General features: G+C 71.3%; 34 protein-coding genes (1 of these 34 running past the window's edge). 25 read left to right on the top strand and 9 right to left on the bottom strand.

Features of this window, described 5'->3' with window-relative positions:
• The coding region (locus tag ACFVYE_RS10660) for an SUKH-4 family immunity protein (RefSeq protein WP_389605049.1) at positions 1-1,391 on the top strand (1,391 nt) is incomplete at its 5' end.
• 182 nt (positions 1,392-1,573) lie between these two features.
• Entirely contained in the window at positions 1,574-2,467 is an 894-nt protein-coding gene (locus ACFVYE_RS10655; RefSeq protein ID WP_389605047.1) for a cellulose-binding protein, read from the top strand.
• 41 nt (positions 2,468-2,508) lie between these two features.
• On the opposite strand, the gene ACFVYE_RS10650 is transcribed toward ACFVYE_RS10655, so the two are convergent.
• The 3 genes from ACFVYE_RS10650 to ACFVYE_RS10640 all read right to left on the bottom strand — a co-directional run bounded on the left by ACFVYE_RS10650 (position 2,509) and on the right by ACFVYE_RS10640 (position 6,353).
• Positions 2,509-4,134: a cation acetate symporter gene (locus tag ACFVYE_RS10650; protein WP_389605045.1), complete on the bottom strand. Its 1,626-nt coding sequence runs from the start codon at positions 4,132-4,134 to the stop codon at positions 2,509-2,511.
• Entirely contained in the window at positions 4,131-4,595 is a 465-nt protein-coding gene (locus ACFVYE_RS10645) for a DUF485 domain-containing protein (protein ID WP_383960635.1), read from the bottom strand. Before ACFVYE_RS10645 ends, ACFVYE_RS10650 begins: the two co-directional genes overlap by 4 nt.
• 198 nt (positions 4,596-4,793) lie before the next feature.
• Positions 4,794-6,353 carry an MFS transporter gene (locus ACFVYE_RS10640; protein ID WP_389605129.1) on the bottom strand — a complete coding sequence of 520 codons (1,560 nt, stop codon included), beginning with the start codon at positions 6,351-6,353 and terminating at the stop codon, positions 4,794-4,796.
• Between the two features lie 492 nt (positions 6,354-6,845).
• Between ACFVYE_RS10640 and ACFVYE_RS10635 the strand changes: the two genes are divergently transcribed.
• From ACFVYE_RS10635 to ACFVYE_RS10575, 13 genes are all read left to right on the top strand, one after another.
• Positions 6,846-7,634 (top strand): ABC transporter ATP-binding protein, encoded by a 789-nt coding sequence (locus tag ACFVYE_RS10635; protein WP_383960632.1) that lies wholly within the window; start codon positions 6,846-6,848, stop codon positions 7,632-7,634.
• Positions 7,631-10,216, top strand: coding sequence for an ABC transporter permease (locus ACFVYE_RS10630; RefSeq protein WP_389605042.1), 2,586 nt, complete (start codon positions 7,631-7,633; stop codon positions 10,214-10,216). The genes ACFVYE_RS10635 and ACFVYE_RS10630 overlap by 4 nt, the downstream gene beginning before the upstream one ends.
• Positions 10,217-10,466: 250 nt before the next feature.
• On the top strand, positions 10,467-10,727 hold the full coding sequence (locus tag ACFVYE_RS10625) for a hypothetical protein (protein WP_383960626.1): 261 nt from the start codon (positions 10,467-10,469) through the stop codon (positions 10,725-10,727).
• A gap of 9 nt (positions 10,728-10,736) precedes the next feature.
• On the top strand, positions 10,737-12,602 hold the full coding sequence (locus ACFVYE_RS10620; RefSeq protein WP_389605040.1) for a BTAD domain-containing putative transcriptional regulator: 1,866 nt from the start codon (positions 10,737-10,739) through the stop codon (positions 12,600-12,602).
• A 4-nt stretch (positions 12,603-12,606) separates the two neighbouring features.
• On the top strand, positions 12,607-14,793 hold the full coding sequence (locus ACFVYE_RS10615; protein ID WP_383960620.1) for a TOMM precursor leader peptide-binding protein: 2,187 nt from the start codon (positions 12,607-12,609) through the stop codon (positions 14,791-14,793).
• Positions 14,783-16,753, top strand: coding sequence for a TOMM precursor leader peptide-binding protein (locus tag ACFVYE_RS10610; protein WP_389605038.1), 1,971 nt, complete (start codon positions 14,783-14,785; stop codon positions 16,751-16,753). The genes ACFVYE_RS10615 and ACFVYE_RS10610 overlap by 11 nt, the downstream gene beginning before the upstream one ends.
• Positions 16,754-16,767: 14 nt before the next feature.
• Positions 16,768-18,342, top strand: coding sequence for a nitroreductase family protein (locus ACFVYE_RS10605; RefSeq protein ID WP_389605036.1), 1,575 nt, complete (start codon positions 16,768-16,770; stop codon positions 18,340-18,342).
• A gap of 48 nt (positions 18,343-18,390) precedes the next feature.
• Positions 18,391-21,102, top strand: coding sequence for a lantibiotic dehydratase (locus ACFVYE_RS10600; RefSeq protein WP_389605034.1), 2,712 nt, complete (start codon positions 18,391-18,393; stop codon positions 21,100-21,102).
• Positions 21,099-22,157 carry a lantibiotic dehydratase C-terminal domain-containing protein gene (locus tag ACFVYE_RS10595; RefSeq protein WP_383960608.1) on the top strand — a complete coding sequence of 353 codons (1,059 nt, stop codon included), beginning with the start codon at positions 21,099-21,101 and terminating at the stop codon, positions 22,155-22,157. The genes ACFVYE_RS10600 and ACFVYE_RS10595 overlap by 4 nt, the downstream gene beginning before the upstream one ends.
• Entirely contained in the window at positions 22,154-23,290 is a 1,137-nt protein-coding gene (locus ACFVYE_RS10590) for a M50 family metallopeptidase (RefSeq protein WP_383960605.1), read from the top strand. Before ACFVYE_RS10595 ends, ACFVYE_RS10590 begins: the two co-directional genes overlap by 4 nt.
• A gap of 71 nt (positions 23,291-23,361) precedes the next feature.
• The gene (locus ACFVYE_RS10585) at positions 23,362-24,336 is read left to right on the top strand and encodes an ABC transporter ATP-binding protein (protein ID WP_383960676.1); all 975 of its coding nucleotides are present in this window, start codon (positions 23,362-23,364) and stop codon (positions 24,334-24,336) included.
• 64 nt (positions 24,337-24,400) lie between these two features.
• Entirely contained in the window at positions 24,401-25,156 is a 756-nt protein-coding gene (locus ACFVYE_RS10580; RefSeq protein ID WP_383960603.1) for an ABC transporter permease, read from the top strand.
• A complete protein-coding gene (locus tag ACFVYE_RS10575) occupies positions 25,153-27,120 on the top strand; it encodes a TOMM precursor leader peptide-binding protein (RefSeq protein ID WP_389605030.1) in 1,968 nt (655 codons plus the stop codon). Before ACFVYE_RS10580 ends, ACFVYE_RS10575 begins: the two co-directional genes overlap by 4 nt.
• Positions 27,121-27,203: 83 nt before the next feature.
• On the opposite strand, the gene ACFVYE_RS10570 is transcribed toward ACFVYE_RS10575, so the two are convergent.
• Positions 27,204-27,380, bottom strand: a complete 177-nt coding sequence (locus ACFVYE_RS10570) for a thiazolylpeptide-type bacteriocin (RefSeq protein WP_073790073.1) — start codon at positions 27,378-27,380, stop codon at positions 27,204-27,206.
• Between the two features lie 216 nt (positions 27,381-27,596).
• Here ACFVYE_RS10570 and ACFVYE_RS10565 point away from each other — a divergent pair, with 216 nt between their 5' ends.
• Positions 27,597-28,898, top strand: coding sequence for an amidohydrolase (locus tag ACFVYE_RS10565; RefSeq protein WP_383960597.1), 1,302 nt, complete (start codon positions 27,597-27,599; stop codon positions 28,896-28,898).
• Positions 28,895-29,170 carry a hypothetical protein gene (locus ACFVYE_RS10560; protein ID WP_383960594.1) on the top strand — a complete coding sequence of 92 codons (276 nt, stop codon included), beginning with the start codon at positions 28,895-28,897 and terminating at the stop codon, positions 29,168-29,170. Before ACFVYE_RS10565 ends, ACFVYE_RS10560 begins: the two co-directional genes overlap by 4 nt.
• A gap of 66 nt (positions 29,171-29,236) precedes the next feature.
• Here the strand turns inward: ACFVYE_RS10560 and ACFVYE_RS10555 are convergent, their stop codons facing one another.
• Positions 29,237-30,235, bottom strand: coding sequence for a LuxR C-terminal-related transcriptional regulator (locus tag ACFVYE_RS10555; RefSeq protein ID WP_389605127.1), 999 nt, complete (start codon positions 30,233-30,235; stop codon positions 29,237-29,239).
• Positions 30,236-30,693: 458 nt separating this feature from the next.
• Between ACFVYE_RS10555 and mfd the strand changes: the two genes are divergently transcribed.
• Positions 30,694-34,224 (top strand): transcription-repair coupling factor, encoded by a 3,531-nt coding sequence (gene mfd, locus ACFVYE_RS10550; RefSeq protein WP_383960591.1) that lies wholly within the window; start codon positions 30,694-30,696, stop codon positions 34,222-34,224.
• On the opposite strand, the gene ACFVYE_RS10545 is transcribed toward mfd, so the two are convergent.
• Positions 34,205-34,627: an ATP-binding protein gene (locus ACFVYE_RS10545; protein ID WP_389605027.1), complete on the bottom strand. Its 423-nt coding sequence runs from the start codon at positions 34,625-34,627 to the stop codon at positions 34,205-34,207. The genes mfd and ACFVYE_RS10545 overlap by 20 nt on opposite strands.
• A 154-nt stretch (positions 34,628-34,781) precedes the next feature.
• Here ACFVYE_RS10545 and ACFVYE_RS10540 point away from each other — a divergent pair, with 154 nt between their 5' ends.
• Together ACFVYE_RS10540 and ACFVYE_RS10535 are read left to right on the top strand one after the other, a co-directional pair.
• Positions 34,782-35,324 (top strand): GntR family transcriptional regulator, encoded by a 543-nt coding sequence (locus tag ACFVYE_RS10540; RefSeq protein ID WP_382945896.1) that lies wholly within the window; start codon positions 34,782-34,784, stop codon positions 35,322-35,324.
• The gene (locus ACFVYE_RS10535) at positions 35,321-36,106 is read left to right on the top strand and encodes a GntR family transcriptional regulator (protein WP_383960585.1); all 786 of its coding nucleotides are present in this window, start codon (positions 35,321-35,323) and stop codon (positions 36,104-36,106) included. The genes ACFVYE_RS10540 and ACFVYE_RS10535 overlap by 4 nt, the downstream gene beginning before the upstream one ends.
• Before the next feature lie 6 nt (positions 36,107-36,112).
• Here the strand turns inward: ACFVYE_RS10535 and ACFVYE_RS10530 are convergent, their stop codons facing one another.
• Entirely contained in the window at positions 36,113-36,730 is a 618-nt protein-coding gene (locus ACFVYE_RS10530) for a TetR/AcrR family transcriptional regulator (RefSeq protein ID WP_383960582.1), read from the bottom strand.
• 106 nt (positions 36,731-36,836) lie between these two features.
• Here ACFVYE_RS10530 and ACFVYE_RS10525 point away from each other — a divergent pair, with 106 nt between their 5' ends.
• From ACFVYE_RS10525 to ACFVYE_RS10515, 3 genes are all read left to right on the top strand, one after another.
• The gene (locus ACFVYE_RS10525; protein WP_389605125.1) at positions 36,837-37,703 is read left to right on the top strand and encodes a hypothetical protein; all 867 of its coding nucleotides are present in this window, start codon (positions 36,837-36,839) and stop codon (positions 37,701-37,703) included.
• Positions 37,704-37,833: 130 nt separating this feature from the next.
• Positions 37,834-38,604 carry an HNH endonuclease family protein gene (locus ACFVYE_RS10520; RefSeq protein ID WP_389605023.1) on the top strand — a complete coding sequence of 257 codons (771 nt, stop codon included), beginning with the start codon at positions 37,834-37,836 and terminating at the stop codon, positions 38,602-38,604.
• Between the two features lie 101 nt (positions 38,605-38,705).
• Positions 38,706-39,455, top strand: coding sequence for an N-acetyltransferase (locus ACFVYE_RS10515; protein WP_389605022.1), 750 nt, complete (start codon positions 38,706-38,708; stop codon positions 39,453-39,455).
• 53 nt (positions 39,456-39,508) lie between these two features.
• Here ACFVYE_RS10515 and ACFVYE_RS10510 read toward each other — a convergent pair whose 3' ends face one another.
• Both ACFVYE_RS10510 and ACFVYE_RS10505 read right to left on the bottom strand, forming a co-directional pair.
• Positions 39,509-40,246, bottom strand: a complete 738-nt coding sequence (locus tag ACFVYE_RS10510; RefSeq protein ID WP_389605020.1) for a hypothetical protein — start codon at positions 40,244-40,246, stop codon at positions 39,509-39,511.
• A gap of 28 nt (positions 40,247-40,274) precedes the next feature.
• On the bottom strand, positions 40,275-41,111 hold the full coding sequence (locus tag ACFVYE_RS10505; RefSeq protein WP_383960574.1) for a DUF4190 domain-containing protein: 837 nt from the start codon (positions 41,109-41,111) through the stop codon (positions 40,275-40,277).
• A 232-nt stretch (positions 41,112-41,343) separates the two neighbouring features.
• On the opposite strand from ACFVYE_RS10505, the gene ACFVYE_RS10500 reads away from it, so the two are divergent.
• Both ACFVYE_RS10500 and ACFVYE_RS10495 read left to right on the top strand, forming a co-directional pair.
• The gene (locus ACFVYE_RS10500; protein WP_389605018.1) at positions 41,344-43,500 is read left to right on the top strand and encodes an N-6 DNA methylase; all 2,157 of its coding nucleotides are present in this window, start codon (positions 41,344-41,346) and stop codon (positions 43,498-43,500) included.
• Positions 43,501-43,618: 118 nt separating this feature from the next.
• A protein-coding gene (locus ACFVYE_RS10495; protein WP_389605016.1) for a hypothetical protein crosses the window boundary here: on the top strand, positions 43,619-43,793 show its start. Its footprint extends 527 nt past the window's final position; only the first 175 of its 702 coding nucleotides appear in the window; its start codon is at positions 43,619-43,621; its stop codon lies off the right edge, out of view.

Here is a 43,793-nt window from a genome sequence, read left to right as displayed (position 1 = left end):
CGCAGCCGCCCGGTCCTCCCGGGCCTCCGGCACCGCCCGCTCCTCCTGGTTCGACGCCTCCGCCCGGTGGCGGTGTGCACCATGCGGCGACGATGTTCGCGGACCCGAGCATGGGTGGTCCGGGTGTGCCGCAGCCTCCGGGGCCGCCCGGAGTCCCCGGGGCTCCGCAGCCGCCCGGTCCTCCCGGGCCTCCGGCACCGCCCGCTCCTCCTGGTTCGACGCCTCCGCCCGGTGGCGGTGTGCACCATGCGGCGACGATGCTCGCGGGCCCCGGCCAGGTCGGGCCGTCCGCGCCGCAGCCGCCCGGTCCTCCCGGTCCGCCGGGAATGCCGCAGGGCGGCGTCCCCGGCCCCGTACCGCCGAATCCGCACACCCCGCCGCCCCCGGCGTACGGATATCCGCAGGCGCCGACCGGTCAGCCGACCGTCGGCCCCGGCTATCAGGCCGTGCTGCGCTACCGCGCGCCCGACGGCAGCGAGCAGCAGCTGATCCGCCGCTCGGCGCCGGGCACCCCGCACCCCGAGTGGCAGATGCTGCACGAGCTGCGGGCCATGAACGTGCCGCCGCAGCAGGTCATCGAGCTGCATACCGAGCTGGAGTCGTGCGAGCTGCCCGGTGGCTACTGCGCGCGGATGATCCGTGAGACCTGGCCGCAGGTGCGGATCACCAGCGTCGCCCCGTACGGCACCGATCACGCCAGCCGCCAGCAGGGCATGCAGCATCTGCTCACCCATCAGGGGGAACTGCACCAGGTCGCGGACGGGCCGGCTCGTCCCGCGCCGGTTCGGGCTCCGCTGCCGCAGATGCCGCCCGCGCCGGCGGTGCCGTCGGAGGCCGTCGCCCAGGAGCTGCTGCAGACCTTCGGTCCGCAGGGCATCCTCCGCTTCGATCAGCGAGCGGTGTCCCGCCAGGGTGTGCCCGAGGCCGTGGCACGGACGCTGGTGTGGGCGGGGCTGCCCGCCGACTTCGGGCCGTTCTTCTGGGCGCAGCCGGGCCAGCCGGTTGTGCCGACGCTGGCCGAGCTGGCCGCACAGCGGCAGGTGCAGGCAGCCCCCGACGCGGGGTCGTACCTCGTCATGGGGTCCGACTTCGGGCGGGCGATCTGTGTCCAGTACGGCACCGCGAACATCGTGGCCGTGCCGGTCGAGGCAGGCCCTGGTGGGCAGTCGGTGGCGCCGCAGTTCGTGAACACCGGGCTGCCGGAGTTCCAGCGCTCGATGGCACTGCTCGGCCGGATGTGGCGGCTGCGGTTCGGGCTCAACCCGGAGCAGGCGGGCCGCTGGACCGTCGACTTCCAGGCCCAGCTGGTGGCGCTGGACGCGGCGGCGCTGGCGTCGTCGGAGAGCTGGTGGTCGGTGCTCCTAGAGCAGATGTGGGACGGGCTGATCTGACCCGGCAGGCTCTGCGGACGGCGCCCGGTTCCCCGAGAGGGGGCCGGGCGCCGTCCCATGTGCGGCCTGTGATGCCGGTCGCTTCCGTCCGGAAAGCAGCGAAACGATTCCGACTTCTGTGTCAATTGCCGCATCCTTAGACGTACTGCAGGTGGTCGGAGAGTCGGAAAGAGGCTTCAGGGATGAGTTCTGCACCGGTGTCCGCGCATGGCTTCGTCGGCGTACGAGGACGTGGCTACCGTCCGGAGCAGGTGGATCGCACCGTGGCCGGGCTGTCGGCCGAGCGGGACGAGGCGTGGGAGCAGGTGTCCCGGCTGACCGCGCTGGTGGAGGAGCTTTCGGCCGAGTCGGTCCGGCTGGGCGAGGCCGTCGCCAAGCTCGCTCCGCAGAACTATGAATCGCTCGGTGAGCGCGCCCGGCAGATCCTGGCGCTCGCCGAGAGCGAGGCCCGGGACGTGCGGGGCGCCGCCCAGGAGGAGGCGCAGGCGCTGCGGGACGCGGCGGACGAGGCGGGCCGCAGGCTCCGCGAGTCGGCGAGCGCGGACTGTGAGGCGATGCGGGCAGGGGCCGAGGAGTACGCCGACGGGACGCTGATCACGGCCGGGGGCACCGCCGAGCAGACCGTCGCCGAGGCCCGCAAGGAAGCCGCGGAGGTGCGGGAACAGGCGGAGTCCGCGATGGCCGAGACGCGTCGCCGTACCGCGAGCGTCCTTGCACACCAGGAGCAGGAGCACTCCGAGCGGTGGAAGGCGGCCGAGCGCGAGGTGGCGGAGGCCGGGGCCGCGCAGGCCGCGCACCACGACGAGCTGACCGAGCAGGCGGAGGTCCGACTGGCCGAGGCGCGACGGGCACTGGCTCGGACCGAGGAGGCCGCACGGCACGGCCAGGAGGACGCCGAGGCGCAGGGTGCGGAGCTGATCGCGGCGGCCAGGGTCCGTGAGGAGCGGGTGGTCCGGGAGACGGAGCGGATCCTGCGGGAGCACGAGGAGGGCCGCGAGGAGGTCCAGGCGCACATGGCGCACGTGCGGAACTCACTCGCGGCGCTCACCGGGCGGGTGGCCCCGGCGGAGGACTGAGCCCGGCCGCCGGGACCTTTGCCTTCGGATACGGGGGTTCCTCAGGGGCGGGCCGCCGATTTTTGCGGTGCGCCCGCCAGGATTCGCGGTTCCTCGGCCTCGTACCGTCGGCGTTCTTCGGCCGCCGTGCGCCGCCCGAGTACCGTTCCCAGCCATCCCGCCAGGAATCCGGCCGGGATGGAGACGAGCCCGGTCGTGGTGAACGGGAACCAGTTGAAGTCGTACTCGGGGAAGACCGAAGACGGTGAGCCCGAGACGAGATTGGTGCCGGTGATCAGCACCATGACGGTGACGGTGCCGACGATCAGGGTGCTGAGCAGCCCGGTACGGGTGAAGCGCCGCCAGAAGATGCTGTAGACGAGCGCCGGGGCCAGCGCCGACGCGCCGACACAGAACGAGAGCGTCGCCAGCGCCTGTACGTTCCAGTGCCTGGCCACGACGGCGAGGGTGGTGGCGAGCAGCCCGACGACGACTGCCGAGGCCTGTGCCGTACGCATTTCGGACAGGCCCGGCAGCGGCTTCCTGTCCGGGTCGCGCACCCCGTGCAGGCCGTGGGCGAAGAGATCGTGCGCGAGGGAGTTCGCGCAGGCCAGGATCATTCCGGCGACCGAGGCGAGCAGAGTCAGGAAGATCGCCGTCGTCATCGTGGTGACGACCAGCGCGCCCAGTCGGCCACCGCCCGCCACCACACCGCTGATCTGGAGGATCGAGCTGTTTCCGGAGGCCCCGGCGGCGGTGATGCGGTCGTGGCCGACGAGCGCCCCGGCGCCGAGACCGATGACGACGAGCAGCAGACAGAGCACGGCGACCACGGCGACCGCCCAGGACAGCGAGCGGCGGACGGCCTGCGTGGAGCGGGCGCTCGCCATGCGCATGGTGACGTGTGGCAGACAGGCGGCGCCGAGTACCACGGTCAGTTCGGAGCTCACCATGTCGAGTCCGCTGCCGTCGAACTGGAGCCCCGAGCGCAGATACGCGGCCCCCTCGCCGCTGCCTGCCCGGGCGGCCGAGAGCAGGGCGCCGGTGTCCCAGTCGAAGCGGTTCATGATCAGTACGGAGATGGTGAACGCGGCGACGAAGAGGACCACGGTCTTCACGATCTGGATCAGCGCGGTGCCCTTCATGCCGCCGATCGCCGAGTAGCTGATCATCAGGATGCCGAGCCCGATGATGGCGCCGGTGCGGAACCCGGAGCTGTCGAACCCCAGGATGAAGGAGAGCAGATCGCCGCTGCTCGCGAGCTGGACGACCATCATCGGAACGAGCGCGGCGATGGTGGCCGCGCAGGCGGTGATACGGACCGCGCGGCCGGGGGCGCGGCGTACGAGCAGGTCGCCCATGGTGAACCCGCCCGCGTTGCGCAGTGGTTCGGCCAGCAGGAACATCAGCAGGACGAGCGAGAGGGTGATGCTCAGGGCGAGGATCATCCCGTCGTAGCCGGTGAGGGCGATGATGCCGGTGGTGCCGAGAACCGTGGCCGCGGAGAGGTAGTCGCCCGCGAGTGCGAGGCCGCTGCGCAGGGGCGAGAGCGAGCGGGGGCCGGTGTAGAACTCGTCGAGGTCGTCGCGGTCCGGGCCGGTCATCACACAGAGCAGCAGGGCCACGGTGGCCACGGCGAGGAAGGCCACCAGGGACATCGACTGTGCGGAATCGTCGAATCCGTTCACCGGGCCGCTCCCGTTCTTCGGATCCGTGCGGCGAGCGGATCGACCGTGCTCCGGGCGGTCCGCTCGTACAGGACGATGGCGAGCAGAGTCACGGGGAGCTGACAGAGCCCCAGCGCCAGGCCGATGTTGAGACCGCCGAACAGGGGGCGGTCCATCAGGTCCTTGGCGAATCCGGAGAGCAGCAGGAAGACGACGAAGTAGCCGAATGCGGTCAGGGTCGTGATGCGCCGGAGCAGCCGGTACGCGGTGCGCAGCCGGCGCAGATCGCCGTGATGGCCCGGGACGGGCACGGGGGCGGTGGGAGCGCTCGGCCGTTCCGGGGGCGGTGAGGGTTCCGAACTCTGCCAGGGCAGCAGGTGTTCGGGGTCATGCGGAGGCGGGGGCTGATGCCGCCGGGACGGCTTCGGCAGCCGTCCGGGCCAGGAGGAGTACGGGGACGGGGGCGGGCTTCCGTACGACATCTGGGTGCTGCTCCTTGCATGGCTCGGGTCCTGGGCTGGACGGCAAGGCAGGAGTGCGGTTGTGCTGTCGGAAGCGCGAACATTACTCGCGGGTATGGCGGTTGGGGAGAGGTTGGCCTGAACTGCCCACGGTAATGGCTCAGTTGCATGAGGCCTTGCCGAATGGAGTCTCTCTGCCCCGTAGCGCGATGCGGACGTCTACGGCGCCGGGGCGTCGTTCCCGGACTCCTCGGTGAGGACCGGGAAGCGGCGCGGGGCCACGAAGACCAGCACCAGCAGGGCGAGCGCCGCGGCCCCGGCAGCACCCAGGTAGACATGGTCGACGGCGGCGTCGACGGCCCGCCGCAGATAGTCCGTCGCCGCGGCCGAGAGCCTGCCCGGGTCGTCCAGGGCGTGCGAGATCGCGTCCAGGTCGCCCGGCAGCCCGGGGACCGGGGCGGCGGCCAGCCGGGAGGCGAGGATCCCGTTGGCGACGGCCCCGAAGAGCGCGGCGCCGACGCTCTGGCCGACCTGGCGGCAGAAGAGTACGGAGGCGGTCGTCGTGCCGCGCTCGGCCCAGCCGACCGTCGACTGGACCCCGATGATCAGCGGCAGCTGGAACAGCCCGAGCGCCGCGCCCAGCAGCAGCATGATCAGGGCAGGCTGCCACGGCTCGCCGGGATACGGCAGCAGCGGGAAGGCGAGCAGTATCAGCAGGGCGCAGCTCATGCCGATGATCGCGGTGCGGCGGAAGCCGATGCGGTTGTAGACGCGGTTGGAGAAGGCCGCCGAAACCGGCCAGCTCAGGGTCATCACGGACAGCACGAAACCGGCGGCGATCGGTCCGAGACCCAGCACCGCCTGGGCGTACGTCGGCAGGAAGACCGTGGGGGCGACCATCAGCAGCCCCATCGCGCCCAGCGCCAGATTGACCGAGGCGATGGTCCGCCGCCGCCAGACCCAGCCGGGAATGATCGGCTCGGCGGCCCGCCGCTCGATGACGACCGTCAGCGCGCCGAGCACGACGCTGCCGGCCAGCAGCCCGAGGGACGGGGCGGAGAGCCAGGGCCAGGCGACCCCGCCCTGGACGAGCGCGGTCAGCAGCAGGGTGCCGGTGGCGAAGACGGCGAGGGCGCCCGCCCAGTCGATGCGGGGGCGGGGCGTGCCGGCCGCCCGGCGGGTGCGGGACGGCTCGTGGAGGTGGCGTACGACGAGCCAGAGCGCGAGGGCCCCGATCGGCAGGTTGATCAGGAAGATCCAGCGCCAGTCGGCGTACACCGCGAACAGTCCGCCGATCACCGGCCCCGCGACTGCCGACGTGGCCCATACGGTCGACAGTCTGGCCTGGATCTTCGGGCGTTCCTTGAGTGGATACAGGTCCGCGGCGATGGTCTGCACGGTGCCTTGCAGGGCGCCGCCGCCCAGGCCCTGGACGACCCGGAAGGCGATCAGCGCGGCCATGTTCCAGGCGGCGGCGCAGAGCACCGAGCCGAACAGGAAGAGGGCGATGCCGGCGATCAGGACCGGCTTGCGGCCGAAGGTGTCGGAGAGCTTCCCGTACACCGGCAGGGAGACCGTCACGGCCAGCAGATAGCCGGAGAACAGCCATGAGAAGACGGAGAAGCCGCCGAGGTCGCCGACGATCTGCGGAACGGCGGTCGAGACGATGGTGCCGTCGATGGCCGCCAGGGCCATCCCGAGCATCAGGGCGGCGACCACCGGGCCGCGTCCGCGCGGCGTCTCGGGAGAGGGGACCGCGCCGACCCCGGGCCCGGACATCGCTTCGGTATCGCCGCCCGCATTGCCGCCCGCGCCGCTCACCAAGATTCCTTCCCACTGCACGTATTTTCTCGGGACACTGTCTCACCCGTGGATCCCGGCGGGGAGGTGCCGCTGCCGGGGGATGTGTCCGAAGGCCTCTGCGGACCCCGGCGCGTGCACCCAAGGGTCCAGTCCCTGAGGCCGGTCTCCACCCGGGGGCCGAGACCCCTAGGGGACGCTCCTCAGTTTTGCCCGGGGGTGGTTCCTCCCGGCGGAGGACGTGACGGCGGGGGCCCGTTCCTTAGCGTGTTCCTACACCGCAAAAAGCGGCTGATTCCCACCGCGAGTGCGGCCGGCCGCAGGGGGCGGGGTGGGGAAAACCCCACCCGAAGACTGCGCTGTGCACCAGGGCGCCGGACCCCCTCGGAACAGCAGACTTCACAGGTACACCCGCGACATCCCGAACGCTGACCGGCGTAGCTGACCGACAACCGACTTAGGAGAAAAACCGTGACAACGGCTGTAACCATTCCCAGGCACGGGGGCACTGGAGGGCGTACGGCCGTCGCTGCGCGAGCGCGGCAGGTCGTCAAGGCGTACGGGGTGGGGGAGACCCGGGTCGTCGCGCTCGACCATGTCGATGTGGACATCGCCCGCGGGCAGTTCACGGCGATCATGGGCCCGTCCGGCTCCGGCAAGTCGACCCTGATGCACTGCCTGGCCGGCCTGGACACCGTGACCTCGGGTCAGATCCACCTCGACGAGACCGAGATCACCGGGCTCAAGGACAAGAAGCTCACCCAGCTCCGCCGGGACCGGATCGGTTTCATCTTCCAGGCGTTCAACCTGCTCCCGACGCTGAACGCCCTGGAGAACATCACGCTGCCGATGGACATCGCGGGCCGCAAGCCCGACGCGGCCTGGCTGCGGCAGGTCGTGGAGACGGTCGGTCTCGCCGAGCGGCTGAAGCACCGGCCCACCGAGCTCTCCGGTGGCCAGCAGCAGCGCGTCGCGGTGGCCAGGGCGCTCGCCGCCCGGCCGGAGATCATCTTCGGTGACGAGCCCACCGGAAACCTGGACTCGCGGGCCGGCGCCGAGGTGCTGAGCTTCCTGCGCAGATCGGTAGACGAGCTGGGCCAGACCATCGTCATGGTCACCCATGACCCGGTCGCCGCCTCCTACGCGGACCGGGTGCTGTACCTCGCCGACGGACGCATCGTCGACGAGATGCACAATCCGACGGCCGACCAGGTCCTCGACCGCATGAAGGACTTCGACTCGCGCGGGCGGACGTCATGACCGTCTGGAAGACATCGAGGCGCAACTTCTTCGCGCACAAGGGACGAATGGCGCTCTCCGCCGTCGCGGTCCTGCTGTCGGTGGCGTTCGTGTGCGGCACGCTCGTCTTCACCGACACCATGAACACCACGTTCGACAAGCTCTTCGCCGCGACATCGGCCGATGTCACCGTCAGCCCCAGGAGTCCCGAGGACAACGACCGGCTCCCGGGGAACGGCAAGCCCGTGACGCTCCCCGCCTCCGTCGTCGAGCAGGTCGGCAAGGCCACCGGAGTGAAGGACGCCGAGGGCGCGGTCAGCAGCATGTCCGTCACCGTCGTCGACAGCCACAACAAGAACATGGGCTCGACGACGGGCGCCCCGACGATCGCGGGCAACTGGACGAAGAACGACCTGCGTTCGATGGAGATCACCTCCGGCCACGCACCGCGCGGCCCGACCGAGGTGATGGTCGACGCCGACACCGCCGACAAGCACAGCCTGAAGATCGGTGACGAGCTGCGCACCATCGCCGCCACCGGCGACATCAACGCGAAGATCAGCGGCATCGCCACCTTCAAGGTCACCAACCCCGGTGCGGCGATCGTCTACTTCGACACCGCCACCGCGCAGACGAAGCTGCTCGGCAGGCCCGACGTCTTCAGCCTCATCTCCGTCACCGCCGAATCCGGCGTCACGGACACGCAGTTGAAGCGACACGTCGCCACTGCGCTCGGCGACACCTCCGCGTACAAGCTCCAGACGCAGAAGGAGGCCGCGGACGCCAACAAGGACTCGATGGGCTCATTCCTCGACGTCATGAAGTACGCGATGCTCGGTTTCGCCGGGATCGCCTTCCTCGTCGGCATCTTCCTGATCGTCAACACCTTCTCGATGCTGGTCGCCCAGCGCACCCGTGAGATCGGCCTGATGCGGGCCATCGGCTCCAGCCGCAAGCAGGTCAACCGGTCCGTGCTGATCGAGGCGCTGTTCCTCGGCATCGTCGGCTCCGTCCTCGGCGTCGGCGCCGGTGCAGGCCTCGCCGTGGGCCTGATGAAGCTCATGGGCGCCATGGGCATGGACCTGTCCACCAAGGACCTCACGGTCGCCTGGACGACCCCCGTGATCGGCCTCGCGCTCGGCATCGTCGTCACGGTCGTCGCCGCGTACATCCCGGCCCGCCGGGCCGGCAAGATCTCCCCGATGGCCGCACTGCGCGATGCCGGAACCCCGGCGGACGGCCGCGCGGGCCGGGTCCGGGCCGCGATCGGGCTGGTCCTCACCCTCGCCGGTGGCGCCGCGCTCCTCGCCGCGACCCGGGCCGACAAGTCGAGCGAAGGTTCGCTCTTCCTCGGTGCGGGCGTGGTCCTCACCCTGATCGGCTTCATCGTGATCGGCCCGCTGCTGGCCGGCTTCGTGGTCCGGGTGCTGAGCGCGGTCATGCTGCGGATGTTCGGCCCCGTCGGACGGCTCGCGGAGCGCAACGCCCTGCGCAACCCGCGCCGCACCGGAGCGACCGGCGCCGCCCTGATGATCGGCCTCGCCCTGGTGGCCTGCCTCTCCGTCGTCGGCTCCTCCATGGTCGCCTCGGCCACCGAGGAACTCGACAAGTCGGTCGGCGCGGACTTCATCGTCCAGGCGTCCGGCAATACACCCACACTGATCGTGGACCAGGCCGTGAAATCCCTGGAGTCCGTGCCGGACATCGAGCACCTCACCGCCTACAAGATCGTCGACGCCAAGCTGACCGCCCCCGACGGCACCACCGAGGACGAGGGCCTGGTCGCCGCCGACCCCACGTACAAGGACGACGTCCGCCGCGAGACCGTCTCCGGAAAGCTGGCCGACGCGTACGGCAAGGACTCGATGTCGGTCGGCGAGATGTACGCCACCAAGCACCACATCAAGGTCGGTGACCGGCTCACCGTCGCGTTCAAGGGCGGCGAGACGGCGAAGCTGAAGGTCGCAGCGATCACCTCGGACGACGTGAACATCGACAAGGGCGCGATGTACACCGACATCACGACCGCCGCGCGGTACGTCCCCGCCGACACCCTGCCGGACAACATGATCATGTTCGCGAAGGCTGCGGACGGCAAGGAGAAGGAGGCGTACGCCGCCCTCAAGGACGCCCTCGCCAAGTACCCGCAGTACGAGGTGAAGAACCAGGCCGACTTCAAGCAGCAGCTGAAGGACCAGATCGGCCAGCTGCTGAACATCGTCTACGGCCTGCTGGCGCTCGCGATCATCGTCGCGGTGCTCGGTGTGGTGAACACCCTCGCCCTGTCGGTGGTCGAGCGGACCCGCGAGATCGGCCTGATGCGCGCCATCGGCCTCTCCCGCCGCCAGCTGCGCCGGATGATCCGCCTGGAGTCGGTGGTCATCGCGGTCTTCGGCGCCCTGCTGGGCCTCGGCCTCGGCATGGGCTGGGGCACGGCGGCACAGAAGCTGCTGGCCCTGGAGGGCCTCGGCGTCCTGGAGATCCCGTGGCCGACGATCCTCACGGTCTTCGTCGCCTCGGCCTTCGTCGGCCTGTTCGCCGCCCTGGTCCCGGCGTTCCGGGCGGGCAGGATGAACGTCCTGAACGCGATCGCCACGGAATAGCGAGGGTGACGACCGACGTAGGATGACTGATCCGGCCCCGGGGTGTTCCTCCAAACACTCCGGGGCCGGATTCGTGCCCGTACGGCGCGGGGCGTTCCTCCGGACACCCCCATGACCGGAACCGATTGCACGAAGCTGCCGTGGTCCGTGCAGCAAGCTGACACGGCCGGGCGCGCGCCCGTGCCCTCCTCGCTGGCATCGTCGTCCTGCCGGGAATCCCCGGCAGGACGCAACAGCCGAAGGGGAAATCGTGTTCAGGTCTTCGCTTTCGACGCAGCCGGCCGGCGCCGCACGCACTGCCGCCGTCACCGGTCTCGCCCTCGTCTCGCTCGCGCTCTCTGCCGGTGCCGCCTCCGCCTCGGGGGCGGCCTCCTTCGGCCCCTCGGCCCCGCAGCGTCGTCCGGCCCACGCCGCTCAGACGCTCTGCGCGCGCCTGGAGGCGGTGGTGGACCGACTCCCCTTGCCCGCCGCACCCGTACAGGTGTGCAAGCTGGTCAACGGCTGGGACTAGAACGCCGTGATGCGGTTTCAGCTGCTAGGGCCGCTGACTCTCACGGACGGCCCCGAAGCCGTCGTGCTCCAGCCGTCGAAGCCGACGATCCTGCTGGCCGCACTGCTCCTGCACGCCAATGCCGTCGTGTCCGCCGACTACCTTCAACGGGCCGTGTGGGGAGAGGAACAGCCGGCCACCGCCAAGGCCGCGCTCCAGACCTGTGTACTGCGGCTGCGCCGGCTCTTCACCAAACACGGAGTGACGGAGACATCGATCGAGGCGGTACCCGGTGGCTACCGGATCACCGCCGAGCCGCACTCCCTGGACCTGCTCGGCTTCCGGGACCAGGTGCGCCGGGCCGTGGTCATGACGGACGATCCGGAGGCGGAGCTCTGCACGCTCAAGGACGCGCTGTCCCTCTGGCAGGGCTCGCTGCTGGCCAATGTGCGCTCGGACGTGCTGCACCGGGACGAGGTGCCGCGTCTCGCGGAGGAGCGGCTGCGCAGTGTGGAACGGGTCTGCGATCTGCTGCTGGGTCTGGGGCGCTACGGAGAGGCCCTCGTCGAACTGTGGACGGCTACGCGCGTATACCCGGGCCATGAGCGGCTTCACGAGCAACTGATCGAGGCGCTCTACCGGACGGGACGGCAGACCCAGGCCCTCGCGGAGTACCGAAGGGTCAAGGGGTTCCTGCTGGACGAGCTGGGTGTCGACCCCTCTCCCGCCCTCCAGCAGCTGGAGCTCGCGATTCTGCGTGGCGAGGATCTGGGGGCCGTGGCCGGCCGGATCCCTCAACTGCCCGGCGCCGTGCGGGTGGTCGAGGGGGAGGTGCTGGTCGTGGCGGGCGTCCCCGGCCCGGAGGAGCCCGCGGCTCCGGGGTCCCCGGAAGCGTCCGCTGTCACGGCCCTGCCAAAGGCCACCGCCGGGCCCGCGGCTCCGGCGGTACCCGCGGTACCGAACTTCACCGGGCGGGACGCCGAGACCGCCGCCATGGTGGCCCGCCTCACCGCCCCCGCCGCACCCGGCGAGGGCGACCGGCACCCGCTCACCGTCCTTGTGTCCGGGGCACCCGGTGTCGGCAAGTCGGCCCTCGCCCACCACGTCGCGCACCTGGTGCGGGACAGCTTCCCGGCCGGCCGGCTGCTCGTCCGGATGACCCGGCCGGACGGCGAACCCCGTGGCGCCGCCGACGCCGCGGCGGAGGTGTCGGCGGCCCTGCGCCCCGGACAGCCGGGGAGACGCACCCTGCTCGTACTCGACGACGTGGTGGACGCCGATCAGGTGCGCCCACTGCTGCCCGTCATCGCACAGGCGCAGGGGGCCGTGATCGTCACCAGCCGGATGGGGCTCGCCGGGCTCATTGCCACGCACGGAGGGTGGGTGCACCGGCTCTCCGCGTTCACCGGGGCGGAGTCGTACGCGCTGCTGCTGTCCGTGCTCGGCACCGAGCGGGTCGAGGCGGAACCGGACGCGGCACGTCGGCTCACGGCACTGTGCGGTCACTTCCCGCTCGCGCTGCGCATCCTGACGGCCCGGCTGCTGACCCGGCCCGGGCTGCGGCTCGGCGATGCCGTCGGCTGGCTGGGCGAGGACCCGCTCGCCCGGCTCACCCTCACCGACTCCCCGGGCCTCTCCGTGACGGCTCTCCTCGACGGTGCGCTGGACCGGCTCGACCCACGGCTGGCCGAAGCGTTCCTGCGGGTCGCGGCGGCGCCCGGGTCCACCTTCACGGCCGAGGACGTCCCGGGCGTCACCGAAGCGGTACTGGAACGGCTGGCCGACGCCGGACTGCTGGAGGACGGCCCGCCCGGCCCGTACCGCATCCATGAACTGCTCCGCGCCTACGTACGAAGAACCGACCAGGAACGCATCCGCCGCACAGAGAAGGTGTGACCTCATGGCCGAGAGTGCCGAAACCGCAGTGACCGGGACGTTCGAGGCGCTCGCCGCGACCCGGCCGCGCATTCGCCGGGACGTGCTGTTCACCGAGACCCCTGGCGGGGTGCTCTTCCACAACGCCGACGGCGGGTTCCATCTGGCCGGCCGCACCGCCTACCGCTTCGCCTCCCTCGTGGTCCCGCATCTGGCCGGCCACCACCGGCTCGCCGACGTGTGCGCGGGCTTCGGTCCGGGGCAGCGGGCGATGGCGGCAGAGTTGGTCAAGACGCTGTACGAGCGGGGGTTCGCCCGCGATGTGCCCGAGGCCGGCACCGGGGCCCGTCCGGTGCCGGACGAGGTGGCGGAACGGTTCGCGGCACAGATCGCCTACATCGACCACTACGTCGACGGTGCACCGGAGCGCTTCGCCCGCTTCCGCGCCACCCGCGTCGCCGTCCTCGGTGACGACGAGATCGCCCGGTGGTGCGCGCTGAGCCTGCTGCGCAACGGGTGCGCGCGGATCGGCACGACCGTGGAGTTCGGCGAGGTCACGGCCGAGGCGGGCAGGGAGACCGCACAGGCGGACCGCATCGGCGCGGGCACGGAGGCCGGCTGGGAGGCACTCGACGGCTACGACATCGTCGTGGTGACCGGGGCCGGGGCCGGAGCACGTACCCATCGGCTGCTCGCCGCCGGAGTGCCCGAGGGCCGGACCCTGATCCCCGCCTGGCTGTTCGGCGAGCGTCTGGTCGTGGGCCCGCTCTCCACCGCGGCCTCCACCGGCTGCTGGTCCTGCGCCCTGCTGCGGCTGGGCGGCAACGTGGCCGCCGGTGAAGCCGCCGAGCTCTGGGGCGAGGCGGCGGGCGCCACACCTGTGTCCCGGGATGAGCTGTCCGGCCCGGTCGCCGCGATGGTGGGCAACCTCCTCGGCTACGAGATCTTCCGCCTCACCACCGGTGCGCTGCCCGCCGAGACGGACGGCCAGGTCCTCGTCCAGGACCTGGCCTCGCTGGATGTGATGTCCGAGCCGGTCCAGCCGCACCCCCGCTGCGGTCGCTGCGCCGCCTTGAACGCGGGTGAGCCGGCGGCCGCGCTGCCGGACGGCCTGGCACTGCCGGTCACCCCGACCGTGGAGACCGCCCGTGACGCGGAGGCCATGGTCGAGGACCTGAACCGGATCAGCACGGCGCTGGTGCGCCCGCACACCGGGATCTTCAGCCGTTACGACGACGAGAGGCTGACCCAGACCCCGCTGAAGATCAGCCGGGTCGAGGTGGCGCTCGGCGCCGGGGCGCGGCGCCGGATCGCCGCCTTCGACGTACACCATCTGGCGGGCGCGCGGATGCGGGCGCTGTACGCGGCGGCGACGGCGTACGTGGAGCACGTGGCGCCCCTCGACACGGCCTTCGAGGTGGCGGCGGACCGGATACTGGGCCCGGACGCGCTGACCACCGGCGGCGGGAGCGGCGCCCTGCCGGGTGCCTGGACCGTCGCGACCTCGCTGATCGGCAAGGAACCGGTCCGGGTGCCGGCCGCGGCCGTGCGGACCTTCGGGGCGCACAACCGGGACCGGCTCCATCTCGCGACGGTCGCGGGTTCGGGCGCGGGTGCGGATGCGCAGGAGGCGGCGGGCGTCGGTCTGATGTCGGCGCTGGCGCACGACGCACTGCTGCGGGCGGTCCGGGGTACGGCGGTGGTGAGTCCGGTCGCCGCCGGCGGCGACGACCCGGAGCTGGTGTTCCTGCTGAAGTCCGCGGCCAATCTGGATCTTGCCGTGGAGTTGCTGGATCTGGGGGAGGGGGAGCGCACCTCGGCCCAGGTGGTGCTGGCCCGGGAGTCCGACGACGGGGGACGGGAGGGCCGTTGGGCGGTCGGTGCGGGTCTGTCGCGCCGGGCGGCGGCCTGCGCCGCGTTGCGGGATCTGCTCGGGCAGGTGCAGCTGGCCGCGGAGGACCCGAGCGCGGAGGTCGACCCGGGCGACCCGCTGGTCCGTGATCTCGCCGCCGGGAGCATCGCGGTGACCGGCGGCCCGGTCACCGCGGACGGGCCCACGGCCACGTTCGCCGCGGTGCTCGACCGGCTTCGGCTCGCCGGACGCGACGTCCTGTATGTGCCCACCACCCCGGCCGATCTCGCCACCGGCGGCATCAGTACCGCCCGGGTGCTGCTCACGGTGGACGGCGGGGGCGGCCCCGATGCCCGTTGAGACCCCGCTCCGTGAACACCGTCGGCCGGCGGAGTCCGCGCGCACGCTCGCGGAACTTCTCCATGACGCACTGACTCACCACGGCACCCCGCCCCCGCTGGACGTGGCGCCGCTCGGCATACGCGACGCCTTCGTGGACGGCGGGGCCGATGCGGGCGCCGCAGCCGGGGCATCCGCCGTGCCCGCCGTGCCCGTCCGGTTCTACGGCCGGCACGTCGTCGTCGGCCCCTTCGCGCCGCCCGGACACGCCGGCCCGCGGCTCTGCGCCCACTGCCTCGAACGGCGCTGGCAGGCGGTCCGTTCCGTCGCCCTGCGGGAGGCGCTGGAGCTCGGTTCGGGCACCAGGACGGCCGGGGAATACCCGTACCTCACACCGTTCTCCGCACACGCGCTCGCGGGGGTCGTCGCCGCCCGGCTCGGCGGCAGCGGACCGGAGTCCGGCGCCTTCCCCGCAGTACACCTGGTGGACCTGCGGACCCTGACGGTCCGCCACTATCCGCTCGTCCCCGACCCCGAGTGCCCGCGCTGCGCAGTGGTGGAGCCGGACACCGCCGAGGCAGCCGCACTCACCCTGCGCCCGGCGCCCAAACGCGGGCCCGGCAGCTTCCGGGTCCGGGACATCGACGAGTACGAGCTGCCCGTCGAGCCCTACGCCAACCCGGTGTGCGGATCGCTCGGCCCGTCCGTCGTCCAGGACATCTCCTCCACCTCCACCTCCGCCACCATCGGCTGCTTCTCCATGCGCTCGGGGGAGTATCTGCGCGAGACCTTCTGGGGCGGTCACGCCGACACCTTCGCCGAGAGCATGCGGATCGGTGTGCTCGAAGGTCTTGAGCGGTACGCGGGCATGCGCTCCCGGGCCAGGAAGGCGCAGACACGGGACTCCCTGAACGCCCTGCGCGCCCGCGGCGAGCACGCGCTCGACCCGCGGGTGTGCGGGCTGTACTCGGACGGCTTCCACCGGGCCAACCCCCGCGTCACCCCGTTCTCCCCGGACCGTGCGATCCCCTGGGTCCAGGGCTGGTCCCTGCGCGAGGGGCGCACGGTCCTGGTGCCCGAAGTCCTCACGTACTACCACGCACCCGGTCTGGAGAACCGCTTCGTCCAGGAGAGCTCCAACGGCTGCGCCTCGGGGGGCTGTCTGGAGGAGGCCGTCTACCACGGGCTGATGGAACTCGTCGAGCGCGACGCGTTCCTGCTCTCCTGGTACGGGCAGGCCTCGCTGCCCGAGATCGATCCGCGCACCAGCCGTCGCCCGGCCACCCGTCAGATGGTCGACCGGCTGGAGATGTACGGCTACGAGGCCCGCTTCTTCGACACCCGGATCTCCTTCCCGATCCCGGTCGTCACGGGGGTCGCCGTGCGGATGGACGGCGGCCCCGGCCTGATGTGCTTCGGCGCGGGTGCCGGACTGGACCCGGAGGCGGCCCTGGCCGGTGCGCTGTGCGAGATCGCCACCGACGCGGTGAACCTCCGCCGTCGCACCGAGCGCGACCTGGAGCGGCTGTCCGCCATGGCGGACGACTTCCACCGGGTCGAGGCGCTGCACGACCACCCCCTGGCCTACGGCATCCCGCAGATGGGCCGCCACGCGCACTTCCTGATCGGCGGACCGGGAGCGCCGCGCCCGCCCCTGCGCTCCTTCGACCAGCTGTATGCGGACGGCTCGGTGCTTCCCGTCTCCGACGATCTGCGGGACGACCTGAACCGATGCGTGGACGCCGTCACCGCTGCCGGATTCGACGTGATCGTCGTCGACCAGACCATGCCGGAACAGCGCGAGCTGGGCCTGACCACGGTCGGCGTCATAGTGCCCGGGCTGCTGCCGATCGACTTCGGCTGGACCCGGCAGCGCGCGCTCGGCATGGACCGGCTGCGCACCGCCCTGCGGGAGGCCGGACTGCGCGAGAGCGATCTCACCGACGCCGACCTCAACCCCGCCCCGCACCCCTTCCCGTGACCGAGGAGCCCGCCATGGGGTACGCCCATGAATACGCCGCCGCGATCCTCCAGCGCGGCCGGGTCCCGATGGACCCCGCCGATTTCGTACCGAACTGGTCGGACGGCCCGCGCAAGGCAAAGTTCTATCCCGGCGTCGACAGCCTGCCACTGCCCGCCTGCGACTACCCCGACCACGCGGCACTCGACCGGGGTCTCGCCCAGGAGACCGATGAGGAAGCGGAGTTCGACCTCACGCTGCTCTCCGGGATGCTCCGCGACTCCTACGGGCTGACCGGCCGCCGTCTGGGCGTCCAGACCAACACCGACCTCGGCGCCCTGCCGTACTACCCGCTCGCCAACTGGTCCCGGGGTTCCGCGTCCGGCGGCGGGCTCTACCCGGTCAGCCTCTACTGGGTGTCCGGCCCGAGCGGTCCCGTACCACCGGGGGTGCACTACTACTCCACACGGCACCACACGATGCAGCGGCTGCTGACCGGCGATGTGTCGGGCGAGGTGCGGGCGGCGCTCGGGGACGGGGCGCCGGGCCCGGACACCGATCAGTATCTGGTTCTCGGGATCAAGTACTGGCAGAACGCCTTCAAGTACAACAACTTCTCCTTCCACGCCGTGTCCATGGACCTCGGGGCGTGTGTACAGACCTGGCGGATGTGGGCCGGCGCCCGGGGGCTGTCCGTTCAGCCCGCGCTCTGGTTCGACGAGGAGCGGCTCGGACGGCTGCTCGGTGTGGACACGGCGGCGGAGGGCATCTTCGCCGTCGTACCGCTGAAGTGGGCGGGGGCCGTCTCCCGCACACCGTCCGCCTCCCCGGTCTCCGTGCGCCACCGGGACCGTGAGCGTTCGCGTACGGTCCTCACCTTCGACGCGCTCCGGCGGATGCAGGCCGCCACCGCAGCCCGTGCCGGCGACCGTCCCGCCCCGGCGGCTCTCGCCCCGGCCGCCGCGCACCCCGCCGATCCGGCCCGCCCGGAGGTGGCACTGCCGCCCGGTCCGCCGCTCGACACGGACGTACGCACCGCACTGCGCGCCCGCCGCAGCAGTTTCGGCCGCTTCGACGCACAGCACCCGATCGGCGCGCAGCAGCTGGCGGCCTGTCTGGCGGCTTCCGTGGCCGGTTCGCGGATCGGTGGGGACACCGGAGGACAGCGGCTGGCGAAGCTCTACGTGTTCGTCAGCCATGTCGAGGGGATCGCGCCCGGTGCGTACGAGTACGACCCCGACGCGCACAGTCTGCGGCTGGTGAAGGCGGGCAGACCGGGCGAGTTCCTGCAGAAGAACTACTTCCTGTCGAACTACAACCTGGAGCAGGCCGGCGCGGTCCTGGTGCCCACCGTCCGTACCGAAGCCGTCCTCGACGCCGTCGGGGACCGTGGATACCGCCTGGTCAACGCCACCGTCGGGGCGATTGCCCAGACCGCCTACACCGCCGCGTCCGCTGTGGGCATCGGCTGCGGGGTGGCGCTCGGCTTCGACAACATCTCGTACATCGAGGAACTCTCTCTCGCGGGGACGGGCGAAGCGCCGCTGCTGATCATGATGATCGGCAACGAGCGGCCGGCCCCGGCCGACTTCCGGTACGAGATCGCCTGAGCGCCGCCACCTTCGACGACGACCGGAACGAGAAGGGGAGACCCTGCCATGACGCCGGACCACCCATCCACCGCCACCCGCTCCCGCTTCATGTTGCGGGTCGCCGGCCTGCCGGTCGAGAGCGTGCAGGCGCTGCGCTGCCCGCAGAGCCGCCGCTGGGCCGACGAAGTCCTTTACGCCACCGAACGGTTGCGCGCCGACGGCGAGCGGCTCGGCGACCTGATCCACGGCCTGATCGGCGGCAGCGAGGACGAGGCGCTGCGCCGCACGCTGCTGGGCCTGCGCCGTGACGTCTTCAACAACCGGCTGCCGAGGCCCGATGCCGCCGGCCGTTCGTCGGCCCTCGTACAGGGCCTCGACGCGGCGGCCGGCGCGGCGCTGGCGGCCTGGCTGACCGGCCGGCGCCGACTGGAGGAGCACCGGGCGGTGGGCCGCGCCCTGCTCGCCGACGAGACCGGCCGCGCCCGCGACGTACTGCGCCGGCTGGCAGGGGAGGAGCGGCTGCGCAAGGGGCTGCTGCTGGCGTCCCCGGCGCTGGACGCACAGCTCGACGCGTATGCGAGGAGCAGCGCCGCCACGCCCCCGGACAAGAAGCAGCGCAAGATCGAGCGCTCGCTGCTCTCGTACCTCTACCGCACGGCGTGCAAGACCAGCCCGTTCTCCACGTTCACCGGGGTCGCCCCCGGGACCTTCGGCGAGCCCGCCGATGACCAGGGGCTCCGAGTCCGGGTCGACGACGAATGGGCCGGGCGGCTGCGGCTCAATGTCGTCGCCGTCGGCAGACTCGCGCAGGCCGTGATCGCGGACCCGGTCCGCCGCGCCGATCTGCCGGTCGCCCCGGCCTCCGGCTGGGGCCGCGACGACGACCGGGTCCGCTATGTGCGCCGCTGGGTCACCCAGGGCGACGAGGACACCGCCGTCACCTTCGACGCGGTGAAGGACCGGCTGTTCTTCCTCCGCCGCAGCGGCACCCTGGAACGCCTCCTCGGTCTGTTCGAGGAGCGCGGCACCCTTCGCTACGGGGAGCTGGCCGGCTGGCTCGCCGAGGACCAGGGAGCGGACGAGGAGGAGTGCGCCCACTACCTCCAGGCGCTCCTCGACCTCGGCATGGTGCAGGTCCCCTGCCTGCGGACCGAGGTCCACGACATCGATCCGCTGCGCGCGTTCCAGACCTCGCTGCGCGGACTCGGCCGCCCCTGGGCGGACCGGCTCGCCGGCCGTCTGGACGCCCCCGCCTCCTGTGTCGAACGGTTCGCGGACGCGAGTCCGGCCGAACGGCGGGCCCTGATGGATGAGTTGCGCACCGCGCTGCGCACCCTCCAGGAGGAGGAGCTCGGCATGGACCGGGCGAGAATTCCGCAGACCCTGCTGTACGAGGACGTGGCGGCCGGGCAGTGCGCCCAACTGTCCGCCCCGGCCTGGGAGAGGCTGGCGGCCGGGCCGCTCGGCGCGGTGGAACGCATCCTGCCCGCCTTCGACCTGACCCTGCCGCAGCGCGTCACGTTCAAGGGGTTCTTCCTCGCCCGGTACGGACAGGGCGGACGCTGCGACGATCTGCTGAAGCTGGTCCACGACTTCCACGAGGACTTCTTCGACCAGTACATGTCGTTCACCGCGAAGCACACCACGTTCGACGCGGACGGAAATTACGTACCCGAGGAGAACTGGCTGTCCCTGCCGCAGCTCAAGGCCCTCGACACGGCCCGGCAGACCTTCGTGGAACGGATGCGCGCCCTGTGGTCGGCCTGGGAGAAGACGGGCACGGGCAGTGGCGAGATCCACGTCGACGACGACATCCTCGACGAGGTCGCCTCCGAACTGTCCCCGCTGACAACGGAGTTCAGTCCGCTCGCACACCATGTGCAGATCGTGGACCGGCCCGCCGATCCGCTGGTCGTCCTCAACCGTTCCTACGGCGGTGTCTCCTTCCCGTTCAGCAGGTTCACACACCTCTTCGACGGCCTCGACGAACAGCTGCTCGCCGCCACCGCCGGCCTCGTACCCGAGGGCGCCGTCCTCGCCGAGGTCACCGGGGGGCCCGTCACCAGCAACCTCAATCTGCACGGCCGGCTCACCGAGTACGAGATCGTCTGCCCCGGCGAGCGCGGCACCCTGCCCGCCCCCAACCGCATCCACCTGGACGACCTCCACCTCGCCCACGACCGGACCACGGACCGGCTCGTCCTGCGCTCCACCCGGCTGGGCAAGGAGGTGGTTCCCGTCTACCTCGGCTACCTCGTCCCCCTGGCCCTGCCCGAGCTGCCCCGGACCCTGTTGCTGCTCTCGCCGACCTCCATGTCCCCGATCAATGTGTGGGGCGGCGTGCCCGAGGGCGTACCGGAGGGCGGAGTCACCACGAGGCCGCGGGTCCGGCACGGAAGTGTGGTGCTCAGCAGGCGCAGCTGGAGCGCGCCCGCCGCCGTGCTGCCACTGCGCCGGCCGGGGGCCGGGGACGACACGTGGTTCCTGGACTGGCACGCGTTCCGCCGCGCCCATGGTCTGCCGGACCGGGTCTTCGCCACCGTCGCCGACAGCGGCGCGCGCGGGGCGACCGGTGCCAAGCCGAGCTACGTCGACTTCGACAGCCCGCTCTCCCTGTCCGCGTTCGAGGCACTGATCAGGACCGCCGAGGCCCGGGTCGTGTTCCGGGAAATGCTGCCCGACGAGGACGGGCTGCACACCGTCTCCGGCCGGGGCCGGCATGTCGCCGAACTCGCGGTGGAGACGGCCACCCCCGCCCGAAGGAGAGACCACTCATGAGCTCAGCCCCATCCACCCCGGCCGCCACGGGGATCCGCCCGGAGGGAGCGTGGCAGGCCACCCACATCTTCTACGCCGCCAACCCCCGGCCCATGCTGACCCATTGCATCCGCCCGCTGGTGGCGGAACTGGAGGCGGACGGTCTGCTCGCGGGCTATTTCTTCATCAACTACTGGCTGGAGGGTCCGCATGTGCGGCTGCGGATCAGGCCGACGGCCCCGGACGCCGAAGCCGAGGTCCGGCGCCGTACGGAGGCGGCCGTCGACGCGTTCCTGGCCGAACGGCCCGCGCTGTACGAGGTGGACTCCGGGTTCCTCAACGACTTCTACAACACTCTGTTCGACATCGAGTTCCCCGGAGCCGAACGCGGCCACTACATGGACGACCAGGGCCGGATGAACCTCCGCCCCAACAACTCGCGCAGCGAGGAGCGTTACGAACCGGAGTACGGCAAATACGGCGGCCCGGCCGGGATCGAGCTCGCCGAATGGCATTTCAGGCACTCCAGCGACCTGGTCATCGACGCCTTCCGGACGAAGAACCTCCATCTGCGGACCGTGCTGCTCGGCACCTCCGCACAGCTGATGATGGTGATGGCAGCGGCTTTCCTGCCGGACCGGCAGGAACTCGCCGACTACCTCGACAGCTATTACGAGTTCTGGCACCGGGCCTTCCCCGGCACCGGCTTCATCGGCAGCGACGAGTACGACCGCAACTACGCCTCGATGGCCCCCGGACTGGCTGCCCGCTTCGCCCATGTCCGGGCCGCCGTGGCGGGCGAGGAGGGCGCGGCACGACTGCCCGGATTCCTCGCCGGCTGGGCCGAGCACTGCGTCGAACTGCGCAACAGCGTCGTCGCGCTGACCCTCAAGGGCGATCTGACGTTCCGCTCCTGGGACGGCGAACGCGACGAGCAGGTCACCGACCCGGCGGCCTCGCTGCCGCTGCTCCTCTCCCCGTACATGCATATGACCAACAACCGGCTGCATGTGACGATCAGGGACGAGGCATACCTCTCGCACGTGCTCGGCCGGGCCCTGCGGGAGCCGGGATGAGCGCCGCTGCGCAGGGGGCCGCCGAAGCCCTCGCCGAATACCGGCCGGCACTGCGGCCCCGGGTCCTGCTCAGCGACGCGCTGCTGCACGGCGCCGCGACGGTGCACCTGATCAAGGACACCGACAGCGGCAGCTCCTTCAGGGTCGGCCCCAAGGAGCACTTCCTCATCGCCAGGATGGACGGGGAGCGCAGCCTGCGGGAGATCGGCGAGGAGTACGCCGAGGAGTACGGGCGCAGGCTGGACGGCGCCCGCTGGCAGCAGATCCTGCGGATGCTCGGCACGCGCGGCCTGCTGGCCGGGGCCGACGGCCGTGCTCCCGCCGCACCCGCCGCCGGGCCCGCCCGGCCCGCCGAGTCCGGGCGCGGGGTGCTGCGCGGCAGCATCCGGCTGGTCGCCGACGCCGACGCCACCACCGCCCGGCTGCACCGGGCGGTCGGCTTCCTGCTGGCTCCGGGGTGGCTGGTGCCCCTGCTGGTCCTGGTGCTCGCGATGGAGGTGGTGGTCGCCCTGCGTGCGGATGAACTTCTCGTCAGCACAAGGGAGTTGTTCACGAACCCGGTTCTGCTGACGGGTGCTGCCACGCTGCTCTGGTTCAGTACCGCCCTGCATGAACTCGCCCACGGGGTCGTCGCCCGGCACTACGGCGGCACGGTGGCCGAAATCGGTCTGCGCTGGCGGCTGCCCGTGGTCATCATGTACTGCACGGTGGGCAACTACCTCTATCTGGGCTCCCGTTGGCAACGCATCCAAACTGCGCTGGCGGGAGCGGTGATGAATCTGCTGTTCCTGCTTCCGTTCTGCGCTCTCTGGCTGTTCGCCCCGCTCGACGCGGCCACGCACGGAGCGCTGGGCGCCCTGCTGCTCCTCGGCAGTGCACAGGCGCTCGCCATGCTGGTCCCGTTTCCGCCGCTCGACGGCTACCGGATCGTGAGCCAGCTGTGCGGGGCCACCGAACTGGCCGCGTCGGCCGGTACGTACCTGCGCCTGGCCGCCCGCCGCGACCCGGCGGCGGCCGACTACCCACGCCGAGCCCGGACCGCGTACCTCGCCTACGGACTGGGCTCGGTGTTCGTGCTCGTGCTGATCCTCGCCGCCGTCGTGGCGGGTGCCCACCATCTGCTGACCGTGTGACCACCGACCCCATGCCGACCCACCGCCCCGAACGTCCGACCCGCCGAGCAGCGGCGGACAAGGAGAAGTCCATGACCCCCACCGCCCCGTCCACCTCCCCGGGGAACCAGGCCGGCCCGGACGACGGCGGCCGGCACCCGGCAGCCGTCGTCCTCGACGACGTACACAAGCGGTACGGCGACACGCACGCCGTCGACGGGGTGTCCCTCACCGTGCCGCGCGGCGAGTTCTTCGGACTGCTCGGCCCCAACGGGGCGGGCAAGACCACCCTCGTGGAGATCATGGAGGGGCAGCGCAGGGCCGACTCCGGGAGCGTGACCGTCCTCGGCGCCGCCCCCTGGCCGCGCAACGCGACCCTGCTCCCCAGGCTCGGCGTACAGACGCAGACTTCGGCGTTCTTCGTCCGCCTCACCGCCCGGGAACATCTGCGCACCATGGCCGCCCTCTACCGGGTGGACCGTGCGGCGGCCGAACGCGCGCTGGACTCCGTCGGCCTCACCGAGCAGGGCGACACCCGGGTGGACGACCTCTCCGGCGGCCAGCGGCAGCGGCTCGCCATCGCCTCCGCGCTCGTCCACGAACCCGAACTGATCTTCCTGGACGAGCCGACCGCAGCCCTCGATCCGCAGGCCAGGCGCGCCCTGTGGCAGGTGCTGCGCGACCTCAAGGGCGCGGGCCGCACCATCATCTACACCACCCACCACCTCGATGAGGCCGAGGCGCTCTGCGACCGCGTCGCCATCATGGTCGACGGCTCCGTCGCCGCCCTCGACAGCCCCGCCCGCCTCATCGCCGCAGCCGGCCCCACCACCAGACTGCTGGTCCCCGAGGGCCGCCTGACCCTCGACGAGGCCCGGGCCATCGAGGGCGTCGACAGCGTCACCGAGGAGCCCGGCGCGCTCGTGCTGGAAACCCTCGAATCGGGCAGGGTCCTGGCCGCGATCGACGCCCTCGCCGGACTCCAGGGCGTACAGACGCGCACCGCCAGCCTCGAAGACGTCTATCTGACGCTCACCGGGGCGCAGGCCGGATACCCGCAGCCGTAACGGGCCGAACCGCTCGCCCCCACGGCCCCACCACCCTCGCACCCAGCGATACGGAGACACCCCGATGAGCGCATACGCGGCGCTGAGCCAGGCCGGATACCGGGCCTACACGCGCGACAGGACCACCCTCTTCTTCACCTTCGCCTTCCCGCTCATCTTCCTGGTCGTCTTCGGACTGATCTTCCACGGCCAGACGGTCGAGGAGAGCGGCAAGCCGTACATCAACTACATCGCTCCCGGCGTCCTGTCGTGGGGCGTCGGCAACGCCGCCGTGTTCGGGGTCGGATTCGTCCTCATGCAGTGGCGGCGCGACGACATCCTGCGCCTCATCCGGATGACCCCGACTCCGGTCTCCGCCGTCCTCGCCTCCCGCTATGTCCTGGCGCTGGGCATCGGCGCGGTACAGGCCGCGCTCTTCGTGGCCGTGGCCCTGCTGCCCTCGTTCGGCCTTCAACTGGACGGCCGCTGGCCGCTCGCCCTGCCGGTGCTGGTCATCGGCATCACCGCGTTCCTCGCGATGGGCGTCATCGTCGGCAGCTACGCGAAGACGCCCGAAGCCGTCGCCGCCGTGGCCAACTGCCTGATGATTCCCATGGCGTTCCTGTCCGGTTCGTTCTTCCCGCTGGACGCCATGCCGGGCTGGATGCAGAACCTCTCCCGCGTACTTCCGCTGCGCTACCTCAACGACGGGATCTCCGGGGCCCTCACCGGTGACGGCACCACCGGAGACATCGGCCTGTCCTGCGCGGTGCTCGCCGGCTTCGCCCTCGTCCTCTGCGCGATCGCGCTCAAGACCTTCCGCTGGAGCGACAAATCATGACGACCGCCACCGTCCCCCCACCCGTGCGTGGCGAGACTCCGCTGGAAGCGGCCCGCGCCGACCTCCAGCACGAACTGACCGCCCGGTACGCGAGGCTGCCCGCACCGTCGGCACTTCCCGCCCCGCTCGTCGTCCCCCTCGGCGCGGCCGACACCCTCGGCTTCGGCCGCCCCGACCCGTACGCGGACACCCGTCCCGCCGCCAACGTCCAGCTCACGTCCCGTGCCGTGCTGATCGGCCCCTGGGGCGGCGAGCCCGGCACCACAGCCTGTGGACAGTGCCTGGCCATGCGCTGGCAGCGGCTGCGCAGCCGCTCGGAGCGCGAGGCACTGGAACTCGGCAGCGCACCGCACGGTGCCGTCCACTGGCCGGTCCTCACCGATTACGCGGTCGACGCCGTCTGGTCCCTCTACCGCGCCGCACTGAGCGGCGGCCACGACACCCCCGACGCGACCCCCGCCGACCGCCCCCTGCCCCGGGTCACCCGGACCGACCTGGCGACCCTCGCCACCGCGACGTTCCCGCTCCTGCCCGAACCCCTCTGCCCCTCCTGCGTCCAGGAGGTCCCCGACTCCGCCGCTTCGGCCCGTATGGTCCTGCGCCCCGCCCCCAAACCGGACCCGGACGGTTACCGGCTGCGCTCCCTCGCCTCCTACCCCCTGCCGACCGCGGCCCTCGCCAACCCGGTGTGCGGCACCCTCGGTTCCGACACCTGGATCAACCCGACGTCCACCACCACGGCACCGGTCGCGGGCACCCATTTCGTACGGGGCTACGCCGGTCTCAACGACGTCACGTGGAGCGGCCAGGCCAACAACTACGACACCAGCCGCATCCTCGCCCACCTGGAGGGCCTGGAGCGGTACGCGGGCACCACGCGCAGACGTGGCACCTCACCCGTCGTCGGCGCCTACACGCAGCTGGCCGATCATGCGCTCAACCCCGCCGACTGCGGTCTCTACGCCCCGGAGACCTACGCGAGCGATCCCATGGTCTCCCCGTTCGACCCGGACCGGAACATCCCCTGGGTGTGGGGCCACTCCCTGCGCGACGACCGCCCCGTCCTGGTGCCCGCCAGGCTCGCCCACTACAGCGCCGGGGTCGAGGCCGACAACTTCGTCTTCGAATGCTCCAACGGCTGCGCCACCGGCGGCAGCCTGGAGGAGGCGATCTTCTTCGGACTCCTCGAAATCGTCGAGCGGGACGCCTTCCTCCTGGCGTGGTACGGCCGCGCCCCCCTCACCGCGATCGATCTCGGGACCTGCCGCTCCCCGGCCGTCCGCACGATGACCGACCGGGCCGCGCTGCACGGCTACGACGTCCATGCCTTCGATACGCGGATGGACCTGGCCGTCCCCGTCGTCACGGCCCTCGCGGTACGCAGGGACGGCGGGTACGGGATGCTGTCGTTCGCCGCCGCCGCCGGATTCGACCCGGAGGTCACCGTCGAGTCGGCCCTGTCCGAAGTCCTCACGTACATTCCGCACCTGCCCGGTCAGGTTGCCGAGCGTCACGGCGAACTCGCCGCCATGGCCCAGGACTTCACCCTCGTACGGCATCTGAAGGACCACGCCCAGCTCTACGGGCTGCCCGCGATGACCGAGCACGCGAAGGAGTACCTGGACCCCGTCGCCGTACACCCGCTGGCCGACACCTTCGGCGACTGGGAGCCGCAGCGCCCCCGCACCGGGGACCTGCTGGACGACCTGAACCTGCTGCGTGACCAGCTCACCGCCGCCGGGCACGATGTCATCGCGGTCGACCAGACCACCCCCGAGCAGCGCCGGATGGGTCTGCGCACCGTCGCCACCCTCGTCCCCGGCTTCCTGCCGCTGGACTTCGGCTGGACACGGCAGCGCGCCCTCCTGATGCCCAGGCTGCGGACCGCGCTGCGGGCGGCGGGGCGGCGGAGTGACAATCTTCCGGAGTCCGCGATCAAGCGCGTCCCGCACCCCTTCCCGTGACCGGTGCCGGCACGACGTCCGCAAGCCCCCCTCGCGTTCGATCCGCGAAGAGGGCTTGTGGACATGCGCGATGTGCGACCGGGTCAGGCGCAGCAGGAGGTGGTGCTGGTGGTGCTGGAGCAGGTCGACGTCGAGGAACAGGACGTCGAACCGGCGAGCACGACCTCCGCGGCGTCGGAGTAGTCCGAGATCTCGAAGGTCTCCGACTCCAGCTCCAGGATCTCGTCGGCGAGGGTGGCGAGCTCGGTCTTCGGGGCCATGGTGTTCTCCCTTGGGTCACGGGGATCGGCCGGCCGGTCCGGCGCTGTTCCCCTGCGCTGATGCCATTGCAGCGGGGGCCGCTGTCACATCGGCCGCGCTTTCGCTGTCAGATCGCTGGCACCCCATGACAGCGGAACGCCGAATTCCTGAAGCCGGGGCGGCGCAGGCTCACGGACAAGGCCCCAATCCCGCCCAGCGGAACGAGGTGAGATGACATGAAGGAGAACCCCACCCCACCCCAAACCCCGCCCCCGGCCACGCCTCCGTCCTCGCCCTCACCACCCCTGACGCCCCCGGTCGTTGCGCGGGCGGCCCTGCGCTCCGCGATCGAGCTCTACCTCGATGTCCATGCCCACCCGGAGCTCTCCGGCTCCGAGCAGCGCACCGCCGACCGGTTCGCCGCCCGGCTGGAGGCGAGCGGCTGCGCGGTCACCCGGAAGGTCGGCGGCGGTCACGGACTCGTGGGCGTCCTGCGCAACGGGCCCGGTCCGACCGTCATGCTCCGCACCGAACTCGACGCTCTTCCGGTCACCGAGCGCACCGGCCTCGCCTACGCGAGCACCGTGCCCGGCGTGATGCACGCCTGCGGACACGACCTGCATCTCGCCGCGGTCGCCGGAGCGGTGGCCGAACTCTCGCGGACGCGCTCCGAATGGAGCGGCACCGTCCTGGTCGCGGGCCAGCCCGCCGAGGAAACCCTGACCGGGGCGCAGGAGATGCTGGCGGACGGGCTGTACGAGCGGTTCGGAACTCCGGACGTCGTCCTCGCCCAGCACGCCTCGCCGGCACCCGCCGGTACGCTCGCGCACGCCGCGGACTTCCGTACCCCGTTGATGGCGGCCAGCACGGCGGTGGATGTCACCCTGTACGGTCGCGGCGGCCATGCGGGCACCCCGCACCTCACCGTCGACCCGGTCCTCGCGGCGGCGGCTGCCGTCCTGCGGCTCCAGTCCGTCGTGTCGCGGGAGACCGCACCGGCCGAGCAGGCGGTGCTGAGCGTCGGAATGCTGAGGGCCGGTGAGCGCGGCAACGTGATCCCGGACACGGCCGAACTCGCCCTGTGCATGAGGGCCTTGTCCCAGCCGGTGCTCGACCGGATGACGGCCGCCGCGCTGCGGATCGTGACTGCCGAATGCGCGGCGTCCGGCTGCCCGCAGGATCCGGACTTCACCGTTACCGCGCGCTCGCCCGCCCTGCTGACCGGTGCCGCCGCCACCACATCCGTACGCGCGGTGCACGAGGCGCTGTTCGGACCGGAGCGGGTGACGGACTGCGGCCCCCTCACGGCCACCGAGGACTTCTCGTGGTTCGCCTCCCAGGGCGTGGCGACGGTGTACTGGATGCTCGGCGTGACCGGGGTACGGCAGTGGCGCACCGCCCGGGACGGCGGACCGCACGTACCGCCCAACCACGCGCCGGAGTTCGCCCCGGACGTCCGTACCGCTCTGCCTGCCGGGATCGCGGCGATGGCATCGGCTGCCAGACATGTGCTGGCCCCGGAAGGGGACATGCCATGACCCGCCCCGGCAAGGAGGCCGTCCACGCCGTCGGCCATGTCGACATGGTCACCGTCCGCCGGGACAGCACCGCCCCGACCGGCGAGACCACCGTCGTACGCCTGCTGAGTCTGCTCCCCGCCCACTGGACCTGTAACCCGTGCTCCGTAGGCCCCGACCGGATCGCCCTGCGCATCGCCCTGAACCCCGCCGTCGACCGGCAGGCGGTCCGTCGTGCCGTCTCCAGTGCCCTCGCCGACCGGGCACTGGAGGGCTGGGCGGAGGAGCGGTGAGGGCGCGGCGGTGCGGGGGCGGTCCCGGGCCGGGCTGCGCAAGGGGCCCGGGGCCGCGCCCCGCACTCAGATCCAGCCGCGCTCCCGGGCCAGCAGGGCCGCCTGGGCGCGGCTCGCCGCGCCGAGCTTCTGCATCAGATCGGCGACGTACCGCCGGTACGTCCGCACCGAGACGCCCAGCTCCCGGGCGCCCGCGTCGTCCTTGCCCACGGTGCACATCGCCACCAGCACCCGCCGCTCGGTCTCCGAAAGGCCGGTGTCCGCCGCCCCGGTGTCCTCGCCGCTCGCCTGCGAGAGATCGTCCGCCTGGTCCCAGATCTTCTCGAAGAGAGCGATGATGTTGGAGACCAGACCGCTGCGGTGGGCGAGCAGCGCACCGCGCGAGGTGTTGCGCGGATCGAGCGGGACGAGCGCGGCCTTGCGGTCGTACACCAGCAGCCGTTCCGCGGTGTACGCCGTCACCCGGATCGAGGCCCCGTGCTCGGCCAGTTCCCGCAGATAGGCGGCAGTCGCCGGATCCCGCAGCGCGGCCTGTGCGACGACATTCCGGATCCGCACGCCGCGCCGCAGACATCGCAGGTCCAGCGGGCGCGAGCGGGCGATGTTCTCGGGCGACAGCTTTGTGTACGGCTCCACGGAGAGGATCTCGTCCCGGGCGAAGAACGCGAGGTCGTCGATCCGGTTGCGGATCTGCGCGAGCCCCTCCAGCTGCTCAATGCCCGGTGGAGGGGGTCTTCGCGCCCCCTGCTCCGCGCGTAGACCGTCGATGACATGGCGGGACCGGGTGACACGCTGCAGCTCCTGGTGGAGGGAGTGCAGACGTAAGTCGATCAGCCGGGCCAGCGCGACTTCGGGGTCCGTCGGAAAAATGCGCAGGTCGGAGCCCTCGGGATGGAGCAGTCCGAGCTCTTGGAGCCGTTCGATGCACGAGCGCGCGACCTGCGGGTCGGTGTGCAGCAGGAGGTGCAGGTCGTCGGTGGCGGTGCCGGGGTTGCGCAGGAAATGCCGGTAGACCTCTTCCTCGGCCTCCGAGACTCCGAATATGGACATCTCGTTCTCGCCCACGTGTGCCCCCGCTGCCTGGTCCATGCGCGGCCGCGCACTTGCGGGGATCGCCCGTGAGTGCGGGTCGACGGCTGCCGTACTCACTGCCCGTGCAACTGTTTGTGGAATCTTCGGCCAAAGCGTAGACGCTGGGATCGTTTCTGTGACGATCCCGGACGCAACTGTGTGCGATACGCAGATGAACGGTGTGTGGCCCGCGACGAGCGGCGCCGGGCGCGCGACGGACGGTACCGGCCGGTACCCGGGCGGGCCCGCGGACCCACCCGCCGCCGTCCGCCGGAATCAGGCCGCGCTCCTCCTGCCCCGGGCGATTGCGCACGCGGCTGTCACACGGGAGTCGTACGCTGGAACCCCCCGGCCCGTGAGACGTGTCGGGTCCTTCGTGTTGCCCTTCGCGTTGCCCCCTGGCGGCAGCCGGCTGTCAGACCTCGCCCTCGTTACCCGGACGGAAGCCCTTCATGAGCCTGCACGGCCTGCTGGATGTCGTCGTACGTGATCCGGCACTCTCCGAAGCGGTGAAGGCCGCCACCGACGGCCACCGGATGCACGTCGACCTCGTCGGTCCGCCCGCCGCCCGCCCCTTCGCCGTGGCCGCGCTGGCCCGTGAGGCCGGACGGACCGTGCTCGCCGTCACCGCGACCGGTCGGGAGGCCGAGGACCTGGCGGCCGCGCTGCGCACCCTGCTGCCGCCGGACACGATCGCCGAGTTCCCGTCGTGGGAGACCCTGCCGCACGAGCGGCTCTCGCCCCGCTCCGACACCGTGGGCCGCCGCCTCGCCGTGCTGCGGCGCCTGGCGCACCCGCGGAAGGACGACCCGGAGACCGGTCCGGTCAAGGTCGTCGTCGCACCGGTCCGCTCCGTGCTCCAGCCGCAGGTCAAGGGGCTCGGCGACCTGGAACCCGTAGCGCTGCGCATCGGGCAGAGCGCCGACCTCGGCAAGACGGTCGACGCGCTCGCGGCGGCCGCGTACTCCAGGGTCGAACTGGTCGAGAAGCGCGGCGAGTTCGCCGTGCGCGGCGGCATCCTGGATGTCTTCCCGCCGACCGAGGAGCACCCCCTTCGAGTGGAGTTCTGGGGTGACGACGTCGAGGAGATCCGCTACTTCAAGATCGCCGACCAGCGGTCGCTGGAGATCGCCCAGCACGGGCTGTGGGCGCCGCCCTGCCGCGAGCTGCTGCTCACCGACGAGGTACGGGAACGGGCCGCGGCGCTCGCCGAACTCCACCCGGAGCTGGGGGAGTTGCTCGGCAAGATCGCCGAGGGAATCGCCGTGGAGGGCATGGAGTCCCTCGCCCCGGTCCTCGTCGACGACATGGAGCTGCTGCTCGACGTGTTGCCGAAGGGGTCGATGGCACTGGTCTGCGACCCGGAGCGGGTCCGCACCAGGGCAGCGGACCTGGTCGCCACCAGTCAGGAGTTCCTCCAGGCGTCCTGGGCGGCAACCGCGGGCGGCGGCGAGGCCCCGATCGATGTCGGCGCGGCCTCCCTGTGGGGCATCGCGGACGTCCGCGACCGGGCCCGCGAGCTGGAGATGATGTGGTGGTCGGTCTCCCCGTTCGCCGCGGACGACGAGCTCGACGAGGACACCCTCAAGCTCACGATGCACGCCCCGGAGTCGTACCGCGGCGACACCGCCCGCGCGCTCGCCGACACCAAGGGCTGGATCGCCGACGGCTGGCGCACGGTGTACGTCACCGAGGGCCAGGGTCTCGCCTCCCGTACCGTCGAGGTGCTGAGCGGCGAAGGCATCGCGGCCCGCCTGGACCCCGACCTGGCGGAGATCTCCCCGTCGCTGGTCCACGTCTCCTGCGGCGCGATCGACCAGGGCTTCGTCGACCCGGTGCTCAGGCTCGCCGTCCTCACCGAGACGGATCTGACCGGCCAGCGCACCGCCACCAAGGACCTGGGCCGGATGCCGGCCCGCCGCCGCAAGACGATCGATCCGCTGACGCTGGAGACCGGCGACTACATCGTCCACGAACAGCACGGTGTGGGCCGCTACATCGAAATGGTGCAGCGCACCGTGCAGGGCGCCACCCGCGAGTACCTCCTCGTCGAGTACGCCCCCGCCAAGCGTGGCCAGCCCGGTGACCGCCTCTACATCCCGACCGACCAACTGGAGCAGGTCACCAAGTACGTCGGCGGCGAGGCGCCCACCCTGCACCGGCTCGGCGGCGCCGACTGGACCAAGACCAAGGCACGCGCCAAGAAGGCCGTCAAGGAGATCGCCGCCGACCTGATCAAGCTCTACTCGGCACGGATGGCGGCCCCCGGCCATGTCTTCGGCCCCGACACCCCGTGGCAGCGCGAACTGGAGGACGCCTTCCCGTACGCGGAGACGCCCGACCAGCTCACCACCATTGCCGAGGTCAAGGAGGACATGGAGAAGTCCGTCCCGATGGACCGGCTGATCTGCGGCGACGTCGGCTACGGCAAGACGGAGATCGCGGTGCGGGCGGCCTTCAAGGCGGTCCAGGACGGCAAGCAGGTCGCCGTCCTCGTACCCACGACCCTCCTGGTCCAGCAGCACTACGGCACGTTCACCGAGCGCTACTCCCAATTCCCGGTCAACGTAAGGGCGCTGAGCCGCTTCCAGTCCGACTCCGAGTCCAAGTCGACCCTGGAAGGGCTCCGCGAGGGCTCCGTCGACCTGGTCATCGGCACCCACCGCCTCTTCTCCTCCGAGACGAGGTTCAAGGACCTGGGCCTGGTCATCGTCGACGAGGAGCAGCGCTTCGGCGTCGAGCACAAGGAGCAGCTGAAGAAGCTCCGCGCCAACGTGGACGTCCTCACCATGTCCGCGACGCCCATCCCCCGTACGCTCGAAATGGCCGTGACGGGCATCCGTGAGATGTCGACGATCACCACGCCCCCCGAGGAGCGCCACCCGGTCCTCACCTTCGTCGGCCCGTACGAGGAGAAGCAGATCGGCGCGGCGATCCGCCGTGAACTGCTCCGCGAGGGTCAGGCGTTCTACATCCACAACCGTGTCGAGTCGATCGACCGCGCCGCCGCGCGCCTGCGCGAGATCGTCCCCGAGGCGAGGATCGCGACCGCCCACGGCCAGATGTCCGAACAGTCTCTGGAGCAGGTGGTGGTGGACTTCTGGGAGAAGAAGTTCGACGTCCTGGTCTCCACGACGATCGTCGAGTCCGGCATCGACATCTCCAACGCCAACACCCTGATCGTGGAGCGCGGCGACAACTTCGGCCTCTCCCAGCTCCACCAGCTGCGCGGCCGCGTGGGCCGTGGCAGGGAACGCGGCTACGCGTACTTCCTCTACCCCCCGGAGAAGCCGCTCACCGAAACGGCCCACGAGCGCCTGGCCACGATCGCCCAGCACACCGAGATGGGCGCGGGCATGTACGTCGCGATGAAGGACCTCGAGATCCGGGGCGCCGGAAACCTCCTGGGCGGCGAACAGTCCGGCCACATCGCGGGCGTCGGCTTCGACCTGTACGTACGCATGGTCGGCGAGGCGGTGGCCGACTACCGGGCCTCCCTCGAAGGCGGCGTGGAGGAGGAGCCGCCCCTGGAGGTCAAGATCGAGCTCCCGGTCGACGCACACGTCCCCCACGACTACGCCCCCGGCGAGCGGCTGCGCCTCCAGGCGTACCGCGCCATCGCCTCCGCCAACACGGAGGACGACATCAGAGCGGTCCGAGAGGAACTCACCGACCGCTACGGCAAGCTCCCCGAGCCGGTCGAGAACCTGCTCCTGGTCGCGGGCCTGCGCATGCTGGCCCGCGCCTGCGGCGTCGGCGAGATCGTGCTCCAGGGCTCGAACATCCGGTTTGCCCCGGTCGAGCTGCGCGAGTCGCAGGAGCTCCGCCTGAAGCGCCTCTACCCGAAGACGATCATCAAGCCGGCCGTCCACCAGATCCTGGTCCCGCGCCCCACCACGGGCAGGATCGGCGGCAAACCGGTCGTGGGCCGCGAACTGCTGGCGTGGACGGGGGAGTTCCTCACTACGATTCTGGGGTCTTGAGGGGCGCCGGATCCGGCGCGGATGAGATCTTGAAGACCAGCCACACGGTTTTGCCGACGACGTGATCATCGACCCCGAAGTCGTCGGCAAGCTCGCTCACCAGGTGTAATCCGCGCCCCGAACAGGCGTCGTCGTCGGGGCGCTGGACCGCCGGCTGACCGGGGCCGCTGTCACGGACCTCCAGCCGCACCAACTCCTCGCCCCGGTGGAGGCCGACGCAGAACTCACGCCCGGGTGGCGCGCCATGCAGCAGCGCGTTGGTGGCGAGCTCCGAGACGCACAGCTTTATGTCCTCGACCAGAGGGTGGAGCTCCCACTCGACGAGGACGCCGGTGACGAAGTCGCGTGAGGCACCAACGGAGGTGCGCCTGCGGGGAAATCGTCGTTGCTGCGACAGGGACACGGTTGTTCACCGCCTTGCTCGCGGGCCGTAACGTGATGGGGACTGTACTGCTATTCGTGAAAAGCGGCAAGGTTTACTCTGTGAGGGTGCGCCGGAGTCGCCTACCGTGTGATGCGGCAGGCCGGTAAGGGTGTTGGCTGCGGAGGAGAAGGACATGGGCGGCAGTGAATGGATCAGCACCTCGGTGCCTTATCTCGCCGCGCCCTCCGGAGCTCAAGGTGACGCGTGGGCGGCGGAGGCCGCATCGGAGGGGCGCCGGGGCAGTCAGCGCATTGTTCAGGCGGGCGAAGTGGAGGCGCCGGGAGCGGTCGCGGAGCTGCTGGGGACGCCCGCCGGGCAGAGCGTCGTCGCTCGTCGCAGGATCATGTATCTCGACGGTGAGCCGTGCGAGCTGACGGACACGTACTACCCCGTGGACATTGCGGGCGGCACCGGTCTGGCCGGGACTGCCAAGATCCCGGGCGGGGCGATCAGGCTTCTGGCGGACCTGGGTCATGTCGGTGTCCGCGTGCGCGAGGACGTGACCGCACGGTCGGCGACCGGGCATGAGCGGGAGCAACTGCGACTGGCGGCAGGAGAACCCGTACTGCAACTGACCCGGCTCACGCTGGACGACGCGGACCGGCCCATTCAGGTCGATGTGATGGCCATGCCTCCACGGCGTCAGAAGTTGCGGTACGAGATCAGGATCGGATGACTGTGCCCAGACCCGAAGCGGATGCCGTCGACCGCCGTTCACTGCACGAACGGATCGCGGCCGACCTCAGGGACCAGATCATGGGCGGGGACCTCGCTCCCGGCGCCAGTCTGCCGTCCACCGTGCACCTCAAGGAACGGTTCAACGCCTCGAACGCGACCGTGCAGAAGGCGCTGCAGCTGCTCAAGGACGAACAGTTGGTGGTCGGCAGGGCGGGTGCCGCGGTGACGGTCCGCGAGCATCGTCAACGAACCGTCCGCCCGGCCTCGTACATGGCCCCGGCAGGTTCGGGTGAGCCGTACCGCTGGCTGGCCGAAGCTGCGAAGGACGGATCCCGCGCGCACAGCACACTCCTTGAGGTCGTCGAGTGCGAGCCGCCTGCGGATGTCGCCGAGGCGCTCCGGCTCCCGGAGGCCGGCGCCGCACTTCTGCGACGACAACTCCTCATGGTCGACGACGAACCGGTCGAGCTCGTCGCGTCGTACTACCCGCTGGAGATCGCCCGGGGCACGGCGATGGCGGAGCGCCGGAAGATCCCCGGTGGCACGCCGACCCTGCTCGCGGAAATGGGCTACCCACCCCGGCTCAGCGTGGACCGCGTGTCCGCGCGGGTGCCCACGCAGGATCAGTACCAGGCGCTCCGGCTGCCCGGTGGGCTGCCGGTTCTGCGGACGCTGCGTGTCGTCTACAGCGACGACGAACGGCCCGTCGAAGCGACCGTCATGGTCAAGGCGGGCCATCTGTACGAGTTGCAGTACGAGTTCACGGCCGAGCGCACCTGAGGCGACTCAACTGCGTTTGCGGGGCGATGGCGACGATGCGGGCTGCTCCTGGTGTGCGATGTCCGGCCTGAACAACAGCCCGGTGACCGACCGGAAGACGTCCTCCGGGTCCTGGCTCCCCACCGGGCCGCTCAGATTGCCGCTGAGCAGCAGGGTGGCGAAACCGTGGGCCAGGGACCAGGCGGCGAGGCCCGCGAGCCGGGTGTCGTCGCCGCGTCCGGCGGTGGGGAGGTCGGTGACGCCCGCCCGCAGCTCCGTCGTGGCGCGGGCCTTCGCGGCGAGCAGTTCGGGGTCGTCGGTGCGGTAGAGGTCCGGCTGGAACATCACCTGGAAGTGTGCCGGGTGGTCGGTGGCGAACCGTACGTACCGCACGCCCCGCTCCCGTAGGTCCGGGGCATCGGCCAGTGCGTCGGCGAAGAGGGTGTAGCCCTCGGCGGCGATGGCGGTGAGCAGGCCCGTGCGGTCCTTGAAGTGATGGGCGGGGGCCGCGTGGGAGACGCCGGCCCGGCGCGCCAGGTCGCGCAGGCTCAGCGCGCCCGGGCCCTCGGTGCGGATGACATCGAGTGCGGCGGTGAGGACGGCGCGTCGCAGGTCGCCGTGGTGATAGGTGCGCTCGCTGGTCATGTGCAGCAGGTTACGCGGAATCTAGTCATTGACAAGTTCAGGAAGGGGAGAGCACTCTGGGGATCTAGTCAGTGACAAGATGCGTGACGCTGTGGAGGGCGGAGACATGTCCGAGGAGCTGGGCCGGGTGCGGCAGATGTGGCACCTGCTGGAGCCCCTGCACGCTGTTCTGTACTACGCGCCGGAGTCCTTCGAGGAGGCTGCCGGGCTCGGCTACCGCACCGATGAGCGCTGGCCGAGCTACTTCGCCTGGCGCGCCGCGCCGCTCGGGGAAGTCGATACCGACCGGGTGGCCGGCACCTTCTACAGCTTCAGCCCGGCGATGGTGCGCGAGTACGTCCCCGCCGCCTGGTCCGTCGCCTCTTCCGGCGCGGTGCTCGCCGCCCGGACGCGGGCGGTCGACCGTGCGTACCGGGGGCTGCTGGGGGAGCAGGTCGCCGGTCCGGAGCTTGCCGAGGCCGCCGCGCTCGTACGACGCGTCGCGGAGGCTGCCGACACGGCCGGCCGGCCGCTCGCCGCGGCCAACGCCGCCCTGTTCTGGCCGGAAGAACCGCATCTGGTGCTCTGGCAGGCGGCGACGATCCTGCGGGAGCATCGCGGGGACGGGCATGTTGCCGCGCTTGCCGGGGCCGAGCTCGATCCGGTCGAGTCGCTGGTCTCCTTCGCCGCCATCGGTGCGGCGCTCCCGGAGGTGTTCGCAAGCCGGGGGTGGGGTGAGGAGGAGTGGCAGGCGGCTCGTCAACGGCTCGTGAAGCGCGGGCTGCTGACGGGGGACGGTACGGCGGCCGAAGCGGGGCGGGCGTTGCGCACCGAAGTCGAGCGGCGTACGGATGAGGCGGCTGCCGCCCCGTGGAGGGCGCTCGGTGAGGAGGAGCGGGAGCGGCTGGTCGAGTTGCTGGGGCCGCTCTGGGTGGCGGTGATCGGCTCCGGGCTGCTGCCGTCCGAAACGACGCTGGGCATCGGGAAGGTGTGAGCGGCCGGGCGGGCCGGGCAGTGTGATTCCGGCCGCATCCTGCAGGAAGCGCACTCATGAACGCCCGTCAGCGGGGAAGGCGTCCGTAGGATTCCCGGGTTCGGCTTTCTCCCCGTCAGGACGGCTTCGAGTGATATCTCCCCGCGCATACCGAGTGACGCTGCCCGCCCTCAGCGTGGCGGCGGTGCTGGCCCTGGCCGGCTGCGACCCCGAGCAGGCGGCCTCCGGGACCGGGCGGAAGGGGGACGGGTCTCAGGCCGTCACCGGATTCGGGGCCAGTCCGCTCGACAACGCCGACGGTACGAAGCCGGGGCTCGCACCGCTCACCTCCGAGGCGGACATGGCGGCCGGCCGGAAGATCATCGAGAAGGTGGCGACGAAGGGGCGGGGGCCGAAGACCGGGTACGCGCGCGACAAGTTCGGCTACGCGTGGAAGGACTCGATCGACGGGATACCGCTCGCGAGGAACGGCTGCGACACCCGTAACGACCTCCTCGCCAGGGACGGCAAGGACGTGAAGTTGCGGTCCGGTTCGGACTGTGTGGTCGTGTCGATGACCCTCAAGGACCCGTACACCGGCTCGACGATCGACTGGCGCAAGCAGCAGGCCACCAAGGTGCAGATCGACCACGTCATGCCTCTCTCGTACGACTGGCAGATGGGCGCCGCACGCTGGAACGAGGCCAAGCGGCAGCAGATCGCCAACGACCCGCTCAACCTCATTCCGGTCGACGGCCCGGCCAACAACGCCAAGCGGGACTCGGGCCCCGCCTCCTGGCTGCCGCCGTACAAGCCGGTCCGCTGCTCGTACGCGGTGCGGTTCGCGCAGGTGTCCCTGAAGTACGGACTGCCGGTGACGACCGCGGACAAGCGGACCATGCTGGAGCAGTGCGGCGGGTGATCGCGTGTCGTGGAGCCCAGGGTCCCCGGTCGCGTCCCAGCCTCTGACGGTGCCGGACGGATCCGGCCGCCCCCTGCCGTCACCGCATTAGTGTGTACGGGATGGACCTGACCATAACCACACTCGCCCGGCGGCCCGAGCTTGCCGACGCGGCACTCCTGATGCCTGATGCCTGGCCGGAGTTCATACAGCACGACCTTGTTGGGCGGCAGTACTTCGGGCGGATCGCCGCCGAGCTGCCGGAGTACTCGCTCGTGGCGACGGAGCCGGACGGCACGGTCGTCGCACGGGGGTTCAGCGTGCCGTTCGCACTGACGGCGGTGGATGTTCCGCGCGGGGAGCTGCCCGACGCCGGTTGGGACCAGGTGTTGCTGTGGGCCTTCGCGGATCTGCGGGACGGGCGGGTGCCGGACACGGTCAGCGCGATCGAGATCGCCGTGGCCGGGGACCGCCGGGGGCGGGGGATCTCCGGCCGGATGCTCACCGCGATGCGGGAGAACGCCGGGCGGCTCGGATTCGGTGAGGTTGTCGCGCCGGTACGGCCGAACGCCAAACACCTGGAGATGCGGGCACCGATCGAGGAGTACGCGTACCGGACCCGGGAAGACGGGCTGCCGCACGACCCCTGGTTGCGCGTCCATGTGCGGGCGGGCGGTGAGATCGTGGGAATCGCGGCGGAGTCGATGCGGGTGACCGGGTCGCTCGAGCAGTGGCGGAAGTGGACCGGGCTGCCGTTCGACGAGGCGGGCGATGTGGAGGTGCCGGGTGCGCTGACTCCGGTGCGCTGTTCGGTGCAGCGGGGTTACGCGGTGTACGTGGAGCCGAATGTGTGGGTGCGGCACCGGGTGTGAACGCGCAGACGGAACCCGCCCGGGTGAGGGCGGGTTCCGTGGTGCCGGGCGGGTCAGGCGGGTGAGATCTTCGGCTTCTTCGCCGTGAACGGCTTGTTGAACTCGGAGAACTCGACGGTGAGGGCGCGGCCGTTGCCGCGTGCGCCGTTCGCCAGGCGTGTCCTCAGGAGGTAGGGCCTGCCCTCGGCGGCGATGCTCGCCGCCCATGTCCCGTCGTCCGTCCTGCCGGTGACGGTCAGGGTGGGTACGGAGCCGAGCGTCGCCGTCTTCCCCTTGTGGGCCGTTCCGCTCTTCGACGCGAGAAGGTCGAGGAATCCCTTCCGGTCGCAGTAGCGCAGGGCCAGCCCGGTGTGCCGGTCGTCGGCGAGTGCCTTCACCCAGCGGCCCGTGAGCCTCTTGATCTCGGCTTCGGCATCCTTGCGCGGCCTGCCCGGAGCGGCGGCCGCCCGCAGCATCGCGGCGTCGGACAGGGTGTAGACCGTGCCGCCCGTCCGCACCAGCTCCATCGTGCCCGCCGCGCCCATGGACAGCGTGACCGTGCACTGGCCCCTGACGTCCGTGGCGATGTACGCCTGGACCGGGCCCTCGGAGGAGGTCGTCTCCACCGTCATGCGTACCGACTTGGCGCCCCGGGTCGCCGCGAGGGCCTTGTCGACGACCTCGGGGCCGGTCAGCCGTGCATAGGGAGCGGCGCTTCGTGCATCGTCGAAGAGCGTGTCACAGGCCGCCGTGGGGCCGAGGGCTGTCACGGTGCAGAGAGCGGCTGCCGCGGTGCGGACGAGTGGGCGCATGGTGGTCGGCTCCGGTCGAGGGGGAAGGTCAGAGCTTCAGGTCCCACTGGGTGGCGTCGTACGTAAACCCGGGGTTGACCTCGACGGTCAGGTTCTTCGCGTCCGCAGGGGCGTCGAAGGCGAACTGGACCGTGACCTTCTTGCCCGGCAGTACCGTGCCGCTGAAGCCCTCGCCGACCTTGCCGTCGAAGATCTGATCGGCGTCCACACCGTCCTGGCCGGCGCGGGCCGTGACGCTGACGAGCGCGGAGTCGAACTTCTCCTTGCCCGCGTTCTCGATGACGACGGCGACCCGGTAGGCCTTGTTGCCCTTGGTGTGCCCGGCGGCGTACGTGTCCGGGGTGTACGAGGTGGCGTCGCCGACCGTGACCGTCAGATCGTCGTCGTACACGGCCGAGTCGCCGGCCTCCAGCGCCTTGCCGGTGTCCTTCTTCTTCTCCGCGTCCCCGTCCTTCGCGGAGTCGCTGCCGGGCTTCGGCTTCGCGGAGGCCGTGGTGTCCGACACCGCTTTGTTGAGGTCGTTCACCGCATCGTCCACGGCCTTGAACGTGATCACCGCACCCACCACCGCGAGGATCAGCGAGATCAGGCCGAGGACGGCGCCGAAGGTCGTCATGCCCTTGTTGGTGGCCTCGCCGCGCTTGGCCCGGCCCCGGCCGGCCAGGCCCAGGATCAGGGCGATGACGCCGAGGATGCCCGCCAGCCAGAACAAGAACGGGATCAGGCCCGAGACGGCGCCGATGACACCCAGGACGAGAGCGGCGATGCCCAGTCCGTTACGGGCCGGGCGCATGCCCGGCGTCTGGGCGGGGGCGTACGGCTGCTGGGGCTGCGGGGACTGCGGCGGCTGCGTGAACTGGGACATGGCTGTGCCCTCCGGCAAATGCAGAGATGGGTGGTGAGCGGTTCGTGCATCGCTCTCGTGTAGCGACAGGTCAATAACAGCAGAGCTTGTGAACCGAGTCAACACGATTCACGTCGGATGGGTTGATGCACGCTGTGAATCGATGTCGCGTGAACGGGGTCGGTATGCTCGCCGACAACCAGTACGGGGACGAGTGCCAGGACCGCCAGGATCACGACCAGGGAGACAGCCAGTGCCGGAGAACTCGACAGAGGTGACCGCGGCCGGGATCGCCCGGCTCGCGGGCGTGGGGCGCGCCGCCGTCAGCAACTGGCGGCGTCGCCATGCCGACTTCCCCAAGCCCGTCGGCGGCACTGAGACGAGCCCGTCCTTTGCGCTGCCCGAGGTCGAGCAGTGGCTGCGCGACCAGGGGAAACTCGCCGAGGTCCCAGTCCGTGAACGGGTCTGGCAGCAGCTCGCAGGACACCCGGCCGGCGCGGTCCCCGCCCTGGTCCACGCGGGCTGCGCCCTACTGCTCCTGCGGAACAGCCCCACCGTCTGGCCCGAGATCACCGCCGTGTCGGACGAGCGGATGGCCGGTGTGCTGTCCCTCGCCCTGAACGACGTGCTCGCCGCCCGCTTCGGACCGGCCGCGGAAGCCGGACGGGCTGTTCACACCCCCAGCCGCGCGGAACTGTTTCCGTCCATTCCGCTGCTGCGCGGCATCGCGGAACTCGCTGCCGAGGCCGGGGCCCCGCAGACCTTCGAGTTCCTGCTCGGCCGCCAACTTGACGCCAACCCGCGCCAGTACACGCTCACCCCGCCCGGCCTCGCCGAACTGATGGCTGCCCTGGTGGAGACCGGGAAACAGCCTGCCCGCACGGTCCTCGACCCCGCCGCGGGCACCGGCGCCCTGCTGCGCGCAGTCGGCCGCCCGACCGCCCTGTACGCGCAGGAGGCCGACCCCGACCTTGCCGCGCTCACCGCACTGAGGCTCGCCCTGCTCACCGACCCCGACAACAGCTGCACCCTCGCGGTACGGACCGGCGACACCCTGCGCGCCGACGCCTTCCCGCGGCTCGCCGCCGACGCCGTGCTCTGCCACCCGCCGTTCAACGAACGCAACTGGGGTCACGACGAACTCGCCTACGACCCGCGCTGGGAGTACGGCTTCCCGGCCCGTACCGAGTCCGAACTCGCCTGGGTCCAGCACGCCCTCGCCCATCTGCGCGAGGGCGGTACCGCCGTAGTCCTGATGCCCCCGGCCGCCGCGTCGCGCCGTTCCGGCCGCCGGATCCGCGCCGATCTGCTGCGCCGCGGCGCCCTGCGCGCCGTCATCGCGCTCCCCGCCGGTGCCGCACCCCCGTACGGCATCCCGCTCCACCTCTGGGTGTTGCGCAAGCCGGGCAGCGGCCTGCATCCCTCGCCCGAACTGCTGCTCGTCGACACCGCCGAACCCGCCGAATCCCCCTCGGCGGGCCCGGCGTCCGCCGCCCCGTCAGGCGGACGCGACCGGCTGGACTGGCAGGCGGTGCGCAGCGCCGTACTCGACGCCTGGCAGTCGTTCGAGGGCGAGGGCGAGGACGAGGGTGCAGGCAGGGGCAGGCCCGGCCGGGCGGACCGGACCGGCCACGGCCACCCGCTCGGGGTCCGGCCGGGCGTCAGCCGCGCCGTCCCCGTCATCGAACTCCTCGACGACGACGTGGACCTGGCCCCCGCCCGGCATCTGCCGCCCCCGGCAGCCGCGGGCGGACCGGCCGAGCTGATCCGCGTACGGGAACGGCTCAGCGAGACGCTCGGTCTCACCGGCACCCTCACCCCGCCGGCCGTGACCCTCTCCGATCCGGCCCACTGGCCGCTCACCACCGTCGGTGAACTCGCCCGCGCCGGCGCCCTCCAGCTCCGCACCGGCGGCTCCGGCACCGGCCCGGTCCCCGTCCTCACGGAGCACGACGTCCTCGGCTCCACTGCCCCTTCGGGAAGCCTCCCGGTCGATGGGCCCCCCGAGGAGCCGGTCCTCGTCGAACCGGGCGATGTCGTCGTCCCCGTGCTCGGCGGAGGCTCCGTCGCCCGTGTCATCGACGACGCCACCGCGGGCGCCGCACTGGGCCGCAACCTCCAGTTGCTGCGTCCCGATCCGGCCGCCCTCGACCCTTGGTTCCTCGCCGGTTTCCTGCGCGGCACCGCCAACAACCGCCAGGCCAGCAGCTACGCCTCCACCGCCACCCGGCTGGACGCCCGCCGACTCCAACTGCCCCGGCTGCCGCTCGCGGAGCAGCAGAGGTACGGGGAACGGTTCCGAGCCCTGGCCGAGTTCGAGGACGCGCTCCGGCTGGCCGGCCGGCTCGGCGGACAACTGGTCCAGGGGATGTACGACGGACTGACGGACGGCACGGTCGCGCCGAAGTGAGGTGAACCACAACGGTTCCGTACAACCCGGGGCCGGTTGTCGGTGTCGCCCCTTACGCTCGGATCTGCGTACACGGAGCGTGTGCGCGGACGTTCACGACCAGGTCTCAGGAGCAGCCATGTACGCCCCGGGTCATCCGCCGACGCAGCCGCGCCGGGTTCCCAGCCGGGCCTGGATCGTCTCGATGCGCGTGCTGTTCGTCGTGCTCTCGGTGTGCTCGCTCGGACTGCTGCTGTGGAGCCCGCTGCTCCGCCTCGCGATCGTGCGCCGCCGGACGTCCGACTGGTGGCTGG

It is taken from the genome of Streptomyces sp. NPDC058239 (genome assembly GCF_042882185.1).
Lineage (GTDB): Bacteria > Actinomycetota > Actinomycetes > Streptomycetales > Streptomycetaceae > Streptomyces.
The sequence above is the reverse complement of the archived record's forward strand: the minus strand, read 5'-3'. Positions and strand labels throughout refer to the sequence as shown.

Coding starts and splice junctions, on each gene's coding strand:
- ACFVYE_RS10655 (WP_389605047.1), top strand. CDS start 1,574: ATGAGTTCTGCACCGGTGTCCGCGCATGGCTTCGTCGGCGTACGAGGA.
- ACFVYE_RS10645 (WP_383960635.1), bottom strand. CDS start 4,595: ATGTCGTACGGAAGCCCGCCCCCGTCCCCGTACTCCTCCTGGCCCGGA.
- ACFVYE_RS10640 (WP_389605129.1), bottom strand. CDS start 6,353: ATGTCCGGGCCCGGGGTCGGCGCGGTCCCCTCTCCCGAGACGCCGCGC.
- ACFVYE_RS10630 (WP_389605042.1), top strand. CDS start 7,631: ATGACCGTCTGGAAGACATCGAGGCGCAACTTCTTCGCGCACAAGGGA.
- ACFVYE_RS10620 (WP_389605040.1), top strand. CDS start 10,737: ATGCGGTTTCAGCTGCTAGGGCCGCTGACTCTCACGGACGGCCCCGAA.
- ACFVYE_RS10615 (WP_383960620.1), top strand. CDS start 12,607: ATGGCCGAGAGTGCCGAAACCGCAGTGACCGGGACGTTCGAGGCGCTC.
- ACFVYE_RS10610 (WP_389605038.1), top strand. CDS start 14,783: ATGCCCGTTGAGACCCCGCTCCGTGAACACCGTCGGCCGGCGGAGTCC.
- ACFVYE_RS10605 (WP_389605036.1), top strand. CDS start 16,768: ATGGGGTACGCCCATGAATACGCCGCCGCGATCCTCCAGCGCGGCCGG.
- ACFVYE_RS10600 (WP_389605034.1), top strand. CDS start 18,391: ATGACGCCGGACCACCCATCCACCGCCACCCGCTCCCGCTTCATGTTG.
- ACFVYE_RS10595 (WP_383960608.1), top strand. CDS start 21,099: ATGAGCTCAGCCCCATCCACCCCGGCCGCCACGGGGATCCGCCCGGAG.
- ACFVYE_RS10590 (WP_383960605.1), top strand. CDS start 22,154: ATGAGCGCCGCTGCGCAGGGGGCCGCCGAAGCCCTCGCCGAATACCGG.
- ACFVYE_RS10585 (WP_383960676.1), top strand. CDS start 23,362: ATGACCCCCACCGCCCCGTCCACCTCCCCGGGGAACCAGGCCGGCCCG.
- ACFVYE_RS10580 (WP_383960603.1), top strand. CDS start 24,401: ATGAGCGCATACGCGGCGCTGAGCCAGGCCGGATACCGGGCCTACACG.
- ACFVYE_RS10575 (WP_389605030.1), top strand. CDS start 25,153: ATGACGACCGCCACCGTCCCCCCACCCGTGCGTGGCGAGACTCCGCTG.
- ACFVYE_RS10570 (WP_073790073.1), bottom strand. CDS start 27,380: ATGGCCCCGAAGACCGAGCTCGCCACCCTCGCCGACGAGATCCTGGAG.
- ACFVYE_RS10565 (WP_383960597.1), top strand. CDS start 27,597: ATGAAGGAGAACCCCACCCCACCCCAAACCCCGCCCCCGGCCACGCCT.
- ACFVYE_RS10560 (WP_383960594.1), top strand. CDS start 28,895: ATGACCCGCCCCGGCAAGGAGGCCGTCCACGCCGTCGGCCATGTCGAC.
- mfd (WP_383960591.1), top strand. CDS start 30,694: ATGAGCCTGCACGGCCTGCTGGATGTCGTCGTACGTGATCCGGCACTC.
- ACFVYE_RS10540 (WP_382945896.1), top strand. CDS start 34,782: ATGGGCGGCAGTGAATGGATCAGCACCTCGGTGCCTTATCTCGCCGCG.
- ACFVYE_RS10535 (WP_383960585.1), top strand. CDS start 35,321: ATGACTGTGCCCAGACCCGAAGCGGATGCCGTCGACCGCCGTTCACTG.
- ACFVYE_RS10530 (WP_383960582.1), bottom strand. CDS start 36,730: ATGACCAGCGAGCGCACCTATCACCACGGCGACCTGCGACGCGCCGTC.
- ACFVYE_RS10525 (WP_389605125.1), top strand. CDS start 36,837: ATGTCCGAGGAGCTGGGCCGGGTGCGGCAGATGTGGCACCTGCTGGAG.
- ACFVYE_RS10515 (WP_389605022.1), top strand. CDS start 38,706: ATGGACCTGACCATAACCACACTCGCCCGGCGGCCCGAGCTTGCCGAC.
- ACFVYE_RS10510 (WP_389605020.1), bottom strand. CDS start 40,246: ATGCGCCCACTCGTCCGCACCGCGGCAGCCGCTCTCTGCACCGTGACA.
- ACFVYE_RS10505 (WP_383960574.1), bottom strand. CDS start 41,111: ATGTCCCAGTTCACGCAGCCGCCGCAGTCCCCGCAGCCCCAGCAGCCG.